Annotated in this window: 51 protein-coding genes, 1 tRNA gene and 2 pseudogenes (1 of these 54 only partly in view); 30 read left to right on the top strand and 24 right to left on the bottom strand. The window is 68.5% G+C overall.

Features of this window, described 5'->3' with window-relative positions; all coding sequences use genetic code 11:
- On the top strand, positions 1-91 hold a 91-nt coding region (locus AVMA1855_RS26710), incomplete at its 5' end, for an IS3 family transposase (protein ID WP_349817121.1).
- Between the two features lie 49 nt (positions 92-140).
- Here the strand turns inward: AVMA1855_RS26710 and AVMA1855_RS11560 are convergent.
- From AVMA1855_RS11560 to AVMA1855_RS11570, 3 genes and pseudogenes are all read right to left on the bottom strand, one after another.
- A pseudogene (locus AVMA1855_RS11560) lies at positions 141-920 on the bottom strand (DNA/RNA helicase domain-containing protein); the annotation flags it as partial.
- Between the two features lie 164 nt (positions 921-1,084).
- Positions 1,085-1,534, bottom strand: coding sequence for a nucleotide pyrophosphohydrolase (locus AVMA1855_RS11565; RefSeq protein ID WP_349817104.1), 450 nt, complete (start codon positions 1,532-1,534; stop codon positions 1,085-1,087).
- Between the two features lie 313 nt (positions 1,535-1,847).
- A tRNA-Met gene (locus AVMA1855_RS11570) sits at positions 1,848-1,924 on the bottom strand.
- A gap of 125 nt (positions 1,925-2,049) precedes the next feature.
- Here AVMA1855_RS11570 and AVMA1855_RS11575 point away from each other — a divergent pair.
- The 6 genes from AVMA1855_RS11575 to mdoH all read left to right on the top strand — a co-directional run bounded on the left by AVMA1855_RS11575 (position 2,050) and on the right by mdoH (position 10,004).
- Positions 2,050-2,472: a hypothetical protein gene (locus tag AVMA1855_RS11575; RefSeq protein WP_284425819.1), complete on the top strand. Its 423-nt coding sequence runs from the start codon at positions 2,050-2,052 to the stop codon at positions 2,470-2,472.
- A gap of 116 nt (positions 2,473-2,588) precedes the next feature.
- The gene (miaB, locus tag AVMA1855_RS11580) at positions 2,589-3,932 is read left to right on the top strand and encodes a tRNA (N6-isopentenyl adenosine(37)-C2)-methylthiotransferase MiaB (protein ID WP_284425820.1); all 1,344 of its coding nucleotides are present in this window, start codon (positions 2,589-2,591) and stop codon (positions 3,930-3,932) included.
- A gap of 11 nt (positions 3,933-3,943) precedes the next feature.
- On the top strand, positions 3,944-5,404 hold the full coding sequence (locus AVMA1855_RS11585; RefSeq protein ID WP_272569595.1) for a sensor histidine kinase: 1,461 nt from the start codon (positions 3,944-3,946) through the stop codon (positions 5,402-5,404).
- On the top strand, positions 5,394-6,107 hold the full coding sequence (locus AVMA1855_RS11590) for a hypothetical protein (RefSeq protein ID WP_284405307.1): 714 nt from the start codon (positions 5,394-5,396) through the stop codon (positions 6,105-6,107). Before AVMA1855_RS11585 ends, AVMA1855_RS11590 begins: the two co-directional genes overlap by 11 nt.
- Positions 6,108-6,126: 19 nt before the next feature.
- Positions 6,127-7,527: a sigma 54-interacting transcriptional regulator gene (locus AVMA1855_RS11595; protein ID WP_284425821.1), complete on the top strand. Its 1,401-nt coding sequence runs from the start codon at positions 6,127-6,129 to the stop codon at positions 7,525-7,527.
- Between the two features lie 404 nt (positions 7,528-7,931).
- Positions 7,932-10,004: a glucans biosynthesis glucosyltransferase MdoH gene (gene mdoH / locus AVMA1855_RS11600; protein WP_284425822.1), complete on the top strand. Its 2,073-nt coding sequence runs from the start codon at positions 7,932-7,934 to the stop codon at positions 10,002-10,004.
- A gap of 293 nt (positions 10,005-10,297) precedes the next feature.
- On the opposite strand, the gene ffh is transcribed toward mdoH, so the two are convergent.
- Positions 10,298-11,677 (bottom strand): signal recognition particle protein, encoded by a 1,380-nt coding sequence (ffh, locus tag AVMA1855_RS11605; RefSeq protein ID WP_272567296.1) that lies wholly within the window; start codon positions 11,675-11,677, stop codon positions 10,298-10,300.
- An 89-nt stretch (positions 11,678-11,766) separates the two neighbouring features.
- Between ffh and AVMA1855_RS11610 the strand changes: the two genes are divergently transcribed.
- From AVMA1855_RS11610 to AVMA1855_RS11645, 8 genes are all read left to right on the top strand, one after another.
- Positions 11,767-12,564 (top strand): cytochrome C assembly family protein, encoded by a 798-nt coding sequence (locus tag AVMA1855_RS11610; protein WP_284425823.1) that lies wholly within the window; start codon positions 11,767-11,769, stop codon positions 12,562-12,564.
- A complete protein-coding gene (locus AVMA1855_RS11615) occupies positions 12,561-12,782 on the top strand; it encodes a PP0621 family protein (protein ID WP_284425824.1) in 222 nt (73 codons plus the stop codon). Before AVMA1855_RS11610 ends, AVMA1855_RS11615 begins: the two co-directional genes overlap by 4 nt.
- A 13-nt stretch (positions 12,783-12,795) precedes the next feature.
- Positions 12,796-14,502, top strand: coding sequence for a sensor histidine kinase (locus AVMA1855_RS11620; protein ID WP_284393110.1), 1,707 nt, complete (start codon positions 12,796-12,798; stop codon positions 14,500-14,502).
- Positions 14,503-14,520: 18 nt separating this feature from the next.
- Positions 14,521-16,023, top strand: a complete 1,503-nt coding sequence (locus AVMA1855_RS11625; protein ID WP_284425825.1) for a sigma-54-dependent transcriptional regulator — start codon at positions 14,521-14,523, stop codon at positions 16,021-16,023.
- Positions 16,007-16,648: a 1,6-anhydro-N-acetylmuramyl-L-alanine amidase AmpD gene (gene ampD, locus AVMA1855_RS11630; RefSeq protein WP_284425826.1), complete on the top strand. Its 642-nt coding sequence runs from the start codon at positions 16,007-16,009 to the stop codon at positions 16,646-16,648. Before AVMA1855_RS11625 ends, ampD begins: the two co-directional genes overlap by 17 nt.
- Positions 16,649-17,034: 386 nt before the next feature.
- The gene (locus AVMA1855_RS11635) at positions 17,035-19,977 is read left to right on the top strand and encodes a ribonucleoside-diphosphate reductase subunit alpha (protein ID WP_284425827.1); all 2,943 of its coding nucleotides are present in this window, start codon (positions 17,035-17,037) and stop codon (positions 19,975-19,977) included.
- 137 nt (positions 19,978-20,114) lie between these two features.
- The gene (locus AVMA1855_RS11640) at positions 20,115-21,311 is read left to right on the top strand and encodes a ribonucleotide-diphosphate reductase subunit beta (protein ID WP_284408009.1); all 1,197 of its coding nucleotides are present in this window, start codon (positions 20,115-20,117) and stop codon (positions 21,309-21,311) included.
- Between the two features lie 182 nt (positions 21,312-21,493).
- Positions 21,494-22,102, top strand: a complete 609-nt coding sequence (locus tag AVMA1855_RS11645; RefSeq protein ID WP_284393101.1) for a histone — start codon at positions 21,494-21,496, stop codon at positions 22,100-22,102.
- A 102-nt stretch (positions 22,103-22,204) separates the two neighbouring features.
- On the opposite strand, the gene AVMA1855_RS11650 is transcribed toward AVMA1855_RS11645, so the two are convergent.
- The 8 genes from AVMA1855_RS11650 to AVMA1855_RS11685 form a co-directional block, all read right to left on the bottom strand.
- On the bottom strand, positions 22,205-23,101 hold the full coding sequence (locus AVMA1855_RS11650; protein ID WP_284425828.1) for a carbohydrate kinase family protein: 897 nt from the start codon (positions 23,099-23,101) through the stop codon (positions 22,205-22,207).
- A gap of 33 nt (positions 23,102-23,134) precedes the next feature.
- Complete coding sequence (locus AVMA1855_RS11655) at positions 23,135-24,724, bottom strand: DUF3426 domain-containing protein (protein ID WP_284425829.1); 1,590 nt, start codon at positions 24,722-24,724, stop codon at positions 23,135-23,137.
- 58 nt (positions 24,725-24,782) lie between these two features.
- Positions 24,783-25,685, bottom strand: a complete 903-nt coding sequence (prmA, locus tag AVMA1855_RS11660) for a 50S ribosomal protein L11 methyltransferase (RefSeq protein WP_284425830.1) — start codon at positions 25,683-25,685, stop codon at positions 24,783-24,785.
- Between the two features lie 79 nt (positions 25,686-25,764).
- Positions 25,765-27,114 carry an acetyl-CoA carboxylase biotin carboxylase subunit gene (gene accC, locus AVMA1855_RS11665; protein WP_284425831.1) on the bottom strand — a complete coding sequence of 450 codons (1,350 nt, stop codon included), beginning with the start codon at positions 27,112-27,114 and terminating at the stop codon, positions 25,765-25,767.
- Complete coding sequence (locus tag AVMA1855_RS11670; protein WP_272567275.1) at positions 27,107-27,283, bottom strand: hypothetical protein; 177 nt, start codon at positions 27,281-27,283, stop codon at positions 27,107-27,109. Before AVMA1855_RS11670 ends, accC begins: the two co-directional genes overlap by 8 nt.
- Before the next feature lie 7 nt (positions 27,284-27,290).
- Positions 27,291-27,740: an acetyl-CoA carboxylase biotin carboxyl carrier protein gene (gene accB, locus AVMA1855_RS11675; protein ID WP_272567273.1), complete on the bottom strand. Its 450-nt coding sequence runs from the start codon at positions 27,738-27,740 to the stop codon at positions 27,291-27,293.
- A 108-nt stretch (positions 27,741-27,848) separates the two neighbouring features.
- Entirely contained in the window at positions 27,849-28,358 is a 510-nt protein-coding gene (locus AVMA1855_RS11680) for a TlpA disulfide reductase family protein (RefSeq protein WP_284425832.1), read from the bottom strand.
- A gap of 107 nt (positions 28,359-28,465) precedes the next feature.
- The gene (locus tag AVMA1855_RS11685) at positions 28,466-29,062 is read right to left on the bottom strand and encodes a hypothetical protein (protein WP_284425833.1); all 597 of its coding nucleotides are present in this window, start codon (positions 29,060-29,062) and stop codon (positions 28,466-28,468) included.
- Positions 29,063-29,250: 188 nt separating this feature from the next.
- On the opposite strand from AVMA1855_RS11685, the gene mpl reads away from it, so the two are divergent.
- Entirely contained in the window at positions 29,251-30,660 is a 1,410-nt protein-coding gene (gene mpl, locus AVMA1855_RS11690; protein ID WP_284425834.1) for a UDP-N-acetylmuramate:L-alanyl-gamma-D-glutamyl-meso-diaminopimelate ligase, read from the top strand.
- A gap of 76 nt (positions 30,661-30,736) precedes the next feature.
- Here mpl and AVMA1855_RS11695 read toward each other — a convergent pair whose 3' ends face one another.
- The 4 genes from AVMA1855_RS11695 to tldD all read right to left on the bottom strand — a co-directional run bounded on the left by AVMA1855_RS11695 (position 30,737) and on the right by tldD (position 34,577).
- Complete coding sequence (locus AVMA1855_RS11695; protein WP_284393083.1) at positions 30,737-31,048, bottom strand: hypothetical protein; 312 nt, start codon at positions 31,046-31,048, stop codon at positions 30,737-30,739.
- 106 nt (positions 31,049-31,154) lie between these two features.
- Positions 31,155-32,276: a 3-deoxy-7-phosphoheptulonate synthase gene (locus tag AVMA1855_RS11700; protein ID WP_284425835.1), complete on the bottom strand. Its 1,122-nt coding sequence runs from the start codon at positions 32,274-32,276 to the stop codon at positions 31,155-31,157.
- A gap of 254 nt (positions 32,277-32,530) precedes the next feature.
- Positions 32,531-33,076 (bottom strand): hypothetical protein, encoded by a 546-nt coding sequence (locus AVMA1855_RS11705; protein WP_284425836.1) that lies wholly within the window; start codon positions 33,074-33,076, stop codon positions 32,531-32,533.
- A 40-nt stretch (positions 33,077-33,116) separates the two neighbouring features.
- Complete coding sequence (tldD, locus tag AVMA1855_RS11710) at positions 33,117-34,577, bottom strand: metalloprotease TldD (protein ID WP_272567255.1); 1,461 nt, start codon at positions 34,575-34,577, stop codon at positions 33,117-33,119.
- Positions 34,578-34,737: 160 nt separating this feature from the next.
- Here tldD and AVMA1855_RS11715 point away from each other — a divergent pair, with 160 nt between their 5' ends.
- The 6 genes from AVMA1855_RS11715 (at position 34,738) to AVMA1855_RS11740 (ending at position 40,633) form a co-directional block, all read left to right on the top strand.
- Complete coding sequence (locus AVMA1855_RS11715; protein ID WP_284425837.1) at positions 34,738-35,412, top strand: GntR family transcriptional regulator; 675 nt, start codon at positions 34,738-34,740, stop codon at positions 35,410-35,412.
- A 26-nt stretch (positions 35,413-35,438) separates the two neighbouring features.
- The gene (locus AVMA1855_RS11720) at positions 35,439-36,119 is read left to right on the top strand and encodes a DUF2848 domain-containing protein (RefSeq protein WP_284425838.1); all 681 of its coding nucleotides are present in this window, start codon (positions 35,439-35,441) and stop codon (positions 36,117-36,119) included.
- On the top strand, positions 36,116-37,483 hold the full coding sequence (locus AVMA1855_RS11725; protein ID WP_284425839.1) for an amidase: 1,368 nt from the start codon (positions 36,116-36,118) through the stop codon (positions 37,481-37,483). Before AVMA1855_RS11720 ends, AVMA1855_RS11725 begins: the two co-directional genes overlap by 4 nt.
- Positions 37,484-37,511: 28 nt before the next feature.
- Positions 37,512-38,444: a LysR family transcriptional regulator gene (locus AVMA1855_RS11730; protein ID WP_284405289.1), complete on the top strand. Its 933-nt coding sequence runs from the start codon at positions 37,512-37,514 to the stop codon at positions 38,442-38,444.
- A gap of 128 nt (positions 38,445-38,572) precedes the next feature.
- Positions 38,573-39,253 carry a DUF4286 family protein gene (locus AVMA1855_RS11735; RefSeq protein ID WP_284425840.1) on the top strand — a complete coding sequence of 227 codons (681 nt, stop codon included), beginning with the start codon at positions 38,573-38,575 and terminating at the stop codon, positions 39,251-39,253.
- A gap of 69 nt (positions 39,254-39,322) precedes the next feature.
- Entirely contained in the window at positions 39,323-40,633 is a 1,311-nt protein-coding gene (locus AVMA1855_RS11740) for an MFS transporter (protein ID WP_284425841.1), read from the top strand.
- A gap of 42 nt (positions 40,634-40,675) precedes the next feature.
- On the opposite strand, the gene rodA is transcribed toward AVMA1855_RS11740, so the two are convergent.
- On the bottom strand, positions 40,676-41,839 hold the full coding sequence (rodA, locus tag AVMA1855_RS11745) for a rod shape-determining protein RodA (RefSeq protein WP_272567244.1): 1,164 nt from the start codon (positions 41,837-41,839) through the stop codon (positions 40,676-40,678).
- Between the two features lie 110 nt (positions 41,840-41,949).
- Between rodA and AVMA1855_RS11750 the strand changes: the two genes are divergently transcribed.
- A complete protein-coding gene (locus tag AVMA1855_RS11750; protein WP_284425842.1) occupies positions 41,950-42,534 on the top strand; it encodes a YqiA/YcfP family alpha/beta fold hydrolase in 585 nt (194 codons plus the stop codon).
- Positions 42,535-42,549: 15 nt separating this feature from the next.
- On the opposite strand, the gene AVMA1855_RS11755 is transcribed toward AVMA1855_RS11750, so the two are convergent.
- Positions 42,550-44,109 (bottom strand): PglL family O-oligosaccharyltransferase, encoded by a 1,560-nt coding sequence (locus tag AVMA1855_RS11755; protein ID WP_284425843.1) that lies wholly within the window; start codon positions 44,107-44,109, stop codon positions 42,550-42,552.
- 83 nt (positions 44,110-44,192) lie between these two features.
- On the opposite strand from AVMA1855_RS11755, the gene AVMA1855_RS11760 reads away from it, so the two are divergent.
- From AVMA1855_RS11760 to mtgA, 4 genes are all read left to right on the top strand, one after another.
- Positions 44,193-46,283, top strand: coding sequence for a ribonuclease catalytic domain-containing protein (locus AVMA1855_RS11760; protein WP_284425844.1), 2,091 nt, complete (start codon positions 44,193-44,195; stop codon positions 46,281-46,283).
- A complete protein-coding gene (locus AVMA1855_RS11765; protein ID WP_284393069.1) occupies positions 46,280-47,140 on the top strand; it encodes an energy transducer TonB in 861 nt (286 codons plus the stop codon). Before AVMA1855_RS11760 ends, AVMA1855_RS11765 begins: the two co-directional genes overlap by 4 nt.
- A gap of 70 nt (positions 47,141-47,210) precedes the next feature.
- The gene (gene aroE / locus AVMA1855_RS11770; RefSeq protein WP_284425845.1) at positions 47,211-48,062 is read left to right on the top strand and encodes a shikimate dehydrogenase; all 852 of its coding nucleotides are present in this window, start codon (positions 47,211-47,213) and stop codon (positions 48,060-48,062) included.
- Between the two features lie 25 nt (positions 48,063-48,087).
- Entirely contained in the window at positions 48,088-48,819 is a 732-nt protein-coding gene (mtgA, locus tag AVMA1855_RS11775) for a monofunctional biosynthetic peptidoglycan transglycosylase (protein WP_284425846.1), read from the top strand.
- A 61-nt stretch (positions 48,820-48,880) separates the two neighbouring features.
- On the opposite strand, the gene AVMA1855_RS11780 is transcribed toward mtgA, so the two are convergent.
- The 4 genes from AVMA1855_RS11780 to AVMA1855_RS11795 all read right to left on the bottom strand — a co-directional run bounded on the left by AVMA1855_RS11780 (position 48,881) and on the right by AVMA1855_RS11795 (position 51,883).
- Complete coding sequence (locus AVMA1855_RS11780) at positions 48,881-49,678, bottom strand: IclR family transcriptional regulator domain-containing protein (RefSeq protein ID WP_272567234.1); 798 nt, start codon at positions 49,676-49,678, stop codon at positions 48,881-48,883.
- Between the two features lie 74 nt (positions 49,679-49,752).
- Positions 49,753-50,547 carry an HpcH/HpaI aldolase family protein gene (locus tag AVMA1855_RS11785; RefSeq protein WP_284425847.1) on the bottom strand — a complete coding sequence of 265 codons (795 nt, stop codon included), beginning with the start codon at positions 50,545-50,547 and terminating at the stop codon, positions 49,753-49,755.
- Entirely contained in the window at positions 50,544-50,903 is a 360-nt protein-coding gene (locus AVMA1855_RS11790; protein WP_272567232.1) for a cupin domain-containing protein, read from the bottom strand. Before AVMA1855_RS11790 ends, AVMA1855_RS11785 begins: the two co-directional genes overlap by 4 nt.
- Positions 50,900-51,883, bottom strand: coding sequence for a Bug family tripartite tricarboxylate transporter substrate binding protein (locus tag AVMA1855_RS11795; protein WP_284425848.1), 984 nt, complete (start codon positions 51,881-51,883; stop codon positions 50,900-50,902). Before AVMA1855_RS11795 ends, AVMA1855_RS11790 begins: the two co-directional genes overlap by 4 nt.
- A 210-nt stretch (positions 51,884-52,093) precedes the next feature.
- Between AVMA1855_RS11795 and AVMA1855_RS11800 the strand changes: the two genes are divergently transcribed.
- Genes AVMA1855_RS11800 through ruvC form a run of 3 tightly spaced genes read left to right on the top strand, consistent with a single transcriptional unit; the run spans position 52,094 to position 54,526 of the window.
- The gene (locus AVMA1855_RS11800; RefSeq protein WP_284425849.1) at positions 52,094-52,912 is read left to right on the top strand and encodes a lysophospholipid acyltransferase family protein; all 819 of its coding nucleotides are present in this window, start codon (positions 52,094-52,096) and stop codon (positions 52,910-52,912) included.
- Between the two features lies 1 nt (position 52,913).
- Entirely contained in the window at positions 52,914-53,918 is a 1,005-nt protein-coding gene (locus AVMA1855_RS11805) for a phosphatidate cytidylyltransferase (protein ID WP_272567229.1), read from the top strand.
- A 59-nt stretch (positions 53,919-53,977) separates the two neighbouring features.
- Positions 53,978-54,526, top strand: a complete 549-nt coding sequence (gene ruvC, locus AVMA1855_RS11810) for a crossover junction endodeoxyribonuclease RuvC (protein ID WP_272567228.1) — start codon at positions 53,978-53,980, stop codon at positions 54,524-54,526.
- A gap of 52 nt (positions 54,527-54,578) precedes the next feature.
- Here ruvC and AVMA1855_RS11815 read toward each other — a convergent pair whose 3' ends face one another.
- Together AVMA1855_RS11815 and AVMA1855_RS11820 are read right to left on the bottom strand one after the other, a co-directional pair.
- The gene (locus AVMA1855_RS11815) at positions 54,579-55,169 is read right to left on the bottom strand and encodes an RcnB family protein (protein WP_349817105.1); all 591 of its coding nucleotides are present in this window, start codon (positions 55,167-55,169) and stop codon (positions 54,579-54,581) included.
- A gap of 216 nt (positions 55,170-55,385) precedes the next feature.
- Positions 55,386-55,842, bottom strand: a pseudogene (locus AVMA1855_RS11820) (methyl-accepting chemotaxis protein); it runs 1,208 nt beyond the window's last position.

Raw genomic sequence — 55,842 nt, forward strand, 5'->3', positions numbered from 1 at the left:
CGAGCGGTTCTACAACCCGTTCAGAAAACACTCCAAATTGGACTACCTCAGCCCGGTTCAATTCGAAGAGCGGCAGCGCTTAATGGGCTAGGCAAACCGTCCGGGAAACCGGGGGAAGCCCACTTTGTGAATGTGCCAGCTAACTTGGCCTCATAAACTGCACGAGGCGCGGCGTTTTTTGAAACGTAGCGCGCATTGCGCTGGCGCTTGATAAAGGCACCGAGCAGATTGATCGCAATCACCGACTTGCCAGTGCCCGGACCGCCGTGAACGATCACAACCTGCTTGCGCTCGGCGGCGCGTGCATCAATCTGCAGGATGGTCTCATGGACGACTTTCTGGTCATCGATCAGCACGAATTCAGCCTTGCCCTCCAGCAGACCGGCCACACTATCGATCAACATCTTCGACGGTCGGATACGACCGTTCTCAAGGGCATACAACGCGCCCTTGCGATCGCCATAACGCACATGCTCGCGGATGAAGGCCTGCAGTTTCGCGCGTTCGCGCGCGAGGAACAATGGAGCACGCGCCAGATGATCGCGATAGTGCGGGTGATCGATTTCACCGTCGCGAAGATGGTTATGCAGGTAGGCACATGGCTGCACCGACATGGTTCCGTCCTGCACCGCAGCGTTGAAATCTTCAAGCAGGGCTGCATAGGACCAAGCTTGGTAGGAAGGGTGTGGCCCTTCGACTTGGCCGGAACGCCCTCCTCGATGAGCCCACACGATGCCGTCTTTCTCGCTGCGGCGAGATTCTGACCATTGCTTGAGTTCCACGATGATTACCTTCGAGCGCGCAGCGGCGTCTTCCCCCGTGATCACGAAGTCTATGCGCTTGGATGTCTGTGGGAGCTGATACTCGATAGCGACGCCAACCTCAGCCGGAATTTCTTCATCTTGAAGTACCTTCGCCATCTCGAGCAACGAGTGCTTCCAAGACTTGATCTCCGAGCGACCAACCCCGCGGCCTGTCGAACTGCGAAAGTGGCGCGCAACAACGTCTTCAATGTCATCGCGCAACGCGTGATGAAGAAACTGGGCTTTGTTTGCCTGATAGATGATCACCGCGTTAGCCGCAACTAGAGTTCGTTGTATTTTTTGCTCGTGCCATGGGCACGATCAATCGGGTACTTCAACGCGTTGAGTTGCAATTTGGCCTGTGCCGCTGCAATGGGATCGATTCCCAGCGCAGTCGAAAGTTGAATCAGGTACAAAAGAACATCAGACAGTTCGGCGCCAACGGCGTCAAGCTTTGCAGGTGTCAGCTCACGACTTTGAGCCTCAGTTATCCACTGGAAGTGTTCGAGCAACTCACCCGCCTCCACGACAAGGGCGGACGCGAGATTCTTTGGCGAATGGAACTGCTTCCAATCTCGCTCCATAGCAAATTGGTCGAGTTGTTGGGCGAGTTCAGTTAACGAATCTGGCATACGTCTGCTGGTCATGGTCTGGTAGAGGCGCGTATCGAGTGTGCTCGTGGCGAGGATAAACCCGCTCTGAATGCTATGTAACTGCAAACGCGCGTCCACTTAGGCGTCGCCTAGATCGAGCCCAAACAGCCCCATGTACATCTCGGTGGCCCGCCGAAGAACTGACAGGCTGACTATCAATTACCTTAAATTCTTCACTTGCTCGCCGAGCATTGCACCCATACTGCACTAGCGCGTGTCACCCAGCCGCACTTGCTGTAATCGGACGTAAAAAGCACCCACAAGTAGAGCGTTCCTGACTCGCGTTTGCGATACAGCGCGGTATGGTCAAACCCAGGAACGGCACTCTCTTTTGACACACCCGAAAAATAAAAAGCCTTTCAAATCTATGACTTGAAAGGCTTTTTGGGTTTGGTGGCGCTTCACGGATTCGAACCGCGGACCTGTGGATTATGATTCCATCGCTCTAACCGACTGAGCTAAAGCGCCTAAGCCCTCAATTATAGCGCGACTTTTTTGGCGTTCAACACTTTTCTTGTCGCCCCCTCCAACACGGCCGGCGGTCGTCCCGGGCCTGCACGTAAAATCGCGCCCCCAGCCCCTGGATGTAAACCATGAACCGCTGCCCCACTGTCCCGTTTTCCTTTCTCTTCGCGCCCTTGCTGGCCAGCGCCCTGCTCTGCGGCGCGGTCCTGCCCGCCGCGGCCCAGGTGGTCGCCCCTCTGGGCGGCGTGCGCACCTTTCCCGAAAATGCCCTGCGCGGTACGCTGGCCATCAACAGCACCGTCGATGCGCAGCTGGATGGCAAGGCCATCCGCATGGCCCCCGGCATGCGACTGCTCAGCCCACAGAACACGCTGGTCATGGCCCATACGGTGATTGGGCAGAAGTTCACGGTGAACTATGTCGTCGAGGCCAGCACCGGCATGCTGCTGACCGCCTGGATCCTCAGCAAGGACGAAGCGGCCCAGCCGCGCAAGGGTGCGACGGCGACGGACCGCAATTTCATCTTCGAATCCGAGATTCCCAAGCGATAGACAGGCCCTGACGCCGCCAGCGCTGCGGCCGCTGGGTGCGCCATCCCTTTTCAGCCGCACGACCGGCCCCGCCCGCCATTGGCCGCGGGCAGCGCTACCGACACCAGAGATTCCCCATGAGCAAAAAAGTCTTCATCAAAACCTTCGGCTGCCAGATGAACGAGTACGACTCGGACAAGATGGCCGATGTGCTGCATGCCGCCCAGGGCTACGAGCCCACGCAGAACGTGGACGAGGCGGACCTGATCCTCTTCAATACCTGCTCGGTGCGCGAGAAGGCGCAGGAGAAGGTCTTCAGCGACCTCGGGCGCATCAAGCACCTGAAAGAGCGGGGCGTGAAGATCGGCGTGGGCGGCTGCGTGGCCAGCCAGGAAGGCGCCGAGATCATCAAGCGCGCCCCGTACGTGGACGTGGTGTTCGGCCCGCAGACGCTGCACCGCCTGCCCGAGCTTCTGACCCAGCGCGAGGTGCAGTGCCGCCCGCAGGTGGACATCAGCTTTCCCGAGATCGAGAAATTCGACCACCTGCCTCCCGCGCGCGTGGAAGGCGCCAGCGCCTTCGTCTCCATCATGGAAGGCTGCAGCAAATACTGCAGCTACTGCGTGGTGCCCTACACCCGCGGCGAAGAGGTGAGCCGACCGTTCGACGACGTGCTGGTCGAGGTCGCGGGGCTCGCCGACCAGGGCGTGAAAGAGATCACGCTGCTGGGCCAGAACGTGAACGCCTACCTGGGCAAGATGGGCGACACGGCGGAAATCGCCGACTTCGCGCTGCTGCTGGAATACGTGGCCGACATTCCGGGCATCGAGCGCATCCGCTACACCACCAGCCACCCCAACGAATTCACGCCGCGCCTGATCGAGGCCTATGCGCGCATCCCCAAGCTGGCCAGCCACCTGCACCTGCCGGTCCAGCACGGCGCCGACCGTATCCTCATGGCCATGAAGCGGGGCTATACCGCCATGGAATACAAGAGCACCGTGCGCAAGCTGCGCGCGATCCGGCCGGACCTGTCCATGAGCAGCGACTTCATCGTGGGATTCCCAGGCGAGACGGAAGAGGACTTCCGCAAGATGATGAAGCTCATCGACGACGTGCACTTCGACAACAGCTTCAGCTTCATCTTCAGCCCGCGCCCGGGCACGCCGGCCGCCAGCCTGCACGACGACACGCCGCACGAGGTGAAGCTGCACCGCCTGCAGGAACTGCAGGCCGTGATCAACGGCAACATCAAGTCGATCAGCGAAAGCCGCGTGGGCACGGTGCAGCGCATCCTGATCGAAGGCGCCTCCAAGCGCGACGCCACCGAGCTGATGGGCCGCACCGAATGCAACCGCGTCGTCAACTTCGTCGGCCAGCCCCGCCTGGTCGGGCAGATGGTGGACGTGGCCATCACCGAGGCCAAGGCCTACACCCTGCGCGGCGAGGTCGTGGTGCGCGAGCCGGCGCTGGCGCACTGAGCCGCATGGGCGTGGCATTCGCAATGCGCTTCCTGCGCCGGCAGCAAGGGGTCGCGGCCTTGGGCGGCCTGTCGTTCCAGCAGATGCTGCTGCTGGCTTTCCTGCTGATCGCCGGGCTGCTGGGCGCCAGTTCACTGCGGGCGATCTTCACGCTGGAGCAGCTGATGGGCCAGAGCCGCAACGGCGCGGCCGAGGCGATCCAGCTCAACGCTTCGGCGCAGAGCCTGAACGGGCGCAGCCAGACACTGGAGCGCGCGGCGCGCCAGTCCCTGGTGCTGGCCGACAAGTCGCTGCGGCGGCGGTTCGACGAGGTCTCGCGCGAGGCCCGCGACATCCTGCAGCGGCTGGAGGCCAAGGGCCTGCCGCCGGACCTGGCCAACCAGTGGCGCAAGCACCTGGGCGAGGTCACGTCGCTGCTGGACGGCCCCGCGGCGCTGTCGCTGGAAAACGAGCGGGTGGTGGCAGCGCTGTTCCTCGAACTGGACGCGCTCAACGGCACCATCGCCCAGACCGTGCAGGACATGAACGCGCAGCGCAGCACCGAGCTGCTGGAGAAGATCGAGGCCAGCCGGCGCGAGGTGACGCACCAGGTGGTGGGCGTGATCGTGCTGGCGCTCGCCCTGGCGCTGGCCTTCGGCATCTGGCTGGCCCGGCCGTTCAAGCGCATGGAGCACGCCATCCGCCTGCTGGGCGAAAACGACCTGTCGCAGGCGGTGGACCTGTCCGGCCCGGTGGACATCCGCCGCGTGGGCCAGCAGCTGGAATGGCTCCGCATGCGGCTGCTGGAGCTGGATGCCGACAAGGCTCGCTTCCTGCGGCACGTCTCACATGAACTCAAGACGCCGCTGGCCTCGATGCGCGAAGGCGTGGCGCTGCTGCAGGACGGCGTGACGGGCGAGTTGACCGAAGGCCAGCGCGAGGTGGTGGACATCCTGCACCAGAACACCCTGGTGCTGCAGGGCGAGATCGAGGCGCTGCTGCGCTTCAACGCGGCGGCGTTCGAGGCGCGCCAGTTGCGCCGCGCGGAGACCGACCTGCTCGCGCTCATCGAAAGCCAGGTGGAGGCCCAGCGCCTGCACTGGCAGGCCAAGAAGCTCGACGTGGTGGTGGAAGGCGCGCCGGTGGCGCTGCAGATCGACGCGGAAAAGATCGCCCCGGCGGTCAGCAACCTGCTGTCGAACGCCATCCGGTTTTCGCCGCGCGGCGGAACGATTCGGATCACCTTGTCACGTTTTCCTGACCGGATTCGCATCGATTTCGCGGATGACGGCCCCGGAGTGCATGAGAATGACCGCTCCCGCATCTTCGAACCGTTTTACCGGGGTGTGCGCCAACCCGAGGACGCCGCACGCGGCACGGGCATCGGCCTGTCCATCGTCCAGGAATACGTGAGCGCCCACGGCGGTCACGTCACCCTTGTGGAAGACGGCGAACGCACCCCCTTCCGCATTGAATTGCCCCATGTCTCCTGATTTCCCGTCGCACTCCGTTCCGCGAGCGGTCTTCGGTGCGCGCAGCGCCGGGCCGGCCGGCCTGCTGCTGGCGGTGGCCCTGCTGAGCACGGGCTGCGCCAATCCACCGCCGGCGGCACCACCGCCACCTCCGCCCGTGGAAGTGCCCGCGCCCACCGCCCCGCCGCCGAAGGAAGAGCCCGACGAGCCCCCCGCCCCGGTGTCCGAACCCGCCAGCAAGGACAACAACGGCAGCCAGCGCCCTTCCGTTCCGCGGCAGATGCTGCAGTACGCGGACAAGGTGCGCAGCATGGGCACGGCGGAGCTTGCCGCCGAGATCACGCAGCTGTCCAACGCACAGCAGCAGTCGCCCGAAAAGCCGCTGCAGCTGGCCATCGTGCTCATGCACACGCGCCAGCCGCCCGACACGGCCCGGGCCCTCGGGCTGGTGCAGCGCGTGATGGCCGACACCACGGCGCCCGCGCCGGCCCTGCATCCCCTGGCCCGCCTGCTGGAAGGCCGGCTGCTGCAGCAGCGCCGGCTGGAAGACCAGCTGGACCGGCAGAACCAGCAACTGCGCGATGCTCAGCGGCGGATCGACCAGTTGAACGACCGGCTGGAGGCCATGCGCGCCATCGAGCGCAGCCTGAACGCGCGGCCCGGCGGCGTCAACGACCCCGCCAAGGGCGCGCAACCCCCTCCCGCCGCAGAACCCCAACGCTGACCGCCAACCGATCGCCACCATGAAAGCTTCCTCCGGACACCGCCAACGCATCCTTGTGGTGGACGACGACGCCGACATGTTGCGGCTGCTGTCCCTGCGCCTGCAGGGCGCGGGATACGAGGTCACGGCGGTGACCTCCGCCGAGGCCGCGCTCGCGCAGCTGGACATCGACCGTCCCCAGCTCGTGCTGAGCGACGTCCGGCTGCCGGGGCGCGACGGCCTGGCGCTGTTCGACGAGGTGCGCTCGCGCCACCCCTCGCTGCCGGTCATCCTGCTGACCGCGCACGGCACGATCCCCGACGCAGTGGAGGCCACGGCACGCGGCGTCTTCACCTACCTCACCAAGCCCTACGACGCCAAGGACCTGCTGGACAAGATCGCCCAGGCCCTGGCGTTCAGTACGCCCACGGCGCAGGCCACCCGCGCCGACGACGCCTGGCGCGCCGAGATCATCAGCCGCTCCAACCGCATGGCGGACCTGCTGGCCGAGGCCCACATGGTGGCGCAGTCCGATGCCAGCGTGCTGCTGCTGGGCGACAGCGGAACCGGCAAGGAACTGCTGGCACGCGCCATCCACCGCGCCAGTCCGCGCGCCAACCGGCCCTTCGTGGCGGTCAACTGCGGCGCCATTCCCGAGGCGCTGCTCGAATCCGAACTGTTCGGCCACATGAAGGGCGCGTTCACCGATGCGGTGACCAACCACAAGGGCCTGTTCCAGGCGGCGGATGGCGGCACGCTGCTGCTCGACGAAATCGGGGATATGCCGCCTGCCCTGCAGGTCAAGCTGCTGCGCGTGCTGCAGGAGCGTGCCGTGCGCCCGGTGGGCGCGAGCCAGGCGACGCCGGTGAACGTGCGCATCATCTCGGCCACCCACCGGGATCTGGAGACGGCCATGGCCGCCGCCCAGTTCCGGGAAGACCTCTACTACCGCCTGAACGTGGTCACGCTGACCCTGCCCACGCTGGGCGACCGGCGCGAGGACATCGCGCTGCTGGCCAATCACTTCCTGGACAACCTGGCCCGCAAGTACGACAAGCGCCTGTCCGGCTTCTCGCCGGAGGCCTTGAAGGCGCTGACCACGGCCGCCTGGCCCGGCAACGTGCGACAGCTCTTCAACGTGGTGGAACAGGTCTGCGCCCTGTCCACCACGCCCCTGGTGTCGCTGGGCCTCGTACAGCGCGCCCTGCGCACGCCCTCGGCCCAGGTGCTCAGCTTCGCAGAGGCCCGCCAGCGGTTCGAACGGGAGTATCTGGTGGACCTGCTCAAGATGACGGACGGCAACGTGGCCGACGCCGCCCGCCTGGCACAGCGCAACCGCACCGAGTTCTACCGGCTGCTGCAAAAGCACGCGCTGACCCCCGGCAATTTCAAGGCCGACGCGGGAGCGACGGACGATGTCGCCGATGAGCGACAGGACTAAGTCGTTGATTTAAAAGGAAATGTGGTTTCCGACCCAGGGATGGGTCGCTGAATCCCGACAGATTCTGCCGTTTTGAGGTGGTTTTGCTGCGCCGCACAACCACTTACAGGCCAAAAACGTCGCAAGTCTTTGATTTAAAAAGACTTTTAGAAGCTGGCACAGGGTTTGCCCTATAGACCGGCATGACGCAAGAAATTTCCTCCTCCACCGCCCGCCCAGCGCACCGCGCTGATGCGAACCGGACACCTGCAGCAGCAGTGGCTGCAGGACAGCCACCGGCACAGGCGGCCCGGGGCGAAACCTCTGCGCGTCCGGCCCCGTCCTCGGCCTTCGGCGCGTTTGTCGCCGAAAGCCGGACGGCCGCTTCTTCCCCAACGACAACCCAACTTCGCAGTGAGGGAACCATGGACCCACATCAATCTTCCCGTGCAGGACGTGTCGGCGCTGTTGCGCACGCCCCCGCCGTGGTGGCGCGGCGCGGCGCCACGTACCCCCGGCCGGTGGCCTCTGACCGCAGCACGCTGCGCGAGGAACGCCACCCCAACTCGCTCACCGCACCGCCGGTGCACCGCGGCTCCATGGCGCCCCTGCCATGGCGCGGCTTCTGGAACAGCATCGGCACCGCCTTGCTCATGCGCCTGAACGGCCAGCGCAACCGCCCCGCGGAAGGCTCCGAAATCACCGAAACCTGGCAACAGGCCGCCCAGCAGCGCCGCCTGGTGTTCATGCTGCTGACCGTGGCCAGCAGCGCGCTCGCCACCACGCTGTTCGCAGGCGTGCAGCCCAGCTACGACAGCGCCTGGCTCGAATACGGCCAACTCGCCCTGTTCGCCCTGCTCTCCACCTGGGTCGTCACCGGCTTCCTGACCGGCGTGATGGGCTTCTGGGTCATGCTGCGGGGCGACGCGCACGCGCTGTCCGCCGCCAGCGTGCGCAACAACCCGTTGAACGCCGATGCACGCACGGCGATCATCATGCCGATCTGCAACGAGGACGTCTCCACCGTGTTCGCCGGCCTGCGCGCCACCTGCGAATCCGTGGCCGCCACGGGGCATGCCAAGACTTTTGACGTGTTCGTGCTGTCCGACAGCTACGACCCCCAAATCGCCGCCGCCGAGCGCGCCGCGTGGGAAGACCTGCGCGCCGCCCTGGCCGCCAACGGCAACCAGCCGCAGGTCGAGGTGTACTACCGCCTGCGCACCCGCCGCAGCCACCGCAAGGCCGGCAACGTGGCCGACTTCTGCCGCCGCTGGGGCAAGGACTACCGCTACATGGTCGTGCTCGACGCCGACAGCGTGATGAGCGGCGATTGCATCGTCTCCATGGCCAAGCTGATGGAAGCGCATCCCCGCGCCGGCATCATCCAGACCGCCACCCAGGCCATCGGCCACGTCACCCTGCACGCCCGTGCACAGCAGTTCGCCTCCCGCGTGACGGGCCGCCTGTTCACGCTGGGCATGCAGTTCTGGCAACTGGGCGAGTCCCACTACTGGGGCCACAACGCGATCATCCGCGTGCAGCCCTTCATGGAACACTGCGCGCTGGCCCCGATCAAGGGCACCGGCGGCATGAGCGGCGGCATCATGTCGCACGACTTCGTGGAAGCGGCCCTGATGCGTCGTGCCGGCTACCACGTGTGGCTGGTGTCCGACCTGGTCGGCAGCTACGAGCAACAACCGCCGGACCTGCTGTCCGAGCTGCAGCGTGACCGCCGCTGGTGCCAGGGCAACCTGCAGAACGCCCGCCTGATGGCCGAGCCCGGCATCCACCCCGTGCACCGCGCCATGTTCGTCACCGGCGCCATGGCCTACCTGTCGGCGCCCCTGTGGCTGGCCTTCATCACCTTCGGCACGGCCCTGTGGCTGGCCGGTGCCCGCCTGGTGTCCGACTGGAACATCCTCCCCAGCGAACTGATGGCGCTGTGGGCCTGGACGCTGTGCATGCTGTTCCTGCCCCGTGCCCTGGGTGTGACGGCCATCCTGATGAAGGGTGAGCAAAAGCAGTACGGCGGTACCGCCAGCCTGCTGAAGAGCGCAGGCCTGGAAAGCGTGCTGGCCATCCTGCAGGCCCCGATCCGCATGCTGGCCCATTCGCTGTTCGTGATCATCGCCCTCACCGGCCTGAAGCTGGAATGGAAGTCGCCTCCCCGCGAAGCCAACGCCGTGCCCTGGAGCGATGCGGTGCGCCAACTGGCCCCGATGACCGGCGTGATCGCCCTGCTGGGCCTGGGCGTGGCGCTGATCGATCCGAGCGCGCTGATCTGGCTCATGCCCGTCGGCCTGCCGCTGGCCCTGTCCATCCCGCTGGTGGTGGTTTCCAGCCAGATCGCCCTGGGCCGTGCCGTGCGGGCCCAGCGCCTGCTGCTGATCCCCGAAGAGGCATGGTCGCCGCCTGTCCTGCGCCGCGCATGGATGCATGCCACCCAGCTGAAGAACCGCCCCCTGCGTTCCGCAGCCCCGGTGCTGAAGGCGGCCTGAACGGCAGCAACCTGCCAACGCGCGCCACCCACCGCGGCGCTTCAATGGAAAAAGCCGACCCTCGGGTCGGCTTTTTCTATGGGAAGGTGAATGGTGACCGGGCCGGTGCGAGCGCGTGGCGATCGGCCAAGCTAGGAGATCGGGCTCCATCCACCAAGCGCACGCGCCGACAGATCAAAGTCTTTTCGGGTTCCAGCGCATGATTCACTAGGGCATATCGCTATATTTTTTATAGCAAAACACCACCGCCGGTGCCTACGATCCGACCGGCACGGCGGGCGTCTGGGCTCGGGTCAGAACGGCAGCTTCGGCATCCCGCCGCCGCCCAGGCCCTTCATGCCACCCATGCGCTTCATCATCTTCATGAGGCCGCCGCCCTTCATCTTCTTCATCATGCCCTGCATCTGATCGAACTCGTTCAGCAGGCGGTTCACCTCCTGCACGTGCACACCGGAGCCGGCGGCGATGCGCTTCTTGCGCGTGGCCTTGATCAGTTCGGGCTTGCGGCGCTCCAGGGGCGTCATGCTCTGGATGATGCCTTCCTTGCGGCGGATGTCCTTCTCGGCCTTGTCCATGTCCACCTGGCCGGCCTTGGCGGAGAACTGGGCCGGCAGCTTGTCCATGAGGCTGGACAGGCCGCCCATCTGCTTCATCTGCTGCAACTGCGACAGGAAGTCGTTCAGGTCGAAGCCGTCGCCGCTCTTGACCTTGGCCGCGAGCTTCTGCGCCGCCTCCATATCCACGCCCGCGCTCACCTGCTCGACCAGCGCGACGATGTCGCCCATGCCCAGGATGCGGCCGGCATGGCGCTCGGCATCGAACACTTCCAGGCCGTCGATCTTCTCGGACACCCCGGCGAACTTGATGGGCGCACCGGTCACCTGGCGCACCGACAGCGCCGCGCCGCCGCGCGAGTCGCCGTCCAGCTTGGTCAGCACGATACCGGTGAGCGGCAGCGCCTCCTTGAAGGCGCGGGCGGTGTTGATGGCGTCCTGCCCCTGCATGGCATCGACGACGAACAGCGTCTCGACCGGGTTCAGCGCAGCGTGCAGTTCCTTGATTTCGTTCATCAAGGCTTCGTCGATGGCCAGGCGCCCGGCCGTGTCCACCAGCAGCACGTCGAAGTAATGCCGCTTGGCGTAGTCGATGGCCGCGCGGGCGATGTCCAGGGGCTTTTGGTCGGCCGTGCTCGGGAACCACTCGGCGCCGGCCTGCGCCGTCACCGTCTTGAGCTGCTCGATGGCGGCGGGCCGGTACACGTCGCCCGACACGGTGAGCACCTTCTTCTTGCGCTTTTCGATCAGGTGCTTGGCCAGCTTGGCGGTGGTGGTGGTCTTGCCCGCGCCCTGCAGGCCGGCCATGAGGATCACCGCGGGCGGCTGGGCCGCCAGATTGATGTCGGCGATGCCCTCGCCCATGGTGGCGGCCAGCTCGCGGTTCACGATGGACACCAGCGTCTGCCCCGGCTTGAGGGAGCCCAGCACCTCCTGGCCCAGGGCCTTTTCCTTCACGCGAGCGATGAAGTCGCGCACCACCGGCAGGGCCACGTCGGCCTCCAGCAGCGCCATGCGCACTTCGCGCAGCATGTCCTGGACGTTGGATTCGGTGATGCGGGCCTGGCCGCGCATCTCCTTGACGAGTCGCGTGAGTTTTTCGGTAAGGGCGGAGGCCATAGGAGTGTTCCGGAAGTGCCCCTGTGCCTGGGCGGCTGGTGCCGCAGGCAGGTCCGCCGGGGGCGGGCGAAGGGCTAAACTGTGAGTCCATGATTTTACCCAGTGCGTCTCCCGTCAGCTGGCTGCTGGCCTTGTCCGCGGCGATGGCTTACGCCGCCCCCGCCGTGGCCGCCGCGCGGTTCGGCGGCAAAACGGGCCGCACCGCGCTCTGGGTCGCCTGGGGCCTGCACGCGGCGGTGCTGGCCTACAGCCTGCTCGGAGGCACGCCGCACTTCGGTTTCGCGCCCGCCCTCTCCATGACGGCATGGCTGGTCCTCACCGTGTATGCCGTCGAACGCCAGATGTTTCCCGAACTCCAGGCCCGCTGGCTGCTGGGCGCCCTGGGCTCCGTGGCGGTGGTGCTCGCGCTGCTGTTTCCAGGCCAGCCCCTGCACGTGAACGCATCCGCCTGGCTGCCGCTGCACCTGGCGCTGGGCATCGCGTCCTACGGGTTGTTCGCCGCCGCCGTGGTCCACGCCTGGCTCATGACCCGCGCGGAGCGCAAGATCCGCCAGGCCGCGGACCCGCACAGCGGCATTCCCCTGCTCACCCTGGAGCGCCTCACGTTCCGCTTCGTGATGGCCGGCTTCGTGCTCCTCACCGCCACGCTGGTGGCCGGCTGGCTGTTCGGCGAAACGCTGTACGGCCGGGCCTGGAAGTGGGAGCACAAGACGGTGTTCTCGGTCCTGTCGTGGATCACGTTCGCGGTGCTGCTGATCGGGCGCGCGCGTTTCGGCTGGCGCGGGCGCAGCGCCGTGCGCGTGCTGTATGCCGGCGCCGGCCTGCTGCTGCTGGCCTACGTGGGCTCGCGCTTCGTGCTCGAAGTGGTCCTGGGACGCGCCGCATGAAGTACCTCGTCCTGCTGGCGGTGCTGGTCATCGCGTTCGGGGTGTGGCGCAACCAGCGGCGCCGGGAGATGCCACCGCCTGCCGCGGCGCGCCCCGCCTTGCCGCAGGCCATGGTGTCCTGCGCCCGGTGCGGCGTGCACATCCCCCGCTCCGAGGCGCTGACCGACGGCGGCGCGAGCTACTGCACTCCCGAGCACCAGCGCCAAGGGCCGGCGTGAAAGGCCTCCGCCCGTGCCGGCCCTGAAACGCGCCAGCGCCCTGCTGTCCGCCGACGCCCCCTTCGCCCGGCTGTGGGGCAGCTTCCTGTCGGGCCGCATCATGGTGGCCGCCGCCCTGCTGCTGCTGCAGGGCTTGGGCGTGGCGCTGAACCAGTCCTACGAACCCCTGCTCCTGGGCATCTGCGCCGGCTACTTGGTGGCCACCGTGCTGCTGCTGGTGCTGGCCGGCAATGCGCCGCCCGGGCCCCATTCGTGGCTGCAGTGGATGTGCTCGATCGGCGTGGACCTGGCCTTGATCAGCACGCTGCAGATCCTGCACGTTGGCTCCATGAACTTCACGCCCCTGTTCGGGCTGCCCATCCTGATGGCCGGCGTGCTGGGCACGCTGACCCTGGCCCTGGGCACGACCGCGGCGGTCACGCTGCTGCTGCTGGCATGGGCCTGGTGGCTGGGCAGCAGCGGCGGCTCCGACGCCACGCAGCGCTATTTCCAGACGGCCCTCACCGGCACGGGCTACTTCATCGTCGCCTACCTGGTGCACCAGCTCGCCTCGCGCCTGAACCGGGAGCAGCAGCTGGCGCAGGCCAGCCAGATGGCGGCCAAGGTGCAGGAACAGGTGAGCGCCCTGGTCATCCACAACCTGTCGGACGGCGTGCTGGTGCTGGACCAGCGCGACACCGTGCGCATCGCCAACCCCGCGGCGCTGCGGCTGCTGGGCACCAACGCCCGCCACGCCCTGCCGTTCTCCATGGCCCATTCCTCGCCCTGGAAGCCGCTGCTGGCCATGGCGCGCCAGACCTTCCAGAAAGGCCAGCCGCAAAGCGCCGACGTGGACGTGCTGCACCCGGGGCAAAGCCCGCTGGCGCTGCACGTTCGGGCCTGGCTCACGTCGTCGCAGGAGATCGCGCGCGAGACCGGGGGCGAGCACCTGTGCGTGATGTTCCTGCACGACCTGCGCGAGATGGAGGCGCGCCTGCGCACCGAAAAGCTCGCCTCGATGGGCCGCATGTCGGCCGCCGTGGCCCATGAGATCCGCAACCCGCTCGCGGCCATCATGCAGGCCAATGCCCTGCTGGAAGAAGAACTGCACGAGCCCGGCCAGAAGCGCCTGGCCCACATGGTGCAGCAGAACGCCGAGCGGCTGGCCCGCATCGCGGAGGAGGTGCTGGACATCGCCCGGGTGCAGCACCAGATCAGCCACGCCCCCGCCTCCACCGTCGTGCTGTGCGATGCGGTCGCGCAGGTCTGGGGCGACTGGCAGGCGCAGGACCCGGGAAAGCGCCGGGCCCAGCTCGCGCTGGAGGCGGGCCGCGCACCCGTGGAGTTCGATGCCGAACACCTGCGCCGCGTACTCGTCAACCTGCTCGACAACGCGCTGCGCTACATGGGCGGCGAGCCCGACTCGCTCTACGTGGCCACCTATGTCAGCGCGGCCGGCTCCGTGGCGCTGCAGGTGTGGAGCGACGGCGCGCCGCTGGACAAGACCGTGGAGCGCCACCTGTTCGAGCCCTTCTTTTCCTCGGAAAGCCGCTCCAGCGGGCTGGGCCTCTATATCTGCCGCGAGCTGTGCCAGCGGCACGGCGCGTCGATCGGCTACCAGCGCCTCACCCGCAACCTGCCGCGCGGTGCGGTCGGCGGCAACGCGTTCACGGTCGTGTTCCGCAAGAACGCCCGGCCGCAGGACCCGAACACCACGCTGTTTGACACAATCGTCGTCTGACCCCGCACGCACCTGTCCATGAACGCCAACGCCGCCACGATCCTCGTCGTCGATGACGAACCCGACCTGCGCACCCTGTACGAGCTGACGCTGCTGCGTGAGGGCTACCGGGTCGAGACGGCAGGCAACCTGCAGGAGGCCCGCCAGCAGCTGCAGGCCCGCAAGTTCGACGCCGTGATCACCGACATGCGCCTGCCGGACGGCTTCGGCATGGAACTGCTGCACGAGTTGCGCGACCAGCAGCGGCGCGAGCGCTGCGTGGTCATGACGGCCTATGGCTCGGCCGAGAACGCGGTGGAGGCCCTGCGCTCGGGCGCCTTCGACTACCTCACCAAGCCGGTGGACCTCAAGCAGTTCCGCTCGGTCGTCGCATCGGCGGTCCAGGGCACGGGCGGCGTGCCGCCGCCCCGCTCGGCCCGCCCCGGCACCGCACCGCGCGCCCCGCAAGAGGCCGTGGCCGGCGGCACCACGCTGTCGCTGGAGCGGCTGGTGGGTGAGTCCGAGGCCATGCGCAACGTCAAGCAGCGCATCGCCAAGGTGGCGCGCAGCATGGCGCCCGTGCTCATCCGCGGCGAATCCGGCACCGGCAAGGAGTTGGTGGCGCGCGCGCTGCATGCCAGCAGCCAGCGCGCGGACGGACCGCTGGTCGCCGTCAACTGCGGCGCCATTCCGGAAAACCTGCTCGAAGCCGAGTTCTTCGGTGCGCGCAAGGGCTCCTACACCGGCGCCACGCAGGACCGCGACGGCTACTTCCAGGCGGCGCGCGGCGGCACGCTGTTCCTGGACGAGATCGGCGACCTGCCGCTGGCGATGCAGTCCAAGCTGCTGCGTGCCATCCAGGAACGCAGCGTGCGGGCGCTGGGCTCCACGGGAGAAGAGACCGTGGACGTGCGCATCGTCAGCGCCACCCACCGCGACCTGTCGGCCGATGTGCAGTCCGGCCGGTTCCGCCAGGATCTGTATTACCGCCTCAACGTGATCGAAGTGGTCATCCCGCCGCTGCGGGAACGCCGCGAAGACCTGCCCGCCCTGTGCGCCACGCTGCTGGCACGCATCGCGCAGGAATCGGGCGCGCCGGTACCGCCCCTCACGCAGAACGCGCTCGACCGCATCGCCATGCACCCGCTGACCGGCAACGTGCGCGAGCTGGAAAACCTGCTGCACCGCGCCGTCGCCCTGAGCGATGGAGAAGAGCTGCACGTGGAGCCCCCGCACGCCTCGGCCACCGATGCCGCGCGCGCCGATGCGGGCGCATCGTCCGTCCCCGGGGGTGAGCCGCCCGGCAGCGGCACACCGCGCAGCGCCAACCCTGCCGCTTCCGTGCCCTTGCCGAGCGACCTGCAGGCCTGGCTGGACCAGCAAGAGCGCGAGATTCTGGTGCGGGCCCTGCGGGATACCGGCTTCAATCGCACCGCCACCGCGGCGCGGCTGGGCATCAGCCTGCGGCAGATCCGCTACCGCATCGCCCGCCTGGACATCGCCGCGCCCAACGACAGCGACGCGAATGACGACAGCGAATGAGGCACCGCACCCCGGCCCGGTGCCCTGCCCGGAGGCGGGGGACAGACCGGTGTGGGACGGCGGCTGGTACCGGGGCGCCACGCGCGAGCCCTCGCCCAACTTCGGCCCGCGCCCGGCCCAGGCGGTCATCGATCTCATCGTCGTGCATTCGATCAGCCTGCCCCCCGGCGAATACGGCGGCGGGCAGGTGCACCGGCTTTTCACCAACACCCTCGACTGGGATGCGCACCCCTACTACGCCGGCATCCGCGGGCTGCAGGTGTCGGCCCACTTTTTCATCGAGCGCGACGGCCGGCTCTGGCAGTTCGTGGACTGCGATCTGCGGGCCTGGCATGCCGGGCCGTCGAGCTATCGGGGCCGCGCCAACTGCAACGACGACTCGATCGGCATCGAACTGGAGGGGCTGGAGGGCCAGACCTTCAAGCCCGCCCAATACGCCACCCTGGCGCGGCTTTGCGCCGACCTGCCGCTTCGCTACCCCATCGCCCACGTGGCAGGCCACGAAGACGTGGCCCCTGGCAGAAAGCAGGATCCGGGGCCGGGCTTCGACTGGCAGCGGCTTCGAGCGGACCTGCCGTGGCCACCCGCCGTGTTTCCACGGAAGTCAACCCGACCACCGCCATAATTGAGGGTTTTCCCCAACCCTCTGCACGCGGGACGCCAAACCGCGACACTCTGGGCCCGCTGCCCTCCCGCCATGGAAGACAGCGCCCACGCGGCTCCTGAAGTCAAAACGCCCGGCGTCCTGCGCCAGACCACGTTTTCCCGTCCCCCAACCGCATCCACACGGCCTTTGCGCCATGCCTCGGTCACGGCTTCCAGGCCGCGGAAACAGCATGTTTCCAGAATCCGGAGCAGAGGGCGCTGTACACTACCGGTAGTGTCTTGCTACCATTGCACACCCTAGATATAGCGTGTGGGCCAGCACCCAACCCCACCCCGTTCTCCGCTTTGGCGCCGCCTTACGGCCCGCCAGATCCGCCTTTTCCGACAGCTCCCAAAGGACCGTTCATGCAAGCTGCGCTAAACCCTTCATCCACCACCAATGCAACGGGGCAGGCCCCCACTGCCGCAGACGAATCGCCGGCGGCGCAGCCCGGCAGCGACCTGCTGACGCACTACCAGATCATTCGCCGCAACGGCGCGGTGGTGCCGTTCGAACCGCAGAAGATCGCAGTGGCCCTGATGAAGGCGTTTCTCGCCGTGCACGGCACCCAGGGTGCCGCATCGGCCAGCGTGCGCGAAGTCGTGGACACGCTGACCCAGAACGTGGTGCGAGCCCTCATGCGCTCGCGCCCGGGCGGCGGCACGTTCCACATCGAGGACGTCCAGGACCAGGTCGAGCTGGGCCTGATGCGCGGCGGCCACCACGAGGTCGCGCGCGCCTATGTGCTGTACCGTGAGCGCCGCTCGCAGGAGCGCGCCCACCAGCAGGAGCAGCGCACCCCCGCCGTGCCCACCCTGCACGTGATCGACCATGGCCAGCGCGTGCCCCTCGATGAAGCGCGCATGCTGAGCCTCATCCAGGCCGCCTGCTCCAACCTGGGCGCCGACATCCAGGCCGCGCCCATCGTGGCCGAAACCATGCGCAACCTGTACGACGGCGTGCCCATGGACGAGGTGTACAAGGCCTCCATCCTGGCCGCCCGCACCCTGATCGAGAAAGACCCCGACTACACCTACGCCACCGCCCGCCTGCTGCTGCACACCATCGTGCGCGAGGTGCTGGGCCGCGACGTGGCGCCCGGCGAAATGGGCGCCGCCTACGCGAACTACTTCCCCGTGTTCATCCAGAAGGGCGTGGACAACGACTTGCTGGACCCCCGCCTGCTCGAGTACGACCTGCAAAAGCTCGGCGCCGCACTGAAGTTCGAGCGCGACCAGCAGTTCGACTACCTGGGCCTGCAGACGCTGTACGACCGCTACTTCCTGCACGTGCGCAAGAGCCGCATCGAACTGCCCCAGGCGTTCTTCATGCGCGTGGCCATGGGCCTGGCGCTCAAGGAAGACAACCGCGAAGCGCGCGCCATCGAGTTCTACGAGGTGCTCTCATCGTTCGACTTAATGTCCAGCACCCCCACGCTGTTCAACAGCGGCACGCTGCGCTCGCAGCTGTCGTCGTGCTACCTGACCACCGTGCCCGACGACCTGGACGGCATCTACGAGTCGATCAAGGAAAACGCACTGCTGTCCAAGTTCGCCGGCGGCCTGGGCAACGACTGGACCCGCGTGCGCGCACTGGGCTCGCACATCAAGGGCACCAACGGCGAATCGCAAGGCGTGGTGCCGTTCCTCAAGGTGGTGAACGACACCGCCGTGGCCGTGAACCAGGGCGGCAAGCGCAAGGGCGCCGTCTGCACGTACCTCGAAACCTGGCATCTGGACATCGAGGAGTTCCTGGAACTGCGCAAGAACACCGGCGACGACCGCCGCCGCACGCACGACATGAACACGGCCAACTGGATTCCCGACCTGTTCATGCGCCGCGTGATGGAGAAGGGCACCTGGACCCTGTTCTCGCCCTCCAACGTGCCAGACCTGCACGACCTGTTCGGCGCCGACTTCGAAAAGGCCTACGTGGCCTATGAAGAAAAGGCCGCGCGCGGCGAGATCAAGCCCTCGCGCACGCTGCAGGCGACCGACCTGTGGCGCAAGATCCTCACCATGCTGTTCGAGACCGGCCACCCCTGGATCACGTTCAAGGATGCCTGCAACGTGCGCTCGCCCCAGCAGCACGCAGGCGTGGTGCACTCGTCCAACCTGTGCACCGAGATCACGCTGAACACCAGCGACACCGAGACCGCGGTCTGCAACCTCGGCTCGGTCAACCTGCTGCGCCATCTGAAGGACGGCCCGAACGGCCGCGAGCTCGACCACGTCAAGCTGCGCAAGACCATCTCCACGGCCATGCGCATGCTCGACAACGTGATCGACATCAACTACTACGCCGTCGAAAAGGCCCGCGCCTCCAACATGCGCCACCGCCCCGTGGGCCTGGGCATCATGGCCTTCCAGGACAGCCTGTACGAACTGCGCATTCCCTACGCATCGCAGGCCGCGGTCGAGTTCGCCGATCGATCCATGGAAGCCATCTGCTACTACGCCTACTGGGCTTCGACCGAGCTGGCCAAGGAACGCGGCCACTACGAAAGCTACAAGGGCTCGCTGTGGGACCGCGGCATCCTGCCGTTCGACACGCTCGAGCTGCTGGAGAAGGCCCGCGGCGGCTTCGTGGAAGTGGACCGCTCGTCCTCGCTGGACTGGGATGCGCTGCGCAAGAAGATCGCGCAGGACGGCATGCGCAACTCCAACTGCGTGGCCATCGCGCCCACCGCCACCATCTCCAACATCGTCGGTGTCGATGCGTCCATCGAGCCCTCATTCGGCAACCTCTCGGTCAAGTCGAACCTGTCGGGCGAGTTCACCGTCATCAACGGCTACCTGGTGCGCGACCTCAAGCGCCTGGGCCTGTGGGACGACGTGATGGTCATGGACCTCAAGCACTTCAAGGGTTCGCTGCACTCCATCGACCGCGTGCCGCAGGACGTCAAGGCGCTGTACTCCACGGCCTTCGAGGTCGAGCCGTCGTGGCTCGTCGAGGCCGCATCGCGCCGCCAGAAATGGATCGACCAGGCGCAGAGCCTGAACATCTACATGGCGGGCGCATCGGGCAAGAAGCTCGACGACACCTACAAGCTCGCCTGGGTGCGCGGCCTCAAGACCACGTATTACCTGCGCACGCAAAGCGCCACGCACGTCGAGATGAGCACCGTGAACACGCGCCAGCTCAACGCCGTGTCGTCGGGCACCGACGGCGGCGGCGCACAGGCCGCATCCAAGCCCAGCGCGCTCGAAGCCGCTGCGGCCGCAGCACAGGCACAGGCCGCGGCATTGCCCGCGACCGACGTGAAGTTCTGCGCGATCGACGACCCGACCTGCGAAGCCTGCCAGTGATGCGCACGCCATGCGCGGCACCCTGATCGATCAGGGTGCCGCGCATGTGCAGTGAAGCAACAAAAACATGGCTGCATCACGCTCCAGCGCTTTTAATTTTGCAGCGCTGCTTTCATAATCCGACCATTGGAAAACCTATGCTGACCTGGGACGAAGAAGTCAAGCCCTCATCGCAGAAACTCTTGGACGGCGGTCTGCAAAACAACCGCCCGGCGGAGTCGCCGTCCGCGCTTTCGCAAGCCGCTGCGGCACCCGCCGAAAGCCTGCCCACCGGCAGCACGCCCACCCCCTCTGCCCCGCCCGTCGACACCGTGCACCGCCGCGTGAATGCCGCCGACAAGCGCATCATCAACGGCCAGACCGACGTCAATCAGCTGGTGCCCTTCAAGTACAAGTGGGCCTGGGAAAAATACCTCGCCACCTGCGCCAACCACTGGATGCCGCAAGAGGTGAACATGACGCGCGACATCGCGTTGTGGAAAGACCCGAACGGCCTGACCGAAGACGAGCGCCGCATCATCAAGCGCAACCTCGGCTTCTTCGTGACCGCCGATTCGCTGGCCGCCAACAACATCGTGCTGGGCACGTACCGCCACATCACCGCGCCCGAATGCCGCCAGTTCCTGCTGCGCCAGGCCTTCGAGGAAGCGATCCACACGCACGCCTACCAGTACATCGTCGAATCGCTCGGCCTCGACGAGAGCGAGATCTTCAACGCGTACAACGAAGTCGCCTCCATCCGCAACAAGGACGAGTTCCTGATCCCCTTCATTGAGGCGATCATGGACCCCAACTTCAAGACCGGCACGCCCGAGACCGACCAGACGCTGCTCAAGTCGCTGATCGTGTTCGCCTGCCTGATGGAAGGCCTGTTCTTCTACGTCGGCTTCACGCAGATCCTCGCGCTCGGCCGCCAGAACAAGATGACCGGTGCCGCCGAGCAGTACCAGTACATCCTGCGCGACGAATCGATGCACTGCAACTTCGGCATCGACCTGATCAACCAGCTCAAGCTGGAGAACCCGCACCTGTGGACCGCGGAGTTCAAGGAAGAGATCAACGGCCTGTTCATGAAGGCCGTCGAGCTCGAGTACCAATACGCCGAAGACACCATGCCACGCGGCGTGCTGGGCATGAACGCCTCCATGTTCAAGGGCTACCTGCGCTACATCGCCAACCGCCGCGCCACGCAGATCGGCCTGGAGGCGCTGTTCCCCAACGAAGAAAACCCCTTCCCCTGGATGAGCGAGATGATCGACCTCAAGAAGGAGCGCAACTTCTTCGAGACCCGCGTCATCGAGTACCAGTCCGGCGGTGCACTGTCCTGGGATTGACCTCCCGACACATTCCAGGCCATGCATTTTCATTCCACGTCCCTCACCGGCAGCGCTGCAAAGCCCTGCCGTGCGGGGCGTTCCCGTGTTCATGGCGATGGGACTCGTCCCATCGCCATGGATCGCTCCATGTCCAATGCAGGCGTGGAGTGCTCTTTGCAAATTGACCCAAGGAGAAAATGATGGCAACTGCGAAAAAGACCGCCGCCAAGAAGGCAGCACCCGCGAAGAAAGCCGCCGCCCCCGCCAAGAAGGCTGTGGTAGCGAAGAAGGCCGCCGCTCCGGCGAAGAAGGCAGCGCCCGCCAAGAAGGCCGCCGCTCCCGCCAAGAAGGTGACGGCTGCGAAGAAGGCAGCAGCACCGGCCAAGAAGGCCGCCGCTCCAGCGAAGAAGGCAGCGCCCGCCAAGAAGGCCGCGGCCCCAGCCAAGAAGGTGACGGCTGCGAAGAAGGCAGCAGCGCCGGCCAAGAAGGCCGCTGCTCCGGCCAAGAAAGCCGCAGCGCCAGCGAAGAAGGCAACGGCCGTGAAGAAGTCGGCTGCACCGGCCAAGAAGGCGGCTGCACCGGCGGCCAAGAAGGCCAGCGCCAAGCCAGCGACCGCGACCAAGAAGGCAGTGACGTCGGCGAAGAAGACCTCGGCCGCACCTGCTGCCAAGAAGCCTGCCGCAGCACCGGCCGCCAAGAAGGCCGCCGCGCCCAAGAAAGCCGCCAAGGCCCCTGCGCCCGCGCCTGCAGCCCAGACCACGCTGAACCCCCAGGCCGCCTGGCCCTTCCCCACGGGTGGCAAGCCGTAACGCCCACGTCCACGGGAAGTCCCGCCAACCCGGTGCCCTGCACCGGGTTTTTTTATGCCTGCTGCACACGCATCGTGCGGCGGCAGGCCTGTGTCCCTCGGCTTACTCGGGGTGGAAGTCAAGCACGTAGTTCTGCGGCCCGCGCTGCGCGATCTTGAGCGCGCCCATGCGGTTGCCCAGCGCGGCGCAGCGCACCAGGGGCCAGTCCCGCTCCAGCCCGAAGAGCAGCGCGCCCCGCCAGGCATCACCGCAGCCGGTGGGGTCCACCACCTCGGCCGGCGCCGCGACCGGCACGTTGGTGCGCTCGCCGTTCTCCCACACATCGCAGCCCTCGGCGCCCAACGTGACGACGAGACCCCGCACCTTGCGGGAGATGTCCTGCAGGCTCCAGCCCGTGCGCTCGCACAGCATGCGGCCTTCGTAGTCGTTCACGGTGATCCACGTGGCCTGATCGATGAACTGCGCCAGTTCCTGGCCATTGAACATGGGCAGGCCCTGGCCCGGATCGAACACGAACGGAATGCCCGCCTCGACCAGTTGCGCGGCGTGCTGCAGCATGGCGTCGCGGCCATCGGGCGCGATGATGGCCAGGCGCACGTCGGGCTCGGCCACGATGCGCGAGCGGTGGGCCTGCATCATGGCACCGGGGTGGAAGGCCGTGATCTGGTTGTTGTCGCGGTCGGTCATGATCATCGCCTGGGCCGTGTAGAGGTCATCCACCTGCCCCACGTGGCGCGTTTCGATGGCCAGGCTGCGCAGGCGCTCCTGATAGCCTGCGCCGTCGCTGCCCAGCATGGCCATGGGCACCGGATCGCCGCCCAGCAGCTTCAGGCTGTAGGCGATGTTGCCGGCGCAGCCGCCGAAGTCCCGGCGCAGGGAAGGCACGAGGAACGAGACGTTCAGGATGTGCAACTGGTCCGGCAGTATCTGCTCGGCGAAGCGGCCCTCGAAAGTCATGATGGTGTCGAACGCCAGGGAACCGCAAATCAAGGCAGCCATAACAAATCCGGTGAAGAAGAAAAGATCCGAAGATCAGGGATAGAAAGCCAGAACACGGTAGCCGGAGACGCGCGCGCCGCCCGTGGCCACCACCATGGGCAAGGTGCCGCTCCATTCGCCGCCGGGCGCGATCTCCGCGGGAGCCCCCAGGTCCTGGGGCTGCAGCACGCGGCGCAGCACCGGCCGGTCCTGCGTGTCGGTCAGCGTGAGTTCCACCGACGGCATGGCCACGGCAAAGCCGGCACGGCTCTTGATGGACAAGGCCAGCTGGTACGAGTCGCCCCGTCCCTTGTTAAAAGACGAGCTGTCGATCACCACTTCGGTGATGCGGCGCGGGGCGGCGATGGCGCATTGCAGCGGCATGCACAGCGCCTGGAGGATGGGCCGCGCACCGGGGTACTGCGATGCCAGCCGGTCGCGTTCCTGCACTGCCATCTGCAGGCCAAGGCCTGCGGCCAGGGCCATCAGCAGCACGGCCAGGCCGGCCCGCACCGCCGGCTTGCCCCAGAAGGCCTTGCGGCGCGCGGCGCGCATGAAGCCCGGCTCATCGGCGGCCGTGGCATGCACCGCATCGTCGTCTTCGTCATCGTCTTTCGCCGGCGAGTGCAGCGGCAGGCGGTGAACGGAAGGCTGCGCACCGGCCAGGGCCGCGGAGGCGATGGCCGCTTCTGCCGGCAATGCAACCACGCCCTCCAGCCCACCACCGGCCTGCGTGGCGATGGCCACCGGATCGGTGTCGGCATCGATGGCTTCCAGGGCCATGTCCATGGCCACCGCCTTGGCGATGGCATCGTCGGTCGAAGCCTGCCGCCCATGGCCATCCGGCACATCGGCGGCGGATTGCAGCGGCCCGTCGTCCAGATCGTCGGGCCATTCGGAATCGCGCAACTCGGCGAAGGGCAGTTCATAGCCCGCTGGCTCGGGCGGCGGTGCGCTGTGCGCGCGCCCTGCCACCGCCGCTTCGTCCTGCGGGGGTGTCGAGGCAGCGGGCACCGCACCGATGGGCCGTTCAGCCGCGGGCACCGATCCCGGCAAGGGCCATCCCGATGGCAGTGGAGGTAGAGCGGGCTTGGCCGGCGCGGCAGTGGAATCCGTCGCGTTCGAGCGGGTTCGCCAAACCAGCGGAGACGCAGGCTCCAGGCTCCAGTCGGAGGGCGGCTCCACGCCCGGCGACGCCAGCGGCCGCGCGGTGAGGTAGCTCGGCACCAGCGGCGGCTCCGGCACCTCCAGCGGCGCGGGCAGGGCGGGGTCGCCCATCGGCAGCGGTGCGGTCGGCGCTGGCGTTGGAGGGGACGAAGAATGTGGCGGTGCCGGGGCCGCAGAGGCGGTGGGCCCGCGTGGCACGCCGGGCGCGGGCGCTGTTGGAGAGGGTTGCGGCACGCTCGCCGCGCCGGCCCCCCAGGCCCGTTCGGCAGGCGCCGGCGGCCGCACGGTCGCGCGCGGAGCGTCGGGAATGGCCATCTCCGGCAGCAGGTCCTGCGACGCCGAGCGCACCAGATGGGCCGCCGCATCGAAGACCTCCTTGCACTGCCCGCACCGCACCCACCCATCGGAGATGCGCAACTGGTCCGCAACGACCTTGAAGGTCGTGCCGCAGGCGGGGCAGCGTGTGATCTGGCTCATCGGCTCGGGATTGTAGGTGGGCGCCATGCCCGCCCGGAGGGCGGCACGGCCCTGCCCATCAACGCGCGGCCACCATCAGGATCCAGCCCTCCTGCGTGTCGGCCACCTCCAGGGGCAGCCACGGCGCATAGGCCTCTTTCAGCTCGTCGGCCTGGCGCTCCAGGATGCCGGCCAGCACCAGATGGCCGCCCGCCGCCACATGCGCGCACAGCAGCGGCGCCAGCACCTTGAGGGGCGTGGCGAGGATGTTGGCCAGCACCGTCTGGTAGGTGCCGCTGGCCTGGTCGGGCAGGCCGGCCTTCAGCGCCACGCCGTTGGCCTCGGCGTTCAGCCGCGTGGACTCCACGGCCGCCGGATCGATGTCCACGGCATCGACATCCGTCGCACCGAACTTGGCGGCGCCGATGGCCAGGATGCCGGAGCCGCAGCCATAGTCGAGCACGCGGCCCAGCGGGTTGCCGCTGGCGCCGTGCGGCGCGCCGTTCGCCGCGATCCACCGCAGGCACATGCGCGTGGTGGGGTGCGTGCCGGTGCCGAATGCCAGTCCGGGATCGAGCCGGATGCTGCGCGTGGCCTGGGCCGGCAGCTCGTGCCAGGTGGGCACGATCCAGAAATCCGGCGTGATGTCCACCGGCGCGAACTGCGATTGCGTGAGGCGCACCCAGTCCTGCTCGGGCACGATGGCCACGCCCAGCACGCGGCAGCCTTCGAAGAAATCCTGCACCTCCAGCAGGGCCCGCGCCTCCTGCGCTTCGGCTTCGTTCTGGAACAGCGCCACCACGCGGCTGCGCTGCCAGCCGTCCTTGGGCGGCGGCATGCCGGGCTCGCCGAACAGCGCCTGCTCGGCATCGGTCTGCGCGTCGGCATCCTCGACCGACACGCTCAGCGCCTGCAGCGCATCGAGCGCATCGCTCAGGGACTCGACCCGGTCTTCGGGGCACATCAGGCTCAGCTCAAACATGGGAGACCTCCGGGAGAAAACGAAAATGCTGGCACCCGTTGCCAGGTGCCAGCATGCAAAACCACCACGCGCAGCGATCTCAGCGCTTGTGCTGCGACAGCCACTCTTCCAGGTAATGGATGTTGGTGCCGCCCGCCACGAACTTGGCTTCCACCATCAGCTCGCGGTGCAGCGGCACGTTGGTGTTGATGCCCTCGATCACGGTTTCGGACAGCGCCGTGCGCATGCGGGCCAGCGCCTGCTCGCGCGTGTCGCCGTGCACGATGATCTTGCCGATCATCGAGTCGTAGTTCGGCGGCACGTAGTAGTTGGTGTAGGCGTGCGAATCGACGCGCACGCCCGGGCCGCCCGGCGCATGCCACATGGTGATGCGGCCTGGCGAGGGGATGAACTTGTACGGGTCCTCGGCGTTCACGCGGCATTCGATGGCGTGGCCGCGGATCTCGATCTGGCGCTGGGTAAAGGGCAGCTTCTCGCCGGCGGCGACCATGATCTGCGTCTTCACGATGTCCACGCCCGTGATCCATTCGGTCACCGGGTGCTCCACCTGCACGCGGGTGTTCATCTCGATGAAGTAGAACTCGCCGTTTTCATACAGGAACTCGAACGTGCCCGCGCCGCGGTAGCCGATCTTCTTGCACGCGGCCACGCAACGCTCGCCGATCTTCTCGATCAGCTTGCGCGGGATGCCGGGCGCCGGCGCCTCCTCGATCACCTTCTGGTGGCGGCGCTGCATGGAGCAGTCGCGCTCGCCCAGATAGACCGCATTGCGGTGCTTGTCCGCGAGGATCTGGATCTCGATGTGGCGCGGGTTCTGGAGGAACTTCTCCATGTACACGGCCGGATTGCCGAACGCCGCGCCGGCCTCGGCCTTGGTCATCTGCACCGCGTTGACGAGCGCAGCCTCGGTGTGCACCACGCGCATGCCGCGCCCGCCGCCGCCGCCCGCGGCCTTGATGATGACGGGATAGCCCACCGCCTTGGCGATGCGGCGGATCTGCACCGGGTCTTCCGGCAGCTCGCCTTCGGAGCCCGGCACGCAGGGCACGCCCGCGCGGATCATGGCCTGCTTGGCCGAGACCTTGTCGCCCATGGTGCGGATCGACTCGGGCGTGGGGCCGATGAACTGGAAGCCGCTCTTTTCCACCCGCTCGGCGAAGTCGGCGTTCTCGGACAGGAAGCCGTAGCCGGGGTGGATGGCCTCCGCATCGGTCACCTCGGCGGCCGAGATGATGGCGGGCATGTTGAGGTAGGACAGCGGCGAGGGCGCGGGGCCGATGCACACCGCCTCTTCGGCCAGCTTCACGTACTTGGCATCGCGATCCGCCTCGGAATACACCATGACGGCCTTGACGCCGAGTTCACGGCAGGCGCGCTGGATGCGCAATGCGATTTCGCCGCGATTGGCAACGAGGATTTTCTTAAACATAGGTTTCTTCGCGGCTCATCACCCATGCGCGGGCGCATGCGAGTGCGGTTGGCGTGGCCTTGCCCGGGGCAAGACGGCCGGCACCGGCGACGAGGATTTTCTGAAACATGGACGTTCCCTGGCGCCCGGCAACGAGGCCGGCGCGCCCGACAAGGACCGAGGAAGACATGCGCAATTTATTCGATCACGAACAGGGGCTGCCCGTATTCCACCGCCTGGCCGTTCTCTCCCAGGATGCGGGTGACGGTGCCGGACTTGTCGGCCTCGATCTCGTTGAGGATCTTCATGGCCTCGATGATGCAGATCGTCTCGCCTTCCTTGACCTGGCTGCCCACTTCGACGAACGACTTGGCGCCCGGGCTGGAAGCGCGGTAGAACGTGCCCACCATGGGCGACTTCACGATGTGGCCGGTCGGGGCGGCCGGAGCAGGCAGTTCGGCCACCGGGGCTGCGGCGGCGGCCGCGGGTGCCGGGGCCTGCTGGGCGGGTGCGGCCACATATTGCTGGACCACCGCACCGCCACTCTTGACGATGCGGACCTTGCCTTCTGCCTCGGTGATCTCGAGTTCTGACACATTCGACTCGGACACGAGGTCGATCAAGGTCTTGAGTTTTCGCAAATCCATGGGAACTCCAACGCCAAAAACAAAATAGGGCGCGAATTTACCCCAAATTCGACCTATGGCCGGTATTTGGGCGCAAATTCATTGATCTTCGCGGTGGATTGCAGACCGCTATCCCAGGGAAGCCCATTGGGTAAGGTCTTCTGCGGTGACTTGGCCCATTTTACGGTGCACGATGCTGCCATCTGCGCCCATCAGCACGCTGAAAGGCAGGCCTCCAGTGAGATTTCCCAGCGAACGGCCCAGTTCGGTGCCCGAAAGCCCCGCCAATCCCACCGGGAAATCCAGCGGCAGGCGCCCCAGGAACTGCCGCACGGACGAGGGCTGGTCGATCGCCAGACCCACGACTTGCCAGCCTTTGGCGGCATGTTCCCGGTAGAAGGCATTCAAAAGCGGCAGCTCGTCCACGCAGGGAGGGCACCACGTGGCCCAGAAGTTCACCAAGAGCGGCTTGCCGCGAAAACGCGCCATCGCCACGGGCTCGCCGCCCGAGGGCGCCTCGAACTGCTGCGCCCACAGGGCGGCTTCGGCGCCGGACAGCACCGCGTGCGGCTGGAACCGCCACCACGCCAGCCCTGCGCCGCCCAGCCCGGCGGCGGCGGCCACGCCGGCATACGCCATCAGCCTCCGACGCGAAGCCTGGGGCGCAGCATCGGACCCGGCCGCGGGGGCCGGGCGGGTGGCGGGTGGGGACAAAGAGGTGCCCGTATCGGAGGGCGGTGACACATTCATTCGGGAGGGCTTTCCAACAGCTTGCGCACGGCGCGAATGTCTCCGCGCGGTGCCCGGCCCCGCGCATCGGGGCGCAATGCGCCGCGCAGGTCATCCAGGTCATAGATCAAAAGGTGCACGCCGATCATCTCGCCCAGCACCGGCGAATGGCTGGAGAGACTCAACGCCTCGACCGACTCGCCATGGAAGCCGGTGACGGTGCGCGGCTCGTAGTCCACATGGTGGTCGATCAGCGCGATCTCGGCAGATTTGCAGTCGTCGCAGAACAACTGCAGATAAATGTCGGACAGCCGGGTCGCCGTGCCATGCCACACCGCTCCGCCCAGGTGCGGGCGAAACGTCCCCATGCGCTCCATCCAGATCAGCGCCAGCTGCCGCAGCGCGAGCAATTCCTGGGGCTGGGTGTCGGCACAGAACAGGCCGATGTACTCACGCACCGCGTCCTCGACCAGATCGTTGTCGGGCAGCGGTGTGCGGCTGGGCAGGCCCAGTTGGCGAACGGCCCGGCGTTTGGCCGGGCCCCATTCCAGGCCTTCTTCGACGACCATGCGGGCCGCGGCGTTGGCGATCTCGGTGGCGAGGGCGTTTGGCATGGCGGCGATCGGGTGGGGGGAAGGGTCCATTGTGGCCTCAATACAAGAAGGCGGCCCGGGAAAACGCCCGCATCCGGCAGGGGCATGGTGCGCCCCATCGTGGACCTTGCTATTGAAAATGTAGCAATCGAGGCAAGAGGGATGTGCGCGGGCGGCCCTGCAGCCCTGGAACCTTAGAATCTGCGCCCATGCATATTCACATTCTGGGCATCTGCGGCACGTTCATGGGGGGCCTGGCGGCACTGGCGCGCGAAGCGGGCCACAAGGTCACCGGCTGCGACGCCGGCGTGTACCCCCCGATGAGCGACCAGCTGCGCGCCTTGGGGATCGAACTGATCGAAGGCTACGGCGCGGACCAGATGGCGCTGGCGCCCGATGCGTTCGTGATCGGCAACGTGGTCAGCCGGGCGCGCCTGCCCGACGGCACGCCGAAATTCCCCCTGATGGAGGCCATCCTCGACGCCGGCGCCGCCTACACCAGCGGCCCCCAGTGGCTTGCCGAGCACGTGCTGCAGGGCCGGCACGTGCTGGCCGTGGCGGGCACCCACGGCAAGACGACCACCACGTCGATGCTGGCCTGGGTTCTGGAATGCGCGAGCCTGCAGCCCGGCTTCCTGGTGGGCGGCGTGCCGCTGGATTTCGGCGTGTCGGCCCGGCTGGGCGCCGCGCGCCGTCCGGTGGCCGGCCCGGGCGTGGCGGGCGATGCGCCCGTGTTCGTGATCGAGGCGGACGAATACGACACCGCGTTCTTCGACAAGCGCAGCAAGTTCGTGCACTACCGCCCCCGCACCGCGGTTCTGAACAACCTGGAATTCGACCACGCGGACATCTTCGACGACCTGCCGGCCATCGAGCGGCAGTTCCACCACCTGGTGCGCACCGTGCCGCCCTCGGGCCGCGTGGTGGTCAACGGGCTGGAGGAAAGCCTGGCCCGCGTGCTGCATGCCGGCTGCTGGAGCGAGGTGGCGAGCTTCGGCGCGCTGGTGAGCGACTTCACGGCGCAAGGCGAACCGCACGCCTTCGATGTGCTCTACCAGGGCCGGACCGTGGCCCGCGTGGAATGGGCGCTGACTGGGGTGCACAACCAGTTGAATGCGCTGGCCGCCATCGCCGCCGCCCACCACGTGGGCGTGGCGCCGGCAGAGGCCGGCCGTGCGCTCGCGCAGTTCCAGAACGTGAAGCGGCGCATGGAACTGCGCGGCACCGTGCGCGGCATTGCGGTGTACGACGACTTCGCACACCACCCGACCGCCCTGCGCACCACGCTGGACGGGCTGCGCCGCAGCGTGGGCCCGGCGGCGCGCATCCTCGCGGCGTTCGAGCCGCGCAGCAACACCATGAAGCTGGGCACCATGAAATCGCAGCTACCCTGGGCGCTGGAGCCGGCCGACCTGGCGTTCTGCCACACCGCCGGCCTGGACTGGGACGCGGCCCAGGTGCTCGCGCCGCTGGGCGACAAGGCCCGGACGGCGGCGGACATCGGCACGCTGATCGGGCAGATCGCCCAGGCGGCCCGGCCGGGCGATCACATCGTGTGCATGAGCAATGGCAGCTTCGGCGGCATCCACGGCAAGCTCATCGATTCGCTATCAAAATAATAGCAGCATGCCCTAGAAGAATATGCGCTGGAGGCCGATTCGACCGATAGCGCAGAAGGCGACCCTCCGCCCCTCTTCAATACGTCACGGCCATGGCCGGGACATCCACCCGCACGATCGGGCGGGCCAGTGCGGCGCTGGCGGCCTCGGCGAACTGCCGGCCCCATTGCGCGTCGGCCAGCAGCGGGGCCCCGGCAGCCTGTGCCACCGTGAGCACCTTGTCGGCCAGCAGCACCTTGCCGCTGGCCCGCAGGGGCTCGCACTCCAGGCTGATGAACGCCTCGTCCAGCCAGCGGCGGGCGTCTTCATTGCTCAAAGGCTGCGAGCCTTCCAGGTCGAAACGGAATTCCTGGCCCGGCGCCAGGGTGATCGAGACTTCTCTGCGCATGGATTGTTTTCCTGGTTGAGGTGGGGCCAAGGGCGGTCACGCAAGCCGATGCCCGCGGCGGGGCCATCGAGCTTACATCGCACGCCGCTGCCCCGGCCCCTGGTTTTCAGCGGGCGCGGCGGGCGGCCACGGCCGCCGACAGGTCGGCCAGCGCCGACAACGAATCGTCCCAGCCCAGGCACGCGTCAGTGATGCTCTTGCCGTACTCCAGGGCGCCCGGCTGGTCCTTGCCCGGCGTGAATTTCTGGGCACCGGCGGTCAGGTGGCTCTCGATCATCACGCCGAACACGCAGCGCGAACCGCCCGCGATCTGCGCGCCGATCTCGCGCGCCACGTCGCGCTGCTTTTCGTGCTGCTTGCTGCTGTTGGCATGGCTGCAATCCACCATCAGCGTGGCGGGCAGCTTGGCGGCCTCCAGGTCCTGGCAGGCCGCGGCGACGCTGGCCGCGTCGTAGTTCGGCGCCTTGCCGCCGCGCAGGATCACGTGGCAGTCGGGATTGCCCTGCGTGTTGACGATGGCCACCTGCCCGTTCTTGTGCACCGACAGGAAATGGTGGCCGCGGCTGGCGGACTGGATCGCGTCGGTGGCGATGCGGATGTTGCCGTCCGTGCCGTTCTTGAAGCCGATGGGCGCCGACAGGCCCGAGGCCAGTTCGCGGTGCACCTGGCTTTCGGTGGTGCGCGCGCCGATGGCGCCCCAGCTGATGAGGTCGCCGATGTACTGGGGCGAGATCACGTCCAGGAACTCGCTGCCGGCCGGCACGCCCATGCGGTTGATGTCGATGAGCAGCTGGCGCGCGATGCGCAGGCCTTCGTCGATGCGGTAGCTCTCGTCCAGGTACGGGTCGTTGATCAGGCCCTTCCAGCCCACCGTGGTGCGGGGCTTCTCGAAGTACACGCGCATCACGATCTCCAGCGTGTCGGCGTACTGCTCGCGCACCGCCTTCAGGCGCCGCGCGTAATCCAGCGCGGCGGCGGGGTCGTGGATGGAGCAGGGGCCGATCACAACCAGCAGCCGGTCGTCCCGGCCGGCCATGATGTCCTGGATGCCGCGCCGCGTGCGCGTGATCAGGGATTCCACCGCCGTTCCCCGGATGGGGAAGAAGCGGATCAGATGTTCTGGAGGGGGCAACACGGTGATGTCCTTGATACGTTCGTCGTCGGTCTGGCTGGTCTTCTCGACGTCGCGGTACCAGGCATCGCTGGTGGGGTTGGCAGTGGCCGTCATGGTTGCGTCCTCGTGGGTTGGATCGGAAAAAGGGGAGCGGAAAAACAAAAAACCGCCGGGCTTTTCAGCTTCGGCGGTTTCTAGAGGAGGGGGCTCGGGTGGTTGCGCGCTGACCTCTCATCCGCCTGGGACAGAGAAGTAAAACCAAAAATAAAACGCGCTACGCACTTGCATCGGTGGCAATGTAACACCGATTTTTGCGCCGCAACATCCCCGGCGCGTTGCAGCGCTGCCACAAGCGGGGTGCCGCGCTTTCATCGCACGCGCCCCGACAACCAGCGGCGCAGGCGCGCCAGCATCGGGCGCCGCCGGGCCGGGGCGGGCTCCGGCGCAGGCTCGCTGAGCATCGCCCCGCCCTGCTCGTACATGTCGATGACCAGCATCGCCTCGCCCAGGGTGCGCCAGGCCAGGCGCTCGAACGCATCGAAGCAGGCCGGCTCGCTGCGGCTCTGGCGGGTCAGTGCCTGGTGCCAGATCTCGATGGCATCGCGCAGGTCTTTCAGGGCCTGCTGGTAGGCCCCCAGCTCGTAGAGCGCATGCCAGGCGGAGCCCAGCCCGGTGAGAAAGAACTGGTGCTCGCGCGCGGCGCGCTTCAGGTGCTCCAGGCTCCAGAAGATGGCGGAGGGAGCGGCGCAGGCGCGGCGCAGGTGCGCGGCATCTTCGATGAGCGCGGACAGCGACGTCAGCGCATCGCGGAATTGGCGGGATTCTTCGTCGGCCACGCCTTCGCGCAGCAGCCGGCTCACATCGCCGAACGACTGTGCGGTGTTCAGCAGTTGGCTGGACGACGGGTCAGGCATGGTGGGTGCACGCCTGGAAGGTCCGTCGCCGCCAGGGGCCTTATGCGGTGCCGCCGACCGTCAGGCCGTCGATGCGCAGCGTGGGCTGGCCCACGCCGACCGGCACGCTCTGGCCTTCCTTGCCGCAGGTGCCCACGCCGCTGTCGAGCGCCATGTCGTTGCCGATGAGCGTCACCTTCTTGAGGGATTCCGGACCGCTGCCGACGATGGTCGCGCCCTTGACCGGGTACAGGATCTTGCCGTTCTCGACCCAATACGCCTCGCTGGCCGAGAACACGAACTTGCCGCTGGTGATGTCCACCTGGCCGCCGCCGAAGTTGGTGGCGTAGAGGCCGCGCTTGATGCTCGCCACGATCTCCGCCGGGTCCTTGTCGCCGCCCAGCATGTAGGTGTTGGTCATGCGCGGCATGGGAATGTGCGCGTAGCTCTCGCGCCGGCCGTTGCCGGTGGGCGCCACGCCCGACAGGCGCGCGTTCATCGAATCCTGGATGTAGCCCTTGAGGATGCCGTCCTCGATGAGCACGTTGCGCTGGCTGGCGTGGCCTTCGTCGTCCACGTTGAGCGAGCCGCGGCGGTCGGCCAGGGTGCCGTCGTCCAGCACCGTCACGCCCTTGGCCGCCACGCGCTGGCCGATGCGGCCGCTGAAGGCGCTCGAGCCCTTGCGGTTGAAATCGCCCTCCAGCCCGTGGCCCACGGCCTCGTGCAGCAGCACGCCAGGCCACCCGGGGCCGAGCACCACGGTCATCTCGCCCGCGGGCGCAGGGCGCGACTCCAGATTGACGAGGGCGGCGTTCACGGCCTCATCGACGTACTGGGTGATCTGCGCATCATCGAAATAGGCCAGGCCGAAGCGCCCGCCCCCGCCGGCCGAGCCCACCTCGCGGCGGCCGGCCTGCTCGGCGATCACGGTGACCGACAGGCGCACCAGCGGGCGCACGTCGGCGGCCAGCGTGCCGTCGGAGCGCGCCACCAGCACCACGTCGTATTCGCTGGCCAGGCCCGCCATCACCTGGGCCACGCGCGGGTCCTTGGCGCGGGCCTGCTGCTCCACCTTTTCCAGCAACGCCACCTTGGCCGTGCTGTCCAGCGACGCGATGGGATCGGTGCCGGGATAGAGCGATCGGCTGGCGGAGATCTTCTTGAGCGAGATCTTCGCCCGCTTCTCCTGCGAGGCCGCCGAGATCGCCCGCACGGTGCGGGCGGCATCGAGCAAGGAGGCCTCGGAGATGTCGTCGGAATAGGCGAAAGCCGTCTTCTCGCCGCTCACGGCCCGCACGCCCACGCCCTGGTCGATGCTGAACGAACCGGTCTTGACGATGCCTTCTTCCAGGCTCCAGCCCTCGCTGCGCGTGTACTGGAAATACAGGTCGGCATCGTCCACCTGATGGGCCCGGATGTCGGCGAGCGCGCGCGCCAGATGGGTTTCGTCAAGGCCGAAAGGCTCCAGGAGCAGGCGGCGGGCGACGGACAGGCGTTCGATGGTGGGTTCGCGGGAGATCATGGGCGGATTCTAGAAGCCTTGGTGCCTGCCGGCATGGCGCTTTGCAAGCATCCCACCCGGCGGCGCGGCCATGCCGGCGCGAATCGTCCATGGCCAAGCAGACTCTGTGATATTTCACTGATATATCATTGGACTTCACCACCCCCGCCCACCCGTCCCGATGTCCGTCCTGCCCCAGCCCTCCCCTCCCGCAGCACCCGGCGGCGGCGCCCAGTTGCGCGAGCAGGCCTACGCCGACATCAAGCGCCGCATCATTGCCTGCGAGCTGGCACCCGGCGCGCAGATCAACGAAGGCACGTTGGGCACGCTGCTCGGCCTGGGCCGCACCCCAATCCACCAGGCGCTGCACCGGCTGGAGATGGAGGGGCTCGTGACCATCCTGCCGCGCAAGGGCATCGTGGTGGCGCCGCTGTCGCTGGACGAGGTGCTGGACATGATCGAGGTGCGCGCCTGCAACGAGGCCCTGTGCGTGCGCCTGGCGGCCGAGCGGGTCCGGCCCGCTGAGCTGGCCGCCATGCGCCACCTGCTGGGCGAGGCCCCGGCGCTCCTGGCCGCACACGACGTGCCTGCGCTGATGGCGCTGGACCTGCGCTTTCACAGCGCGATCTCGGCCGCCGCCCGCAACACCGTCCTGGCCGACCTGCTGCGCCGGCTGCACGAACAGCAGGCGCGCTTTTGGTTCCTGACGCTCTCGGAGGCCGGGCACAGCGTGCGCATCCACGACGAGCACCAGGACATCCTGGCCGCGCTCGAGCGCCACGACCCCGATGCCGCCGCCGCCGCGATGCAGCGCCACATCGATGATTTCCGCCGCGCGATCACCCGCGCACTTTGATCCCCCCGCCCTTTTCGCCTCCCACCATGCCCCAGCACACCTTCGATCTCGCCGGCCACGGGCCGGTCACCCTGGACATCCGCCACCTCGTCATCGCCGGCTGGGCCGGCCGCGACCGCGCGGCAGTGGACCACCACATCGCCGAACTGGCCGCGATCGGCGTCAAGCCGCCCTCCACGGTGCCCACCTTCTACCGCGTGGCCAGCCAGCTGCTCGACACGGGCAGCGCGGTGCAGGTTCCGGGCCATGACTCCAGCGGCGAGGTGGAATGCGTGCTGCTGGCCAGCGAAGCGCACGGCGTGCTCGTGGGCATCGGCTCGGACCACACGGACCGCACCGTCGAGGCCTACGACGTCACGGTGTCCAAGCAGATGTGCGCCAAGCCCGTGGGCCGCACCCTGTGGAAGCTGTCGGAGGTGCAGGACCACTGGGACCAGTTGGTCACCCGCTGCTGGCGCACCCGCGATGGCGTGCGCGCGCTGTACCAGGAAGGCGCGCTGGCCCGCCTGCTGCCCCCCGCCGAGCTGATGCAAAAATGGAATGCGGCAGACGGCCTGTCGGCCCACACGGCCATGTTCTGCGGCACCCATGCGGTGATCGGCGAACTCGGCTGGGGCGAGGCCTTCGAGCTGGAATTGCACGACCCCGTTCTGAACCGCAGCCTGCACCACCACTACGCCACCCAAGCCCTGGAGATCGCCCGATGAATGCCCTCGCCACCACCCGCCACCCCACCGTCCGCGAACAGGCCGAGGCCCTGGCCCGGGGCGACACCACCAGCGTGGCGCTGGTCGAGGCGGCGCTCGCGCGCATCGCCACGCACCGTGCCGCGGGCGGGCACGCCTATTTGGGCAAGGTCGATGCCGAAGCCGCGCTGCACGCAGCCCGCGCCAGCGACGCCGCCCGTGCGGGCGGGCACGTGCCCTCGCCGCTGGCGGGCCTGCCCGTCTCGATCAAGGACCTGTTCGACGTGCAGGGCCAGGTGACCCGTGCCGGATCGGCCGTGATGGCCGGGGCGCCCGCCCAGGCCGACGCCGTCGCGGTGGCCCGCCTGCGCGCCGCGGGCGCAGTGCTGCTCGGTCGCACCAACCTGAGCGAGTTCGCCTTCTCGGGTCTGGGGCTCAATCCCCACTACGGCACGCCGGCCAACCCGCACGACCCGAGCCGCATCACCGGGGGCTCCACCTCCGGCGGCGCCGCCACCGTGGCGCTCGATCTGGCCACAGTGGCGCTGGGCACCGACACGGGCGGCTCGATCCGCATTCCGTCCGCGTTCTGCGGGCTCACGGGCTTCAAGCCCACCGCCCGCCGGGTGCCGCTGGCCGGGGCCTATCCGCTGTCGCGCAGCCTGGACTCGGCCGGCCCGCTGGCCCGCAGCGTGGACTGCTGCGCCGTCGTCGATGCCATCCTGAGCGGCGAGGCGCTGGACACCCGCGCCGCACCGCTGGCCGGGCTGCGCCTGGGCGTGACGGACGACTTCGTCATGGACGGCGTCGAGCCCGAGGTGGCGGCCGCCTTCGACGGCGCGCTCCAGCGCCTGTCCGCCGCCGGCGCACGCATCATGCGCTTCGGCTTCACCGAACTGCACCAGCTGCCCTCGCTCAACGCCGCGGGCGGGCTGATCGCCGCCGAGGCCTGGCAGGTGCACCGCGCGCGGCTGGAAGACCCGGCCCAAGAGGCGCAGTACGACCACCGCGTCGCCCAGCGCACCCGCCGCGGCGCCGCGATTTCCGCGGCCGACTACATCGATCTGCAGGACGCGCGGCTGCGCCTGCAAGCCACCGCCCGCGAGCGCCTGCGCGACCTCGATGCCTGGCTGATGCCCACCGTGGCCGTGCGCGCGCCGCGCCTGGCGGACCTCACCGGCGACGATGCCCGGTTCTTCGCCACCAACGGGCTGGTGCTGCGCAACACGACGGTGCTCAATTTCCTGGATGGCTGCGCGCTCTCCCTTCCCTGCCAGGCGCCCGGCGAACTGCCCGTGGGCCTGTCCGTGGGCGGCGTGCACGGCGCCGATGCGCGCGTGCTGCAGGTGGGCCGCGCCATCGAAGCCTGCCTGCGCGCGGGCTGAAACGCTTGCGGCCAGGGCCCTGCGCGCGATGAACACCCGCTTCGTCGAAGCCTTTCTCTGGATCGCGCGGCTTGGGAGCTTCCGCGCCGCGGCCGAGCGGCTGCACGTGACGCAGGCGGCCATCTCCAACCGCATCGCCTCGCTGGAGGAAGAGATCGGCGCCCGCGTGTTCGAGCGCGACCCGCGCGACCTGCGGCTCACGCCCGTGGGCCTGCGGCTGCTGGACTATGGCGAGCGCATGCTGGAGCTGCAGCGCGAGATGATCGCGCTCGGGCACCCGCAGCAGGAGCTTCTGGGCCTGGTGCGCATCGGCGCGATCGAGAGCGTGGTGCACACCTGGCTGGTGGACTTCCTGGGCACGCTGCAGCGCCTGCACCCGGGCATCGAAGTGCAGCTGACCTCGGAAACCACCCTCGCCCTGCACGAGCGCCTGCAGATCGGCGCGATCGACATCGCGCTGCAGACCGACCCCATGGCCAGCGCCGAGATCGTCAACATGGCCTGCCCGCCGATGGCCATGGGCTGGGTGGGCGCCGGCGCCTCCGCGCCCCAGCCCGACGAAGGCCGCATCGCCCACCTGCTGCTGCAGCCGGTGCTGACCATGAGCCCGGGATCGCAGCCCCACCAGGCGCTCAAGCAGCTATACCGGCAGGCCAGCATGCCCGTGGGCAAGGTGCATTGCGTGAGTTCGATGGCGGCGATCGTGCGGCTGGTGCAGTCGGGGTTCGGCAACGCGCTGATCCCGCTGCCACCCGTGCGCGAGGAGATCGAGCGCGGCGACCTGCGCGTGATCGCGTGCGACACGCCCCTGCCGCCCCAGCGCATCGTGGTGAGCCATCTGGACGCCAGCGGCTCGGCCGCCATCCGCCGCGCGGCCGAGCTGGCGTGCAGCGAATCCGAGCGCTTCGCCGCTTCGCTGTCCGCACCATTCCGGACGCCGGGCACAGAGGGTGAACCCTGATTTGGTGCAGAAAAAGCATCCGACCCGACAAGTAATTCTGATGGCCGCAGGGCAAAAAAACCCGTTTGTGGCACGCCGATGCGCGGCCGATGATTCCCTGGTCTTTTTGCAAGGAATCGCAAGTGCCCATGGCTTCCCAGAACCTTCCCTCCGCCGCCCCCAGCACCGTGCACGGCATGCTCTTCGTGGCCGCCGATGTCGATGCCGACGACGAGGCGGACTTCAACCAGTGGTATGACCGCGAGCATGTCGAAGAGCGCGTGCGCATCGACGGTTTTCTCTCCGGTGCCCGCTACGTTTCACGGCAGGGTGGCCGCAAGTACCTGGGCCTGTACCGCACGCAGTCGCTCGCGGCCTTCACGTCCGATGCGTACCGCGCCGCGTTCGGCCGGCAGACGCCCTGGTCGGTCACCAACCTGGGCCGCATGCGGGACCCGATGCGCCGCGTGTGCGCGGTGGAGGCCGTCACCGGGTTCGGCTCCGGCAGCCACCTGAGCGTGCTGGCCCTGCCGCCGGCCGATGACCGCGCCGCACTGGTGGCGCGCGCCGTGCAGGCCGGCACCCAGCTCGCGCAGGTGCCCGGCTTCGTGCAGTCGTACCTGCTGGTGCCGGACCCGGTGCTGAGCACGCCCCTGCCCACGGAGCGCACCGAGGGCCGCGTGCTGCAGCCGCTCATGGTGGTGGAAACCGGCCACGCCGAGGCGCACCGCGAAGCCCTGGCCCGTGCCGCCGCGCTGCTGCAGGCCGATGCCGCAGCGGCGGCCCAGTACGCACTGGGCTGGAAGCTCACGCGGGCCGACCTGGGCTGATCCCATCTGCCATTCCCGGCCCCTGCGCCCCCGATTTTTCCTTCATCGCCTTTCACCGGAGATCCTCCCATGCGTGCAGTTCCCCAGGGCGTCGCCCACGCTCCCCCCGCCTCCCTCAAGATGGGCCGCCTTGCCATGGCCAGCTCGGTCGGCACCACGCTCGAGTGGTACGACTTCACGGTCTACAACATCATGGCGGCGCTGGTCTTCAACGCCATCTTCTTTCCGTCCTTCGACCCGCTCACCGGCACCATCCTCGCGTTCTCCACCTATGCCGTGGGCTACATCTCCCGGCCGCTGGGCGGCATGGTGTTCGGCCACCTGGGCGACCGGCTGGGCCGGCGCTTCGTGCTGGTGGCCACGCTGGTGATCATGGGCGTCTCGACCGGGCTGATGGGGCTGCTGCCCACGTACGGCACCTGGGGCATCTGGGCGCCCATCGCCCTGGTGGCGCTGCGCTTCGTGCAGGGCGTGGCACTCGGCGGCGAATGGGCCGGCGCGGTGCTGCTGTCGATGGAGCACGGCAAGCCCACCGAGCGCGGGCGCAACGCCTCGTTCACGCAGGTCGGCCCGTCGTGCGGCACGCTGATCGGCACCGGCTTCATCGCCCTGGTCTCGGCCTGGCTGAGCCCCGAAGACTTCCAGGCCTGGGGCTGGCGCATTCCCTTCGTCTCCAGCGTGGCGCTGGTGCTGTTCGGCCTGTGGCTGCGCCGCGGCGTCGACGAGACGCCGGTGTTCCGCGAAATGGAGGCCCACCAGGCCACGGCCAAGACGCCCATCAAGGAGGTGTTCTCGCAGCACTGGCGGCGCCTGCTGGTGGCCGGCGGATCGCGCATCGGCTCGGACGTGCTGTACGCGCTGGTCGTGGTGTTCACCCTGACCTACGTGACCACGGTGCTGCACCTGTCGCGCCCGCTGGCGCTCACCGCCACCATGATCGGCGCGGCGTGCAACGCCCTCGCGGTGCCGTGGTTCGGCGCGCTGTCGGACCGCATCGGCCGGCGCCCGGTGTACATCGCCGGCGCGCTGCTGGGCATTGCCTGGGCCTTCGTGTTCTTCGTGCTGATGGACCGGGCGCAGCCGCTCGCCATCTGCGCGGCGGTGGTCGGCGGCCTGCTGATCCACGCCATGATGTACGGCCCGCAGGCCGCCTTCGTGACCGAGCAGTTTCCCAACCGGGTGCGCTATGCCGGCGCCTCGCTGGCCTACACGCTGGCGGGCATCCTGGGTGGCGGCTTCGCGCCGCTCATCATCGCCTCGCTGTTCAAGTCGTACGGATCGACGGTGGCGGTGTCGCTCTACGTGACGGCCGCGCTGGGCCTCACGCTGGTGGCCCTGCTGGTCGCCCGCGAGACCGCGCACGAGCCGCTGCAGGCCTGAGCCGCCCGGCCCCTCACGAAGCCGGCCGCCTGGCCGGCTTTTTCATGTGCGCTCGTTCAGCGGAATGCGCTGTGCCCGCGCGATGGACATCAGCACGCCCAGCGCCAGCCCCAGCGTGACCATGGCGGTGCCACCGTAGCTCACGAAGGGCAGCGGCACGCCCACCACGGGCAGGATGCCGCTCACCATGCCCATGTTCACGAAGGCGTAGGTGAAGAAGATCATCGACACCGCCCCGGCCATCAGGCGCGAGAACAGTGTGGTGGCCCCGACCGCGATGGCCAGGCCCCGCCACACCAGCATCAGGAAGCACACGATCAGGAACAGGTTGCCGGCCAGCCCGAACTCCTCGGAGAACGCGGCGAAGATGAAGTCGGTCGTGCGCTCGGGAATGAACTCCAGGTGGGTCTGCGTGCCGGCCATGAAACCCTTGCCCCAAAAGCCCCCCGAGCCGATGGCGATCATGCCCTGGATGATGTGAAAGCCCTTGCCCAGCGGATCGCGCGTGGGGTCCAGCAGGGTGCAGATGCGCTGCTGCTGGTAGTCGTGCAGAACGGGCCAGCGCACCCCGTCGGCGCACAGTTGGGGCTCGAACCACACGATGAGGGCGATGCCGATGCCCCCGATCAGCACGGGCGGCAGCACCAGCTTCCAGGGCAGGCCGGCGAAGAAGATCACCGACAGCCCGGCCGCCAGCACCAGCAGTGAGGTGCCCAGGTCGGGCTGCTTCATGATGAGCCCCACCGGCACCGCCAGCAGCGCGCCGGCCACCACGAAGTCCAGCGGCCGCAGCTGGCCCTCGCGCCGCTGGAACCACCAGGCCAGCATGAGCGGCATGGCGATCTTGAGCAGTTCGCTGGGCTGGATGACCAGCCCCAGGTTGATCCAGCGCTGCGCGCCCTTCTTGGTGATGCCGAACAGCGCCACCGCCACCAGCAGCGCCACCCCCACCGTGTACAGCGGCACGGCCATCGCCATCAGCCGCTGGGGTGGCACCTGTGCCACCACGAACAGGATGCCGGCGGCCAGCAGCATGTTGCGGCCATGGTCGTAAAAGCGCGTGCCGTGGTCGTAGCCCGAGGAATACATGGCCACCAGCCCGGTCGATGCCAGCATCAACAGCACCAGGATGAGCAGCCAGTCGAAGCCACGGAACAGGGGCAGGACGCGCTGCAGCAGGGAGGGTTTGTCGAAGACGGCGGACATGGGGCGCGATTATCCGGCCGGCCGAAGGCCCCGCCGCCCCGGCACAATCGAAGGCCCCCGGCTCTGCCGCACCATTGCCTGCATCGCTCCACGCCGCCGCGCACCCCACCATGCCCACCACCCACCTGCTTTACCTGCACGGCTTTCGCTCCTCGCCCCAGTCGGCCAAGGCCCGGCAGATGGCGGCACACGTGGCCGCCCACCACCCGGGCGTGCATTTCTGGTGCCCGCAGTTGCCGCCCTCGCCCCACGCGGCCATGGGCCTCGTGGCGCAGGGCATCGCGGACTGGCCGCAGGGGGCGATGGCGGTGGTGGGCTCCTCGCTCGGCGGGTTCTACGCGAGCTGGGTGGCGCAGCAGGCCCGCTGCCCGAGCGTGCTGCTGAACCCCGCCGTGGACCCGGCGCGGGACCTGGAACGCTACATCGGCGAGCAGACCGCATGGCACGACCCGGCCGAACGCTTTTTCTTCCGCCCCGAATACATCGCCGAGCTGCGCGCGCTGGACATGCGGGGCCGGCCCCCGGCCGGCCCGGAGCTGGCCATCATCGCCAAGGGCGACGAGTTGCTGGACTGGCGCGAAATGGCGGGCCGCTATGCCGCCGCGCAGGTGGTCCTGCTGGAGGGCGGCGACCATGCCTTGAGCGACTTTCCCGCGCACATCGGCACGGTGGCGCGCTTCTGCGGCCTGGCCTGAGGGGCGGTCAGGGCATCAAGGCAGCGGGGCGGAGGCCGCGGCGGCCGGGTGGCTGGCCGCCCAGCGCGCGTACTCCTGCGGATAGGCGATGCGGTAGCGCACCGTGTGGAAATCCACCTCGTCCGTGCGCCCGAGCCATGCCGCACTGGCCAGCACCGCCTCGATGACGCGGGGCTCGGGCGAGTAGTGCAGCAGCCGCGTGGCCCGGGTGTGGACGTCGGCCGCGTTCTGTGCGGTCACGGGTGTCGTCGTCACGGTGGCGAAATCGGCCGTGCCGCGGAAGAAGGCGATATCGCCCAGCACCTTGCGGGCGGTGTCTTCGCGGTAGGCCGGGTCGCGGTCGGGCACGGCGCGGTAGAGCTGGCTGACCCGTTCGTAGTCGCGCACCAGCAGCCCCCCGAAGGCCAACGCAGCACCCCCGGCCAGCGCGGCGGCGGCGATCCAGGCCGGCCCGGGCCGCCAGGGCCGCGCCGGGCGCACGAGCAGCAGCAACGCGAACCCCGTGGCCAGCTGGAACGGCCCGTACCACAGCGGAAACTCCAGCAGGCTGTGCACGCCCACGATGGCCAGCACGCCCCAGGCCAGCTGTCGCACCGGATCGGTCTCGCGCCAGGGCGCCAGGCGCCACACGCCCCAGAGCGCCAGCAGACACAGCCCGCCCGCCACGGGCAGGCCCAGCTCGACGGCCAGGTGCAGCGGCAGGTTGTGGGCGTTGTCCAGCAGCACGCAAAAGCGCTCGCCCGGGAACAGCGTGCTGTAGTGGGCATAGGCCATCTCGCCCCAGCCCCAGCCGGTCCAGGGCTTTTGCGCGATCAGGTGGAGCATGTTGGACCACAGCACGGTGCGGCTGACGCAGCCTTGGCCCTCGTCCGCGAGCCGCTGGAACAGCCCGTCCATCGACACGCCCGCCCAGCGCTCCAGCATCCAGGGCAGCGCCCAGGCCGCCAGCGCGTACAGCAGCCCCCCCGTGGCGGCGAAGGCCAGGGGCAGGCCGCCCAGGGAGCGGCGCCAGAGCACCAGCAGCCCGAGCATCACGCCCCATTCGAGGATGCCGGTGCGCGAGGCGGTGGCCGCATCCGCCGTGCTGATGAGCATCAGCGCCCAGGCGGCCAGCACGCCCGCAGCCACGGGCCGCCACGGCTGGCGGGTGCCGGGCAGCGCCGCCTGCAGGCGGCCCACCATCCAGGCCAGGGCCCAGGCGCCCATGCCCAGCAGCGAGGCCTGCTGGTTGCGCTGGCGCAGGTTGCCCAGCGCCAGCCCCGGCGTGGAGGGGTAGATCCACGGCGCCGCGCCCACGTCGCCCCAGAAGAACTGCACCAGCCCCACCCCGGAGGCCAGCACCGCCGCCAGCACCAGCCCGCCCGCCAGCACCCAGGCGGCCCCGCGGCGCAGCCCGCCCCGGGCCGGCGGCACCCGGGCCGCGCCGATCGCCAGGCCCGCCAGCACGAGGGCGCACGCGCCCGACACCATCAGCGGCCAGAAATTGGACAGCGGCGCCTGGGTGTGAGCGAACAGGAACGGCAGCGCCACGGCCACGGTGGCCAGCGCGGCGGCGAAAGCGTTGAACAAAGGCATGGGGCAGTTGGCCGAGGCAAAGGGCCGATCATAGGCAGGGCCGCCCGTTCGGCCCCTCGGGCGCCCATGGGACAATCCCGCCCATGCATGCATTGTTTGAAGAAGCCGGCAAATTTCTCGCCGGACGCATCCTTTCCGAGGCCGAAAGCTCCGCCCAGATCGAGCTCGACTCGGGCAAACGGGTGAAGGTCAAGGCCGCCCACCTGCTGATCCGGTTCGAAAAACCCGCCCCGGCCGAGATGCTCGCCCAGGCGCAGGCCGTGGCCGCGTCGATCGAGCTCGACCTGGCCTGGGAGTTCGCCCCCGAGGACGAATTCGGCTTCGCCGACCTGGCGCGGGACTATTTCTCCGAGAATGCCACCCTCGTCCAGCAGGCCGGCGCGCTGTTCGCGCTGTACGAGGCGCCGCACTACTTCCGCCGCGCGGGCAAGGGCCGCTTCAAGAAGGCGCCGGCCGAGATCCTGCAGCAGGCCCTGGCCGCCATCGAGAAAAAGAAGCTCGTGCTGCAGCAGATCGCCGACTGGGCCGAGCAGCTCGGCCGGGGCGAATGCCCGCAGCCCATCCGGGAGCAGCTCTACAAGATCCTGTTCCGCCCCGACAAGAACGCGCCCGAGTACAAAGCCGTGGTGGAGGCCAGCCGCGCCACCCACCTGCCGCCGCTCGATCTGCTGCAGCGGGCCGGCGCCATCGACTCGGCCTACCAGTTCCACTGGAAGCGCTTCCTGTTCGACAACTTTCCCAAGGGCACGGGCTTTGCGGCCATCACCGCGCCGCAGCCGCCCGAGGACCTGCCGCTGGCGCCCGTGCAGGCCTATTCCATCGACGACTCCCAGACGACCGAGATCGACGACGCGCTGTCGGTGCAGGGCCTGGGCACGGGCACCGTGGTGCTGGGCATCCACATCGCGGCGCCGGGCCTGGCCATCGTGCCGGGCACGCCGCTCGACCAGCTGGGGCGCAACCGCCTGTCCACGGTGTACATGCCCGGCTACAAGATCACCATGCTGCCCGACGAGGTGGTGAAGATCTACACCCTGGACGAGGGCCGCACCAACCCGGCCGTGTCGCTCTACGTGACCATCGACGAGGCCACGCTCGAAGTCACCGGCACCGAAACCAAGCTGGAACGCGTGCCCGTGGCGGCCAACCTGCGCCACGACCAGCTGGACCACATCGTCACCGAAGCCTGGCTGACCGACCCCGCGGTGCAGGCCCCGGAAGCCCCCCAGCGCTTGCTGGAGCTGCGCGGGCAGCTATCGTTTCTGTACCGCCTGGCCCAAAGCCTCAAGGCCCAGCGCGAGGTGGTGCGCGGCAAGCCCGAGACCTTCAACCGGCCGGACTACAACTTCCGCCTCACCGGCAACGACGGCGCCGAGCCGCAGGGCCGCGAGACCGTCTCGATCACCACGCGCCGGCGCGGCGCCCCGCTGGACCTGATCGTGGCCGAGGCCGCCATCGTGGCCAACAGCACCTGGGGCGGCCTGCTGGCCGACCACGGCGTGCCCGGCATCTACCGCAGCCAGGCCAGCCTGGCGCCTGGCGTGAAGGTGCGCATGGGCACCAAGGCGCTGCCGCACGCGGGCATCGGCGTCAAGAGCTACGCCTGGGCGACCTCGCCGCTGCGCCGCTACGTGGACCTAGTGAACCAGTGGCAGATCATCGCGTGCGTGCGCCACGGCAAGACCGCCGCGCTGGCCGCGCCGTTCAAGCCCAAGGACGCGGACCTGTTCTCCGTCATCAGCAGCTTCGATGCGGCCTACAGCGCCTACAACGGCTACCAGGCCGGCATGGAGCGCTTCTGGACGCTGCAGTACCTGCAGCAGAACGGCATCGCGGAGATCGAGGCCACCGTGTTCAAGGAAGGCCCCGGGGGGAGCTTCCTCGTGCGGGCCGATACGCTGCCGCTGGTGCTGCCCGTGCTGGGCGCGCAGAACCTGCCGCGCGGCGCACGGGTGCGCGTCAAGCTCGGTGAGATCGACGAGATCACGCTCGACGTGAACGGCACCGTGCTGGAGCGCCTGGACAGCCCCGCCGACAGCGCCGAGGCCACGCCGCAGGGCGACGAGGCGGGCGAGGACGACGAAGAGGCCGTGGCCGGCCCCATCGCCATCGCGGTGGACGTGAACGAAACCGAGGCCGGCGCCAGCGCCAGCACGGATAATCGGGCGCCGTGAAACTGCCCGCCTTCTTCCAACGATTCAGCACGCTGCAGCTGGCGCTCGGCGTGTCCATCGCCGTGCATGCGGTGCTGCTGTCGGTGCGGTTCATCGACCCCGAGAGCTTCAACCGCGTCTTCCAGGACACGCCGCTGGAAGTGATCCTGGTCAACGCCAAGTCCAACGAGCGGCCGGACAAGGCCCAGGCGATCGCGCAGTCGTCGCTGGCCGGCGGCGGCGAGGCCGCCAAGGGCCGCGCCACCAGCCCCCTGCCCTACTCGGCCCTGACGGCGGTGGGCGACGATTTCGAGGAGGCCCAGCGCAAGCTCGACGCCATGCAGGAGCAGCAGAGCCAGTTGCTGGCCCAGCTGCGCAAGCAGCTGGCCACCCTGCCGGTGCCCGACCCGCGCCAGCCCAGCCAGAGCGCCGACGCCCTGGCGCAGGAGGAAAAGCGCCGCCAGCTCATCAAGCTGCTGGCCGAGATCGAAAAGCGCATCAACGAAGAGAACGCCCGCCCCAAGAAGCGCTACATCAGCCCCGCCACGCGCGAGGAGGTCTACGCGATCTACTACGACGGGCTGCGCCGCAAGATCGAGGACAAGGGCACCGACAACTTTCCCGAACAGGGCGGCAAGAAGCTCTACGGCGAGCTGACGATGATCGTGACCGTCAACCACGACGGCACGGTGCTGGAGACCGAGATCGTGCAGGGCTCGGGCAACCGCCTGCTCGACAACCGCGCCCAGGCCATCGCCCGCTCGGCCGGTCCGTTCGGCGTGTTCGGCCCCGCCATGCGGGCCAAGGCCGACCAGATCGCCGTGGTCTCGCGCTTCAAGTTCACGCGCGACCAGACGCTGGAAACCAGCGTGCGCTGACGCCGCGCCCCCTTCGCCGTACGTCCTGCGCCGTACTTTCCTTGCCGCTTTTCTTACGCACGACACCCCGATGACTTCGCCCGTGGATTCCTACTGCGTGATGGGCAACCCGGTCGAGCACAGCCGCTCGCCCTGGATCCATGCGCGCTTCGCCGAACTCACCGGCGAGCGCCTGTCGTATGCCCGCCGGCTGGTGCCGCTGGACGGCTTCCCGCAGGCCCTGGCCGACTTCGCCGCGGCGGGCGGGCGCGGCTGCAACGTGACCGTACCCTTCAAGCTCGACGCGGCGCGGCTGGCCGCCCAGGGCAGCGAGCGGGTGCGGCTGGCCGGCGCGGCCAACACCCTCACCTTCGGCGACGACGGCCGCATCGCCGCCGACAACACCGACGGCCTGGGCCTGGTGGCCGACATCGTGCGCAACGCCGGCGTGCCCCTGGCGGGCAGCGACGTGCTGCTGGTGGGCGCGGGCGGCGCGGCGGCCGGGGCGCTGGGACCGTTGCTGCACGAACGGCCGCGCCGCATCGTGGTGGTCAACCGCACCGCGGCCCGCGCCCAGGCGCTGGTGCAGGCGCACGCCGATCTCGCTTTGCTACAAAAAACAGAGCTACACGCCCTAGAAGATCATGCGCTGGAGGCCGATTTCGATGTGATCGTCAACGCCACCGCCAGCAGCCTGGGCGGCGGCGGCATTCCGGTGCCAGCCCACGTGCTGCGGGCCGGCAGCCTGGCCTACGACATGATGTATGGCCCCGCCGCGCAGGGGTTCCTGGACTGGGCCTCCCGCCACGGCGCGGTGCCGCGCGACGGGCTGGGCATGCTGGTGGAGCAGGCGGCCGAGGCGTTCGCCCTGTGGCGCGGCGTGCGCCCGCCCGCGGCCCAGGTGCTGGCCGAGCTGCGCGCCGCCATGGCCGCCGGCCACTGAGCCACCCCCAGGGAGAGACCACGGCATGAAAGGCTTGCTGCGTTGGATCGGGCTGGTGCTGCTGGCCTTCGTGGCGCTGCAGGTGTTCTTCGTCGGCCGCATCGCGGCCATGGTGGCGATCGACCCCGAATCCACCGCCTTCCAGCGCTCGGAGGCCTGGGGCCAGGTCGCCCACGGCACGCTGCAATGGCGCCAGCAGTGGGTGCCCTACGGCCAGATCGCCGACACCCTCAAGCGCGCGGTGATCGCCTCGGAGGACGACGGCTTCGTCAACCACGACGGCGTGGACTGGAACGCGATCGAAAAGGCCTGGGAGCGCAACGCCCGCGCCGAGGCCCAGGCCGCCAAGCGCCAGGAGCTGCAGCCCGACCGGCCGGTGCGCAACCCCAAGATCCGCGGCGGCTCCACCATCACCCAGCAACTGGCCAAGAACCTACTGCTATCGGGCGAACGGACGCTGCTGCGCAAGGGGCAGGAGTTCGTGCTCACGCTGGCGCTGGAGCAGCTGCTGAGCAAGCAGCGCATCCTGGAGATCTACCTCAACAGCGTGGAATGGGGCGACGGCGTATTCGGGGCCGAGGCCGCCGCGCAGCACTATTTTCGCAAGAGCGCCTCGAAGCTCAGCGCGGCCGAGGCCGCCCGGCTGGCGGTGATGCTGCCGCAGCCCAAGCGCTTCGAGAAGGCGCCGGGCTCCGCCTACCTCTCCGGCCGCACGCGGGTGATCCTGGGACGCATGGGCTCGGCGGAACTGCCCTGAGACGGCCCTGAGGGCGAACGGATCGGCGGCGCGCCGTCCCCTCCTGCGCCAAGGCGTCAGGTCAGACGTGCGGGCCGTTCAGCGCCTCGCCCAACTGGCCGGGCATGATGGCCGCCTCTTCCCCGATGCGGTCCGCCGTGGCCTGCACCAGGGGCAGGAACCGCTTGAGCATGCGCTCGTCCATCTGGCTGGCGAACGTCGAATACACCAGCGTGCCGCGCAGCACCCCGCCGCCGAACACCGGCACCGCGAAGGCGGTGCTCTCGGCATTGCTGCGCGCGTGGCGGATGGCGTAGCCCTGGCGCCGCGTCTGCTGCACGATCTTGCGCATCGCCCACAGGTCGGTGATCTTCTGGCTTTCGTCGCCATTCAGGTTGGCCGACTCCACCAAGATGCGGCGCTCGGCCCGGCTGCAGAACGACAGGTAGGTGCGGCCCAGCGCGGACGGGATCAGCTCGTAGCGGCGCCCCAGGCTGGAGGGCCGGATCGCGTACGGGCTGTAGGGCATGGTGCAGAACACCACGCGGATCTGGTGCCCTTCGATCACCCCCAGGGACAGCGGCCACTTGATCTGGCGCGTGGTGGCGATCATCAGCGGCGCGGCCACTTCGGCCAGGCGCAGCTTTTCGTTGATGCCGCTGCTCAGGTTGCCCACGGCGAGCGTGAGCTGGTATTGCCCATAGGCGTGCGGATCGCTGCGCACGTATTTCTCGGACTCCAGTGTGCTCAGCAGGCGGTGCAGGGTCGATTTGGCCAGGCCGGTGCGCTGATGCAACTCCTGCAGGCTCCAGGTGGATCGCTCGTTCATCACGCGAAGGATGAGCAGCGCTCGCTGCACGGAACGGACTTCGGTACTCATGTTTCTCTCTCGGTCTCGGGTTGGGCAGTATGGCGCACGCCACACACCCCGCGCAATATGTAGTACCAGGGGAGTCAGGCGGCGATGGATTCCAGCGCGCCCGCCATGGCCTGCCGGGCCGCGGCGCGCAAAAGCGCCTGGTCGGAGCCCACGACGAAGAACGCGATGCCCAGCGCCCGCAGGCCGGCCACCTGCGCGGCATCGGACACGAAGCACCCCACGGCGCACTGCGCGGCACGCCCGGCGGCGCACACCCGGGCGATGGCCTCGGCCACGCGCGGGTCGCCCGGGCCGTCGGCCCCCATGGAAACGGCCAGGTCGGCCGGCCCGATGAACAGGCAGTCGACGCCCGGCACGGCCGCGATCTCCCGCGCCTGCGCCACGGCCTCGCCGCTTTCGATCTGCACGATCACCGCGGTGTGCGCATCGCTCAGCCGCATGTGGTCGGCCATGCTCCGCTGGCCGTAGCCGCCGGCGCGCGGCGAGGCCGAATAGCCCCGGGTGCCGCCATAGCGTGCCGCGCGCACGACGTCGAGCGCGATGGCGGCGGAGTCCACGTGCGGCACCATCACCCCGGCCGCGCCCATGTCGAGCGCCTGCTGGATGGCCGCGCCGCGTGGATAGGGCACGCGCACCAGCACCGGCAGGGCGCACGCGCGCGCCGCGAGCAGGCTGCGGTCCAGGCTCTCCGGCCCGAAGGGCGCATGCTCGGCGTCGAGCACCAGGGTGTCCAGGCCCGTGGCGGCGAGCACCTCCACCGTCTGGTGCGAGGTGGTCTTCACGAACGTGGCGAACAGGAAATCGCCCGCCACCAGCCGCTCGCGCAGGGACGGGGCCTCATCGGCGGCGCCGGGGCGGGCCGCCGTCATGCCAGGTATTCCGGGCGCGCGGGGGTGAAGACGTCGAGATTGAGCACCGGCTCGTCGCCCACCACGATGCCGTGGTGCATGGCGTTGGGAGGCACCACCAGCAGGCTTCCCGGGCCCAGGCGCACCACCTGGCCTTCCACGTAGAAGTCGATCTGGCCCGCCAGGATGTACACCACCTGCTCATGGGGATGGGAATGCGGGCGCGGCTCGTGCCCCGGCAGCAGCCGGTGCAGCGCGAGCGTGACGTGCTCGCTGCCGAACGCCTTGCGCTCGATGCCGTGGCGCACGGGCTTCCATTCCATGGCATTCCAATCGACGCTGTTCAGCGCCATGGGCAGGGGGTGTGGGGCGTTCATTCGGAGGAAATTCCCAGCGACTTGATGGTGGAAGACCACAGCCGGTAGTCAGCCTGCAGGATCTCGCGCAATTGAACCGGGTCCACGGGCGCCCGCACCATGCCCAGGCCCTTGAGCCGCTCGGCGACCTCGGGCAGGCCGGTCACCCGGTTGATCTCTTGGTTGATGAGGGCGCGGCGCGCCACGTCCAGCCCCTTGGGCGCGAACACGCCGTACCAGTTGGTGACCTCGAAGCCCTTGAACGTCTCGGCCGCGCTGGGCACGTCGGGCAGCAGGTCGGAGCGGGTCTTTTCGGTGACGGCGATCAGGCGCACCTTGCCGGCCTGCGCATGCGGCAGCAGCAGCGAGGCGCCGCCTGCGAACATCTGGCATTCGCCCTGCAGCAGTGCGGCGACGGCCGGGCCGCCGCCCTTGTAGGGCACGTGCACGATGTCCAGCTGTGCCGTCTTGGCCAGCAGCGCGAGCGTGAGGTGGTTGTGGGTGCCGATGCCGCCCGAGGCGTAGTTGAGCTTGCCCGGGTTGGCGCGGATGTAGGCCAGCAGTTCGGGGAAGGTGCGCGCCGGCACGCTGGGCGAGACGGCGATGACGTTGATCGCGTAGGCCAGCATGGCCACGGTGTCGAAATCGTTCATCGGATCGAACGCCAACTGCTTGTACAGGCTGCCGTTCATGGCATGCGTGGACATGGCGCCGATCTCGAGGGTGTAGCCGTCGGCCGGGGACCGGGCCACCAGCGCGGCGCCCAGGTTGCCGCCCGCGCCGGCCATGTTTTCCACCACCATCGGCTGGCCGCTGGCGGGGAACAGGTGCTTGGACAGCAGCCGTCCGAGGATGTCGGTCGAGCCGCCCGGCGCGAACGGCACGATCAGGCGCACGGGGTGGGTGGGAAAGTCGGCGCCGGCCTGCGCCCTCGCCAGCATGGGCAAGGCGCCCGAGGCACCCAGAACCAGGGCCTGGCGGCGTGTGGTCGAAACGTTCATGGAGAAACTCCCTGCTTTTTTAGCGGAATCGCCGCGGTGAAGCGGTACGGACAGTCTAGAAGTGGCCTCGCGAAAGGGAAGCGCGAACTTGGAAAATTCCACTTCGCAGAACGAATCTTCCCGGTGCGCGGCCGGCCCGTGGCGGGGCCCCGCCGGCCCACGGTGCAGGCCGGCGCGGCCCCTTTGCCACGCCCCCGTATCATCGCCGCCATGCTTTCCAAGTTGATGAGCCTTTTCCTCCTCGGGCTGGTGCGATTTCTCACCGGTTCCCAGGCCCGCTGGTACGGCTGCCCGCCCAAGGCCGAGCAACGCATCTATTTCGCCAACCACCAGAGCCACGCCGACCTGGTGATGATCTGGGCCGCGCTGCCGCAGGAGCTGCGCAGCATCACCCGCCCCATCGCCGCCAAGGACTACTGGACCAAGACGCCCTTTCGGCACTGGATCACCTCGGCGGTGTTCAACGCCGTGTACGTGGACCGCCAGTCAGGCACGCCTGCCGCGGCGCCAGCGACGGCGCCCGGCGCCGAAACGGCCGCCCTGAACCCCGCCCCGCCGACCCCGGCGGACGGCCAAACCGCCCTGAATGCGGCCTACATTCCGCAGAGCGGATCGCCGCTGGAAGCCCCGGTCCCGACACCCCATGAAGCGGCCGCCGAATCCGCGCCGCCGACGCCCGAAGCCCTGCGCGCAGCGCTTGCGCCCGACGACCCGCTGGCCCCGCTGGTGCAGGCGCTGGAGAGCGGCGATTCGATCGTGATCTTTCCCGAGGGCACGCGCGGCCACGGCGACGAGCCCCAGCCCTTCAAGTCGGGCCTGTACAAGCTGGCGCTGATGTTCCCGCAGGCGGTGCTGGTGCCGGCCTGGATCCACAACGTGCAGCGCGTCATGCCCAAGGGCGAAGTGGTGCCCGTGCCCATCCTGTGCTCGGTGACCTTCGGCGCCCCGATCCAGGTCGAGCCCGGCGAGGAGCGCCGCCCGTTCCTGGACCGCGCGCGCCGCGCCGTCATCGCGCTGCGGGAGGTCTGAGATGAACGACTTCCTTCGCAACCTCACCACCACGCAGCAGATCGGCGCGCTCTTCGTCGCGATGTTCGGCCTGCTCTCGCTGGTCACCCTCTACGCCTTCTTCCAGACGCTGCGCGAGGCGCGCGGCACCGGCGTGCAGGACCAGGCCGAGCACGAGGCGCACCAGCAGGAATGGCGGCGCTTCTGGAGCCTGCTCAAGACCTCGTGGTTCATGGCCACCGTGTTCTGGGTGGGCTGGGCCCTGGGCGATACCGTGGCCACGGTGCTCTTCGCCATCGTGGCGTTCTTCGCGCTGCGCGAGTTCATCACGCTCTCACCCACGCGCCGGGGCGACCACCGCAGCCTGGTGCTGGCCTTCTTCGTGGTGCTGCCGCTGCAGTTCATCCTCGTGGGCACGCGCAAGTTCGACCTGTTCACGGTGTTCATCCCGGTGTACGTCTTTCTCGCGCTGCCGGTGGCCAGCGCGCTCGCCAACGACCCCGAGCGCTTCCTGGAGCGCAACGCCAAGCTGCAGTGGGGGATCATGGTGTGCGTGTACGGCATGAGCCATGTGCCCGCGCTGCTGCTGCTCGACTTTCCGGGCTACGAGGGCAAGGGCGCCTTCCTGGTGTTCTTCCTGGTCGTGGTGGTGCAGGCCGGCGTGATCGCCCAGCACCTGCTGGGCCGCCGGTTCCCCCACAAGCCGGTGGCGCCGCAGGTGAGCCAGAGCTTCCAGTGGTTGAGCTGGGCCAGCGGCGTGGCAGTGGGCGGCGTGGCCGGGGTCATGCTGTCGTTCATCACGCCGTTCAAGCCGGGGCAGGCGCTGGGCATGGCCCTGCTGGCCTGCCTGGCGGGCAGCCTGGGCCACCTGGTGATGAAGGCGCTCAAGCGCGACCGCGGCATCACCAGTTGGGGCATGCAGGGCCAGTCGGTCACGGGCGCGGGCGGGCTGCTGGACCGGGTGGATGCGCTGTGCTTTGCGGCGCCGGTGTTCTTCCACTCCGTGCGCTGGTACTTCGGCTTGTAGGCAAAATCGGCCCCATGCCCTAGAACTTATTGCCCTCGATGCTATGAATAAGTGAGCACATGCGAATCCTGGGAATCGACCCCGGCCTGCAGACCACCGGCTTCGGCGTGGTGGATGTGGACGGCCACGCGCTGAGCTACGTCGCAAGCGGCACGATCCGCACCACGGCGCTCGCGCTGGGCAACCTGCCGGGCCGGCTCAAGGTGCTGTTCGACGGCATCACCGAGGTGGTGGCGCGCTACCAGCCCGACGTGGCCACGGTGGAAATCGTCTTCGTGAACGTGAACCCCCAGTCCACCCTGCTGCTGGGCCAGGCACGGGGCGCCTGTATCACCGCCCTGGTGGCCAGCGACCTGCCGGTGGCCGAGTACACCGCGCTGCAGATGAAGAAGGCCGTGGTCGGCCACGGCCGGGCCGCCAAGACCCAGGTGCAGGAGATGGTGCGACGGCTGCTGCACCTGCCGGGCCTGCCCGGCTCCGACGCGGCCGATGCGCTGGGCATGGCCATCACCCACGCGCATGCGGGGGCGGCCATGGCGCGCCTGGGCGAGGCAGCCACGCTCAACCGGCGCCAGCACGCCATGTACAAGGGCGGCCGCAGCTACTGACCGGCGGGGTGCGCCGGCATCGGGCCCCTCGGCCCAGGTGCAGGCCAGCGGCCTACTGGAAGACGATCTGCGCGATCACCCCGGTGCCGATGGCGATGAGCAGGTAGTCCGGCCCGTTCTGCACCCAGTGGTATCCCCGCGGCGGGGGCGCCAGGTGGTGGTGGCGCCAGTTGTTCACCACGTAATGGTGCGAGCGGTACATGGGCGGCACGCGGCTGCCGCGGTACCAGTTGTGCTGCGGGCCGACGCCGCGCCGGCCGTGCATCTGCGGATGGCCGGGGTGCACCATCGGCGGTCCGGGCCGGTACACCGGGCCGCCGTGGTAGGCCTGCGGCGGCGGGCCCGGGTGGCGGTAGGCCGGCGGGCCACGGCGGTCGTCGTGCCGGCGGTCGCCATGGCGCCCATCGTCGCGGCCCCGGTCGTCGTGCCGGCCGCCGTGGCGCTGGCCATGGCGCTGCTCATGCCGGTCGTCGCGCGGCTGGGCTTCGGCGCCCAGCGATGCGGCGCCCAGGAGGACGGCCACGCACGCGGCGGCCAGGCCCTGCAGGCGGCGGGGCGTGGGAGCGGTCGAAGCGGTGATGGGGGTTCCCGCGGCGGCAGCGCGGCCGGGGAAGGAATGCAGGGTCGAAGCGTCTCGCGACATTTCCAGCCTTTCGAAAAGGTTGAACATGCCCGCATGGTGCCGCAATTTGCCGGGGCCCGGTCCCGGGGCGGCCCTGCTTTACCGGAGGTTTTCCCGCGGTTGCCACAGGTTTGCACACGCTGCACACCGGCAACGAAATGCATCCGCAGAGGCATGCACGGCTTGAATGGGCAGGCGGCGCAGGGCACTAGCCTGCCCCGCCCCCATCGACGGCACTCAGCGCAGCTGCAGCGCCTTGGCTTGCGCCACAGCGGGCGGCAACCCGCTGGCAGGGTGGGCAGGGGCACGCGCGGCGATCCGGCCCGCCGGGGCGGCTTCGGCGGCATCGCTCAGCTTGAACTGGCTCACGGCCTGGGTGAGCTGGTTGGCCTGGTCGCGCAACGATTCCGATGCGGCGGTGGACTCCTCCACCAGCGCGGCGTTCTGCTGCGTCATCTGGTCGAGCTGGCTCACCGACTGGCTGATCTGCCCGATGTTGTCGCTTTGCTCGGACGACGCGGCCGTGATCTCGGAAATGATGTCCGACACCCGGCGCACGCTGCCCACGATCTCGTTCATGGTCGCCCCGGCCTCGCTCACCAGTCGCGAGCCGTCTTCCACGCGGTCCACCTACGAGCCGATGAGGCCCTTGATCTCCTTGGCTGCTTCGGCGCTGCGCTGCGCCAGGCTGCGC

Source organism: Acidovorax sp. SUPP1855 (assembly GCF_030158955.1).
Classification (GTDB): domain Bacteria; phylum Pseudomonadota; class Gammaproteobacteria; order Burkholderiales; family Burkholderiaceae_C; genus Paracidovorax.

Excerpts from the sequence above, each read along its gene's own strand:
- AVMA1855_RS11625 (WP_284425825.1), top strand. The coding sequence starts at position 14,521 with ATGAACGCCAACGCCGCCACGATCCTCGTCGTCGATGACGAACCCGAC.
- AVMA1855_RS11800 (WP_284425849.1), top strand. The coding sequence starts at position 52,094 with ATGCTTTCCAAGTTGATGAGCCTTTTCCTCCTCGGGCTGGTGCGATTT.
- AVMA1855_RS11795 (WP_284425848.1), bottom strand. The coding sequence starts at position 51,883 with ATGAACGTTTCGACCACACGCCGCCAGGCCCTGGTTCTGGGTGCCTCG.
- AVMA1855_RS11780 (WP_272567234.1), bottom strand. The coding sequence starts at position 49,678 with ATGAGTACCGAAGTCCGTTCCGTGCAGCGAGCGCTGCTCATCCTTCGC.
- AVMA1855_RS11595 (WP_284425821.1), top strand. The coding sequence starts at position 6,127 with ATGAAAGCTTCCTCCGGACACCGCCAACGCATCCTTGTGGTGGACGAC.
- AVMA1855_RS11640 (WP_284408009.1), top strand. The coding sequence starts at position 20,115 with ATGCTGACCTGGGACGAAGAAGTCAAGCCCTCATCGCAGAAACTCTTG.
- AVMA1855_RS11725 (WP_284425839.1), top strand. The coding sequence starts at position 36,116 with ATGAATGCCCTCGCCACCACCCGCCACCCCACCGTCCGCGAACAGGCC.
- AVMA1855_RS11805 (WP_272567229.1), top strand. The coding sequence starts at position 52,914 with ATGAACGACTTCCTTCGCAACCTCACCACCACGCAGCAGATCGGCGCG.
- AVMA1855_RS11785 (WP_284425847.1), bottom strand. The coding sequence starts at position 50,547 with ATGACGGCGGCCCGCCCCGGCGCCGCCGATGAGGCCCCGTCCCTGCGC.
- AVMA1855_RS11645 (WP_284393101.1), top strand. The coding sequence starts at position 21,494 with ATGGCAACTGCGAAAAAGACCGCCGCCAAGAAGGCAGCACCCGCGAAG.
- AVMA1855_RS11655 (WP_284425829.1), bottom strand. The coding sequence starts at position 24,724 with ATGAGCCAGATCACACGCTGCCCCGCCTGCGGCACGACCTTCAAGGTC.
- AVMA1855_RS11720 (WP_284425838.1), top strand. The coding sequence starts at position 35,439 with ATGCCCCAGCACACCTTCGATCTCGCCGGCCACGGGCCGGTCACCCTG.
- AVMA1855_RS11685 (WP_284425833.1), bottom strand. The coding sequence starts at position 29,062 with ATGCCAAACGCCCTCGCCACCGAGATCGCCAACGCCGCGGCCCGCATG.
- AVMA1855_RS11610 (WP_284425823.1), top strand. The coding sequence starts at position 11,767 with ATGATTTTACCCAGTGCGTCTCCCGTCAGCTGGCTGCTGGCCTTGTCC.
- AVMA1855_RS11615 (WP_284425824.1), top strand. The coding sequence starts at position 12,561 with ATGAAGTACCTCGTCCTGCTGGCGGTGCTGGTCATCGCGTTCGGGGTG.
- rodA (WP_272567244.1), bottom strand. The coding sequence starts at position 41,839 with ATGTCCGCCGTCTTCGACAAACCCTCCCTGCTGCAGCGCGTCCTGCCC.
- mpl (WP_284425834.1), top strand. The coding sequence starts at position 29,251 with ATGCATATTCACATTCTGGGCATCTGCGGCACGTTCATGGGGGGCCTG.
- AVMA1855_RS11695 (WP_284393083.1), bottom strand. The coding sequence starts at position 31,048 with ATGCGCAGAGAAGTCTCGATCACCCTGGCGCCGGGCCAGGAATTCCGT.
- AVMA1855_RS11750 (WP_284425842.1), top strand. The coding sequence starts at position 41,950 with ATGCCCACCACCCACCTGCTTTACCTGCACGGCTTTCGCTCCTCGCCC.
- aroE (WP_284425845.1), top strand. The coding sequence starts at position 47,211 with ATGACTTCGCCCGTGGATTCCTACTGCGTGATGGGCAACCCGGTCGAG.
- AVMA1855_RS11575 (WP_284425819.1), top strand. The coding sequence starts at position 2,050 with ATGAACCGCTGCCCCACTGTCCCGTTTTCCTTTCTCTTCGCGCCCTTG.
- ruvC (WP_272567228.1), top strand. The coding sequence starts at position 53,978 with ATGCGAATCCTGGGAATCGACCCCGGCCTGCAGACCACCGGCTTCGGC.
- AVMA1855_RS11740 (WP_284425841.1), top strand. The coding sequence starts at position 39,323 with ATGCGTGCAGTTCCCCAGGGCGTCGCCCACGCTCCCCCCGCCTCCCTC.
- AVMA1855_RS11670 (WP_272567275.1), bottom strand. The coding sequence starts at position 27,283 with ATGTCTTCCTCGGTCCTTGTCGGGCGCGCCGGCCTCGTTGCCGGGCGC.
- tldD (WP_272567255.1), bottom strand. The coding sequence starts at position 34,577 with ATGATCTCCCGCGAACCCACCATCGAACGCCTGTCCGTCGCCCGCCGC.
- ampD (WP_284425826.1), top strand. The coding sequence starts at position 16,007 with ATGACGACAGCGAATGAGGCACCGCACCCCGGCCCGGTGCCCTGCCCG.
- AVMA1855_RS11735 (WP_284425840.1), top strand. The coding sequence starts at position 38,573 with ATGGCTTCCCAGAACCTTCCCTCCGCCGCCCCCAGCACCGTGCACGGC.
- AVMA1855_RS11790 (WP_272567232.1), bottom strand. The coding sequence starts at position 50,903 with ATGAACGCCCCACACCCCCTGCCCATGGCGCTGAACAGCGTCGATTGG.
- AVMA1855_RS11715 (WP_284425837.1), top strand. The coding sequence starts at position 34,738 with ATGTCCGTCCTGCCCCAGCCCTCCCCTCCCGCAGCACCCGGCGGCGGC.
- prmA (WP_284425830.1), bottom strand. The coding sequence starts at position 25,685 with ATGTTTGAGCTGAGCCTGATGTGCCCCGAAGACCGGGTCGAGTCCCTG.
- AVMA1855_RS11705 (WP_284425836.1), bottom strand. The coding sequence starts at position 33,076 with ATGCCTGACCCGTCGTCCAGCCAACTGCTGAACACCGCACAGTCGTTC.
- accC (WP_284425831.1), bottom strand. The coding sequence starts at position 27,114 with ATGTTTAAGAAAATCCTCGTTGCCAATCGCGGCGAAATCGCATTGCGC.
- AVMA1855_RS11680 (WP_284425832.1), bottom strand. The coding sequence starts at position 28,358 with ATGGCGTATGCCGGCGTGGCCGCCGCCGCCGGGCTGGGCGGCGCAGGG.
- AVMA1855_RS11815 (WP_349817105.1), bottom strand. The coding sequence starts at position 55,169 with ATGTCGCGAGACGCTTCGACCCTGCATTCCTTCCCCGGCCGCGCTGCC.
- mtgA (WP_284425846.1), top strand. The coding sequence starts at position 48,088 with ATGAAAGGCTTGCTGCGTTGGATCGGGCTGGTGCTGCTGGCCTTCGTG.
- miaB (WP_284425820.1), top strand. The coding sequence starts at position 2,589 with ATGAGCAAAAAAGTCTTCATCAAAACCTTCGGCTGCCAGATGAACGAG.
- mdoH (WP_284425822.1), top strand. The coding sequence starts at position 7,932 with ATGGACCCACATCAATCTTCCCGTGCAGGACGTGTCGGCGCTGTTGCG.
- accB (WP_272567273.1), bottom strand. The coding sequence starts at position 27,740 with ATGGATTTGCGAAAACTCAAGACCTTGATCGACCTCGTGTCCGAGTCG.
- ffh (WP_272567296.1), bottom strand. The coding sequence starts at position 11,677 with ATGGCCTCCGCCCTTACCGAAAAACTCACGCGACTCGTCAAGGAGATG.
- AVMA1855_RS11760 (WP_284425844.1), top strand. The coding sequence starts at position 44,193 with ATGCATGCATTGTTTGAAGAAGCCGGCAAATTTCTCGCCGGACGCATC.
- AVMA1855_RS11635 (WP_284425827.1), top strand. The coding sequence starts at position 17,035 with ATGCAAGCTGCGCTAAACCCTTCATCCACCACCAATGCAACGGGGCAG.
- AVMA1855_RS11650 (WP_284425828.1), bottom strand. The coding sequence starts at position 23,101 with ATGGCTGCCTTGATTTGCGGTTCCCTGGCGTTCGACACCATCATGACT.
- AVMA1855_RS11590 (WP_284405307.1), top strand. The coding sequence starts at position 5,394 with ATGTCTCCTGATTTCCCGTCGCACTCCGTTCCGCGAGCGGTCTTCGGT.
- AVMA1855_RS11755 (WP_284425843.1), bottom strand. The coding sequence starts at position 44,109 with ATGCCTTTGTTCAACGCTTTCGCCGCCGCGCTGGCCACCGTGGCCGTG.
- AVMA1855_RS11700 (WP_284425835.1), bottom strand. The coding sequence starts at position 32,276 with ATGACGGCCACTGCCAACCCCACCAGCGATGCCTGGTACCGCGACGTC.
- AVMA1855_RS11730 (WP_284405289.1), top strand. The coding sequence starts at position 37,512 with ATGAACACCCGCTTCGTCGAAGCCTTTCTCTGGATCGCGCGGCTTGGG.